General features: G+C 57.3%; 54 protein-coding genes, 1 tRNA gene, 2 pseudogenes and 1 riboswitch (1 of these 58 cut by a window edge). Of the genes and pseudogenes, 35 read left to right on the top strand and 22 right to left on the bottom strand.

The window, feature by feature from the left end:
- The 5 genes from tnpC to ODJ80_RS13450 form a co-directional block, all read left to right on the top strand.
- On the top strand, positions 1 to 1,461 hold the 3' portion of the coding sequence (gene tnpC, locus ODJ80_RS13470; protein WP_263042489.1) for an IS66 family transposase. Its footprint begins 129 nt before the window's first position; 1,461 of the gene's 1,590 nt are visible here — the last part of the coding sequence; its start codon lies beyond the left edge, outside the window; the stop codon is at positions 1,459 to 1,461.
- Between the two features lie 135 nt (positions 1,462 to 1,596).
- Positions 1,597 to 1,845: a hypothetical protein gene (locus ODJ80_RS13465; protein WP_263042488.1), complete on the top strand. Its 249-nt coding sequence runs from the start codon at positions 1,597 to 1,599 to the stop codon at positions 1,843 to 1,845.
- Between the two features lie 6 nt (positions 1,846 to 1,851).
- Positions 1,852 to 2,112, top strand: a complete 261-nt coding sequence (locus ODJ80_RS13460) for a hypothetical protein (protein WP_263042487.1) — start codon at positions 1,852 to 1,854, stop codon at positions 2,110 to 2,112.
- Between the two features lie 440 nt (positions 2,113 to 2,552).
- Positions 2,553 to 2,762, top strand: coding sequence for a DUF6462 family protein (locus ODJ80_RS13455; protein ID WP_263042486.1), 210 nt, complete (start codon positions 2,553 to 2,555; stop codon positions 2,760 to 2,762).
- A gap of 128 nt (positions 2,763 to 2,890) precedes the next feature.
- Positions 2,891 to 4,120 (top strand): tyrosine-type recombinase/integrase, encoded by a 1,230-nt coding sequence (locus ODJ80_RS13450; RefSeq protein WP_263042485.1) that lies wholly within the window; start codon positions 2,891 to 2,893, stop codon positions 4,118 to 4,120.
- A 357-nt stretch (positions 4,121 to 4,477) separates the two neighbouring features.
- Here ODJ80_RS13450 and ODJ80_RS13445 read toward each other — a convergent pair whose 3' ends face one another.
- The 11 genes from ODJ80_RS13445 to ODJ80_RS13395 all read right to left on the bottom strand — a co-directional run bounded on the left by ODJ80_RS13445 (position 4,478) and on the right by ODJ80_RS13395 (position 15,937).
- On the bottom strand, positions 4,478 to 5,014 hold the full coding sequence (locus tag ODJ80_RS13445; protein ID WP_263042484.1) for a site-specific integrase: 537 nt from the start codon (positions 5,012 to 5,014) through the stop codon (positions 4,478 to 4,480).
- 123 nt (positions 5,015 to 5,137) lie between these two features.
- Positions 5,138 to 6,943: a glycogen synthase gene (locus ODJ80_RS13440; protein ID WP_317619988.1), complete on the bottom strand. Its 1,806-nt coding sequence runs from the start codon at positions 6,941 to 6,943 to the stop codon at positions 5,138 to 5,140.
- A 456-nt stretch (positions 6,944 to 7,399) separates the two neighbouring features.
- Entirely contained in the window at positions 7,400 to 8,914 is a 1,515-nt protein-coding gene (locus tag ODJ80_RS13435; protein WP_263042482.1) for a flotillin family protein, read from the bottom strand.
- A 54-nt stretch (positions 8,915 to 8,968) separates the two neighbouring features.
- Complete coding sequence (locus ODJ80_RS13430) at positions 8,969 to 9,466, bottom strand: hypothetical protein (protein WP_263042481.1); 498 nt, start codon at positions 9,464 to 9,466, stop codon at positions 8,969 to 8,971.
- A 110-nt stretch (positions 9,467 to 9,576) separates the two neighbouring features.
- A complete protein-coding gene (locus ODJ80_RS13425; protein ID WP_263042480.1) occupies positions 9,577 to 10,263 on the bottom strand; it encodes a dihydrofolate reductase family protein in 687 nt (228 codons plus the stop codon).
- 5 nt (positions 10,264 to 10,268) lie between these two features.
- Positions 10,269 to 10,826, bottom strand: coding sequence for a flavin reductase family protein (locus tag ODJ80_RS13420; protein WP_263042479.1), 558 nt, complete (start codon positions 10,824 to 10,826; stop codon positions 10,269 to 10,271).
- Positions 10,827 to 10,886: 60 nt separating this feature from the next.
- Positions 10,887 to 11,732 (bottom strand): aldo/keto reductase, encoded by an 846-nt coding sequence (locus tag ODJ80_RS13415; RefSeq protein WP_263042478.1) that lies wholly within the window; start codon positions 11,730 to 11,732, stop codon positions 10,887 to 10,889.
- A gap of 116 nt (positions 11,733 to 11,848) precedes the next feature.
- A complete protein-coding gene (locus tag ODJ80_RS13410) occupies positions 11,849 to 12,565 on the bottom strand; it encodes a flavodoxin (protein ID WP_263042477.1) in 717 nt (238 codons plus the stop codon).
- A 32-nt stretch (positions 12,566 to 12,597) separates the two neighbouring features.
- Positions 12,598 to 13,764, bottom strand: coding sequence for an iron-containing alcohol dehydrogenase (locus ODJ80_RS13405; protein WP_263042476.1), 1,167 nt, complete (start codon positions 13,762 to 13,764; stop codon positions 12,598 to 12,600).
- A gap of 157 nt (positions 13,765 to 13,921) precedes the next feature.
- Positions 13,922 to 14,803: an alpha/beta hydrolase gene (locus ODJ80_RS13400; RefSeq protein WP_442863925.1), complete on the bottom strand. Its 882-nt coding sequence runs from the start codon at positions 14,801 to 14,803 to the stop codon at positions 13,922 to 13,924.
- Positions 14,804 to 15,040: 237 nt separating this feature from the next.
- Positions 15,041 to 15,937 carry a LysR family transcriptional regulator gene (locus tag ODJ80_RS13395; protein WP_263042474.1) on the bottom strand — a complete coding sequence of 299 codons (897 nt, stop codon included), beginning with the start codon at positions 15,935 to 15,937 and terminating at the stop codon, positions 15,041 to 15,043.
- 105 nt (positions 15,938 to 16,042) lie between these two features.
- Here ODJ80_RS13395 and ODJ80_RS14220 point away from each other — a divergent pair.
- Positions 16,043 to 16,303, top strand: a pseudogene (locus ODJ80_RS14220) (ABC transporter ATP-binding protein); the annotation flags it as partial.
- On the opposite strand, the pseudogene ODJ80_RS14215 reads toward ODJ80_RS14220, so the two are convergent.
- The 4 genes and pseudogenes from ODJ80_RS14215 to ODJ80_RS13375 form a co-directional block, all read right to left on the bottom strand.
- Positions 16,303 to 16,413, bottom strand: a pseudogene (locus ODJ80_RS14215) (relaxase/mobilization nuclease domain-containing protein); the annotation flags it as partial. The pseudogenes ODJ80_RS14220 and ODJ80_RS14215 overlap by 1 nt on opposite strands.
- A gap of 11 nt (positions 16,414 to 16,424) precedes the next feature.
- Positions 16,425 to 16,847: a sigma-70 family RNA polymerase sigma factor gene (locus tag ODJ80_RS13385; RefSeq protein ID WP_263042473.1), complete on the bottom strand. Its 423-nt coding sequence runs from the start codon at positions 16,845 to 16,847 to the stop codon at positions 16,425 to 16,427.
- Between the two features lie 149 nt (positions 16,848 to 16,996).
- Positions 16,997 to 17,692, bottom strand: coding sequence for a riboflavin kinase (locus ODJ80_RS13380; protein ID WP_263042472.1), 696 nt, complete (start codon positions 17,690 to 17,692; stop codon positions 16,997 to 16,999).
- An 8-nt stretch (positions 17,693 to 17,700) separates the two neighbouring features.
- Positions 17,701 to 18,348, bottom strand: a complete 648-nt coding sequence (locus tag ODJ80_RS13375; RefSeq protein WP_263042471.1) for an ECF transporter S component — start codon at positions 18,346 to 18,348, stop codon at positions 17,701 to 17,703.
- Positions 18,349 to 18,453: 105 nt separating this feature from the next.
- Positions 18,454 to 18,570, bottom strand: a riboswitch (FMN riboswitch).
- Positions 18,571 to 18,726: 156 nt separating this feature from the next.
- Here ODJ80_RS13375 and ODJ80_RS13370 point away from each other — a divergent pair.
- The gene (locus ODJ80_RS13370) at positions 18,727 to 19,356 is read left to right on the top strand and encodes a hypothetical protein (RefSeq protein WP_263042470.1); all 630 of its coding nucleotides are present in this window, start codon (positions 18,727 to 18,729) and stop codon (positions 19,354 to 19,356) included.
- A gap of 87 nt (positions 19,357 to 19,443) precedes the next feature.
- Here the strand turns inward: ODJ80_RS13370 and ODJ80_RS13365 are convergent, their stop codons facing one another.
- The gene (locus tag ODJ80_RS13365) at positions 19,444 to 20,103 is read right to left on the bottom strand and encodes a Crp/Fnr family transcriptional regulator (RefSeq protein WP_178863322.1); all 660 of its coding nucleotides are present in this window, start codon (positions 20,101 to 20,103) and stop codon (positions 19,444 to 19,446) included.
- A 359-nt stretch (positions 20,104 to 20,462) separates the two neighbouring features.
- On the opposite strand from ODJ80_RS13365, the gene ODJ80_RS13360 reads away from it, so the two are divergent.
- From ODJ80_RS13360 to ODJ80_RS13285, 16 genes are all read left to right on the top strand, one after another.
- Entirely contained in the window at positions 20,463 to 20,963 is a 501-nt protein-coding gene (locus ODJ80_RS13360) for a (2Fe-2S)-binding protein (RefSeq protein ID WP_178863320.1), read from the top strand.
- Complete coding sequence (locus tag ODJ80_RS13355) at positions 20,960 to 23,269, top strand: xanthine dehydrogenase family protein molybdopterin-binding subunit (RefSeq protein ID WP_263042469.1); 2,310 nt, start codon at positions 20,960 to 20,962, stop codon at positions 23,267 to 23,269. Before ODJ80_RS13360 ends, ODJ80_RS13355 begins: the two co-directional genes overlap by 4 nt.
- Positions 23,266 to 25,617: an FAD-dependent oxidoreductase gene (locus tag ODJ80_RS13350; protein WP_263042468.1), complete on the top strand. Its 2,352-nt coding sequence runs from the start codon at positions 23,266 to 23,268 to the stop codon at positions 25,615 to 25,617. The genes ODJ80_RS13355 and ODJ80_RS13350 overlap by 4 nt, the downstream gene beginning before the upstream one ends.
- A 109-nt stretch (positions 25,618 to 25,726) precedes the next feature.
- A complete protein-coding gene (locus ODJ80_RS13345; RefSeq protein WP_263042467.1) occupies positions 25,727 to 27,280 on the top strand; it encodes a hypothetical protein in 1,554 nt (517 codons plus the stop codon).
- A gap of 93 nt (positions 27,281 to 27,373) precedes the next feature.
- Entirely contained in the window at positions 27,374 to 28,297 is a 924-nt protein-coding gene (locus ODJ80_RS13340; RefSeq protein ID WP_263042466.1) for an NTP transferase domain-containing protein, read from the top strand.
- A 15-nt stretch (positions 28,298 to 28,312) separates the two neighbouring features.
- Positions 28,313 to 29,410: a histidine phosphatase family protein gene (locus ODJ80_RS13335; protein WP_263042465.1), complete on the top strand. Its 1,098-nt coding sequence runs from the start codon at positions 28,313 to 28,315 to the stop codon at positions 29,408 to 29,410.
- A gap of 10 nt (positions 29,411 to 29,420) precedes the next feature.
- Positions 29,421 to 30,401 carry a xanthine dehydrogenase accessory protein XdhC gene (gene xdhC, locus ODJ80_RS13330; RefSeq protein WP_263042464.1) on the top strand — a complete coding sequence of 327 codons (981 nt, stop codon included), beginning with the start codon at positions 29,421 to 29,423 and terminating at the stop codon, positions 30,399 to 30,401.
- 84 nt (positions 30,402 to 30,485) lie between these two features.
- Entirely contained in the window at positions 30,486 to 31,511 is a 1,026-nt protein-coding gene (locus ODJ80_RS13325) for a molybdopterin-binding protein (protein ID WP_178863308.1), read from the top strand.
- A 4-nt stretch (positions 31,512 to 31,515) separates the two neighbouring features.
- Complete coding sequence (gene moaC / locus ODJ80_RS13320) at positions 31,516 to 32,004, top strand: cyclic pyranopterin monophosphate synthase MoaC (RefSeq protein WP_263042463.1); 489 nt, start codon at positions 31,516 to 31,518, stop codon at positions 32,002 to 32,004.
- Complete coding sequence (gene moaA / locus ODJ80_RS13315; protein ID WP_263042462.1) at positions 32,001 to 32,969, top strand: GTP 3',8-cyclase MoaA; 969 nt, start codon at positions 32,001 to 32,003, stop codon at positions 32,967 to 32,969. Before moaC ends, moaA begins: the two co-directional genes overlap by 4 nt.
- Positions 32,970 to 32,972: 3 nt before the next feature.
- The gene (locus ODJ80_RS13310; RefSeq protein ID WP_263042461.1) at positions 32,973 to 33,908 is read left to right on the top strand and encodes an MOSC domain-containing protein; all 936 of its coding nucleotides are present in this window, start codon (positions 32,973 to 32,975) and stop codon (positions 33,906 to 33,908) included.
- Positions 33,909 to 33,985: 77 nt separating this feature from the next.
- The gene (modA, locus tag ODJ80_RS13305) at positions 33,986 to 34,918 is read left to right on the top strand and encodes a molybdate ABC transporter substrate-binding protein (protein ID WP_263042460.1); all 933 of its coding nucleotides are present in this window, start codon (positions 33,986 to 33,988) and stop codon (positions 34,916 to 34,918) included.
- An 86-nt stretch (positions 34,919 to 35,004) separates the two neighbouring features.
- The gene (gene modB, locus ODJ80_RS13300; RefSeq protein WP_263042459.1) at positions 35,005 to 35,673 is read left to right on the top strand and encodes a molybdate ABC transporter permease subunit; all 669 of its coding nucleotides are present in this window, start codon (positions 35,005 to 35,007) and stop codon (positions 35,671 to 35,673) included.
- Entirely contained in the window at positions 35,670 to 36,722 is a 1,053-nt protein-coding gene (locus ODJ80_RS13295; RefSeq protein ID WP_263042458.1) for a sulfate/molybdate ABC transporter ATP-binding protein, read from the top strand. Before modB ends, ODJ80_RS13295 begins: the two co-directional genes overlap by 4 nt.
- Positions 36,723 to 37,062: 340 nt before the next feature.
- Positions 37,063 to 38,052: a leucine-rich repeat domain-containing protein gene (locus ODJ80_RS13290; RefSeq protein ID WP_263042457.1), complete on the top strand. Its 990-nt coding sequence runs from the start codon at positions 37,063 to 37,065 to the stop codon at positions 38,050 to 38,052.
- 43 nt (positions 38,053 to 38,095) lie between these two features.
- Positions 38,096 to 38,482, top strand: coding sequence for a DUF5071 domain-containing protein (locus ODJ80_RS13285; RefSeq protein WP_263042456.1), 387 nt, complete (start codon positions 38,096 to 38,098; stop codon positions 38,480 to 38,482).
- A gap of 314 nt (positions 38,483 to 38,796) precedes the next feature.
- Here ODJ80_RS13285 and ODJ80_RS13280 read toward each other — a convergent pair.
- Positions 38,797 to 38,880: transfer RNA gene (locus tag ODJ80_RS13280), tRNA-Leu, on the bottom strand.
- Between the two features lie 168 nt (positions 38,881 to 39,048).
- Here ODJ80_RS13280 and ODJ80_RS13275 point away from each other — a divergent pair.
- Together ODJ80_RS13275 and ODJ80_RS13270 are read left to right on the top strand one after the other, a co-directional pair.
- Positions 39,049 to 39,585, top strand: a complete 537-nt coding sequence (locus ODJ80_RS13275) for a QueT transporter family protein (protein ID WP_178863275.1) — start codon at positions 39,049 to 39,051, stop codon at positions 39,583 to 39,585.
- Between the two features lie 44 nt (positions 39,586 to 39,629).
- Positions 39,630 to 41,018 carry a TrkH family potassium uptake protein gene (locus ODJ80_RS13270; protein ID WP_178863273.1) on the top strand — a complete coding sequence of 463 codons (1,389 nt, stop codon included), beginning with the start codon at positions 39,630 to 39,632 and terminating at the stop codon, positions 41,016 to 41,018.
- 154 nt (positions 41,019 to 41,172) lie between these two features.
- Here the strand turns inward: ODJ80_RS13270 and ODJ80_RS13265 are convergent, their stop codons facing one another.
- Together ODJ80_RS13265 and ODJ80_RS13260 are read right to left on the bottom strand one after the other, a co-directional pair.
- A complete protein-coding gene (locus ODJ80_RS13265) occupies positions 41,173 to 41,556 on the bottom strand; it encodes a metal-dependent transcriptional regulator (RefSeq protein WP_263042455.1) in 384 nt (127 codons plus the stop codon).
- A gap of 72 nt (positions 41,557 to 41,628) precedes the next feature.
- Positions 41,629 to 42,930 (bottom strand): cytochrome c biogenesis protein/redoxin, encoded by a 1,302-nt coding sequence (locus ODJ80_RS13260; RefSeq protein ID WP_178863271.1) that lies wholly within the window; start codon positions 42,928 to 42,930, stop codon positions 41,629 to 41,631.
- Between the two features lie 172 nt (positions 42,931 to 43,102).
- On the opposite strand from ODJ80_RS13260, the gene ODJ80_RS13255 reads away from it, so the two are divergent.
- From ODJ80_RS13255 to ODJ80_RS13210, 10 genes are all read left to right on the top strand, one after another.
- Positions 43,103 to 43,495: a DUF3783 domain-containing protein gene (locus ODJ80_RS13255; RefSeq protein ID WP_263042454.1), complete on the top strand. Its 393-nt coding sequence runs from the start codon at positions 43,103 to 43,105 to the stop codon at positions 43,493 to 43,495.
- Entirely contained in the window at positions 43,492 to 44,274 is a 783-nt protein-coding gene (gene yaaA / locus ODJ80_RS13250; protein ID WP_263042453.1) for a peroxide stress protein YaaA, read from the top strand. Before ODJ80_RS13255 ends, yaaA begins: the two co-directional genes overlap by 4 nt.
- Before the next feature lie 135 nt (positions 44,275 to 44,409).
- Entirely contained in the window at positions 44,410 to 45,114 is a 705-nt protein-coding gene (locus ODJ80_RS13245) for a transglycosylase domain-containing protein (RefSeq protein WP_263042452.1), read from the top strand.
- Positions 45,115 to 45,163: 49 nt separating this feature from the next.
- Entirely contained in the window at positions 45,164 to 46,138 is a 975-nt protein-coding gene (locus tag ODJ80_RS13240; protein WP_178863263.1) for an AraC family transcriptional regulator, read from the top strand.
- A 103-nt stretch (positions 46,139 to 46,241) separates the two neighbouring features.
- A complete protein-coding gene (rhaB, locus tag ODJ80_RS13235; protein WP_263042451.1) occupies positions 46,242 to 47,645 on the top strand; it encodes a rhamnulokinase in 1,404 nt (467 codons plus the stop codon).
- Positions 47,639 to 49,057: an arabinose isomerase gene (locus tag ODJ80_RS13230; protein ID WP_263042450.1), complete on the top strand. Its 1,419-nt coding sequence runs from the start codon at positions 47,639 to 47,641 to the stop codon at positions 49,055 to 49,057. The genes rhaB and ODJ80_RS13230 overlap by 7 nt, the downstream gene beginning before the upstream one ends.
- 45 nt (positions 49,058 to 49,102) lie before the next feature.
- The gene (gene rhaD / locus ODJ80_RS13225) at positions 49,103 to 49,930 is read left to right on the top strand and encodes a rhamnulose-1-phosphate aldolase (RefSeq protein WP_263042449.1); all 828 of its coding nucleotides are present in this window, start codon (positions 49,103 to 49,105) and stop codon (positions 49,928 to 49,930) included.
- Between the two features lie 79 nt (positions 49,931 to 50,009).
- The gene (locus ODJ80_RS13220; RefSeq protein WP_263042448.1) at positions 50,010 to 50,936 is read left to right on the top strand and encodes a DUF1848 domain-containing protein; all 927 of its coding nucleotides are present in this window, start codon (positions 50,010 to 50,012) and stop codon (positions 50,934 to 50,936) included.
- Positions 50,937 to 51,025: 89 nt separating this feature from the next.
- Positions 51,026 to 51,535, top strand: a complete 510-nt coding sequence (locus ODJ80_RS13215) for a flavin reductase family protein (protein WP_178863253.1) — start codon at positions 51,026 to 51,028, stop codon at positions 51,533 to 51,535.
- A gap of 125 nt (positions 51,536 to 51,660) precedes the next feature.
- Positions 51,661 to 54,294, top strand: coding sequence for a cation-translocating P-type ATPase (locus ODJ80_RS13210; RefSeq protein ID WP_263042447.1), 2,634 nt, complete (start codon positions 51,661 to 51,663; stop codon positions 54,292 to 54,294).
- Between the two features lie 27 nt (positions 54,295 to 54,321).
- On the opposite strand, the gene ODJ80_RS13205 is transcribed toward ODJ80_RS13210, so the two are convergent.
- From ODJ80_RS13205 to ODJ80_RS13195, 3 genes are all read right to left on the bottom strand, one after another.
- Complete coding sequence (locus ODJ80_RS13205; protein ID WP_263042446.1) at positions 54,322 to 54,810, bottom strand: hypothetical protein; 489 nt, start codon at positions 54,808 to 54,810, stop codon at positions 54,322 to 54,324.
- Between the two features lie 96 nt (positions 54,811 to 54,906).
- Positions 54,907 to 55,740, bottom strand: a complete 834-nt coding sequence (locus tag ODJ80_RS13200) for a deoxyribonuclease IV (protein WP_263042445.1) — start codon at positions 55,738 to 55,740, stop codon at positions 54,907 to 54,909.
- Positions 55,734 to 56,099, bottom strand: a complete 366-nt coding sequence (locus ODJ80_RS13195; protein ID WP_263042492.1) for an MmcQ/YjbR family DNA-binding protein — start codon at positions 56,097 to 56,099, stop codon at positions 55,734 to 55,736. The genes ODJ80_RS13200 and ODJ80_RS13195 overlap by 7 nt, the downstream gene beginning before the upstream one ends.
- Between the last annotated feature and the right edge of the window lie 206 nt (positions 56,100 to 56,305).

Below are 56,305 nucleotides of genomic sequence, written 5' to 3'. Positions count from 1 at the left end.
AACCAATGGCTGCTGGAGCAGCTGAGTCTAAACCGGAAAAAGCAGTATGGGTCGTCCAGCGAGCAGATGGACCAGCTGGTGTTTGAGCAGTTTGGCCGGGTATTCAACGAGGCGGAAGCCTGGTGTGCCGGCGTTGGGAAGAAAGAGACCCAGGTCAAAGCCCATACCCGGAAGCCCCGCTCCGGCAGTGTTGAAGAGGTTGTTCCGGAAGGGACCCCTGTGGAAGTGGTGGAGCACCGGCTGGAAAACCGTTCCTGCCCTAAGTGCAATTCCGAAATGGTAGAGATTGGCAAGGAAGTGCGGCGGAGCCTGAAGATGGAACCGGCCCGGTTCTGGATCCAGGAGGATGTGTACTACACCTACGCCTGCAAAGTGTGCGAGAAAAAAACGGGCGATTCCGTAATTGTGAACATGCCCAAGGAGCCGGCGGTGCTGCCTGGCAGCTTTGCCTCCCCGGAATCCATTGCTCACCTCATGGTGCAGAAATTCGTGATGTACTCCCCGCTGTACCGGCAGGAGCAGGAGTGGGGACGGCAGGGGTTGAAACTGAGCAGGCAGGTGATGTCCCACTGGCTGCTGCGCGCGGCGGAGGATTGGCTAGAGCCCATCTACCAAGAGCTGCATAGAGAACTGCTGAAACGAGATGTCCTCCACGGGGACGAAACCACGCTGCAGGTACTGAAAGAGCCAGGAAAATCCGCCCCGAGCAAAAGCTATATGTGGCTGTACCGAACCGGTGGGGACGCAGAATACCCTATTGTTCTGTACGACTACAAACCGGACAGGAAAGCCAAGAATGCGGAGGAATTCCTGGAGGGCTTCTTAGGGTATCTCCACGCGGACGGGTACCAGGGGTACCACAAGCTGCGGCCGGACATCCGTGTAGTGGAATGCTGGGCGCATGCCAGGAGAAAATTCGATGAGGCGGTGAATTCCCTGCCCCAAAAGGAGCAGGCAGGCTGCGCCGCCCTGGAGGGCCAGGCTTTCTGCACCAAATTGTTCTCCATTGAAAAAGACATCCAAGGCCTTCCCTTTGAAGAGAAGCGCAAACAGCGGCAGAACCGGACTAAGCCGGTGCTGGACGCTTTGTTCTCATGGGCACAAGAAAAACAGAAGGTGACGCCGCCAAAGTCTGCCTTGGGCAAGGCACTGCACTATCTGAAAGAGCAGTGGCCGTATCTTGTCCGCTACCTGGAGGACGGCAGGCTGGAGATGTCCAACAACCGTGCGGAACGCAGCATAAAGCCCTTTGTGATGGGCAGGAAGAACTGGCTGTTTGCCAACACTCCAGCGGGAGCCCAGGCCAGCGCTGTGATTTACAGCCTGATTGAAAGCGCTAAGGAGACCGGGCTGGACCCGTACAAATACCTTCTCTGGGTGTTTCAAGAAGCACCCAGGCTCTTTGAGACAGACCAGGAGTGGGCGAAAAAACTGACGCCGGAACATTGTACACAGCACTAAGTTAAAACGTCTTTGGACTGCTGTCCTGAGGCGTTTTTTATTTTCCCCCGTGGATTTCCATAATTTGGAAATCCAGTTCATTTTTTAGAACTTCACTTCCTCCTATGCTAAAAGCGTGGGAAGGGGGTGATTCCAATGGCCTATGCTAGAGCGCAGACCATTATGCTGCTTAGCTGTAAAAAGGTCTGCTTCTGGCTCCAGGTACGGGAGAAAGGACGCAAAGAGGCGGCAGAGTGGTGCCTGGTTTCCATCCGCCAAGTCTGGAACTGGTGCAACAAAGACACGAACATTTCGGTGTCCAACCTGTTTAACTTAGAGGACTTCCTGAGCTGTCGCCCTGAAGGCTTACTGATCTCCCACCCAATGCCTGAAGGAAGGGAATGATACGCAATGTCCGATTTTGAGGTTCTACAAACCTACGCATCCTGGGCCGGCACTGTTGTGCCGGACAAATTGCCGGGGATGCCTTTTGCAAGCCTAGACGTCTTTGAGGACGAGAGCAGCCTGAGAAACCGGCTCTTCTACCTTGTGCCGGATACCTCTTCCGGAGAGCTGCGCTGCTTCTTCCACTTGGAGGACAACCTGTTTGCTAAGGAACCCAATGGGGTTTTGCTTCTCTTGGAGTCTTCTCTCCATCATTTTTCGCCGTAACCTTGCGTTTACATGAAAAAAGGGAACAGCCATCTTTCCTGGGGGGCTGTTCCCTTTTGTCTACTGCGTTGCTGGAGTTGACGCTTACAAAGCCGTTGTCAGATTTTTCTGCCAATGGCTTTTTTAAATTTTTATGGAGGAAGTGAGAGAAATTGTGTGTTTGGATTGTTCTTATACTATGAAGGCATTCTTCCAGAACCTTGAAAATCGCATAATAACCCGTCACATTCCCGGCTGGAGAGCGGCGCCTTGGAGAAGCGAACAAATCGTGGGTAGCGCCCACGGGACGCGATGACCCAGCCGGCCACAATGATACTTCCGCCTTGGACGCTTCACAGCATCGGGCGGCCCGGCATCAGAATGCGGGGAGAGAGATTCACTCTATGGCCTGTTAGCTGCAGGCGGCGCGGGAAATAATAAATATTATTGGAGGTAGACTTATGGGTTACGCAAGAAAAAACGCTGAAGCAGCTAAGAAGACAGGAAAGAAATTCGTCCGCTACAAAGAAGGAGCTGAAAAGTACAGTTTGGGTCTGACAAAATTTCAGGAACTGGCAAAAGAAGCGAGGGCGGTATACAAAATTGACGGTGTAGTTCTGGTTAACTGCGAAATTTTCGAGGAATTTCTCGAGTCCTTTAGAGAATTCTAAAGGTAAGCACTTCGATTTTTTCACTTTGTCCATTGTTTTCTGAACTGCCTTCTGGTATACTATACGTTACCATTGAGAACATTTTTTCTTTATCCAAAGCCTTTCTCCAGCTTTCGGAGGAATGATAAGTGAAATCAAGAAAAGATGAACGTGGTCGTGCTTTAAGGAAGGGAGAATCACAAAGGGCATCCGACAAGAGATACGTATATACCTTTACCGACCCACAAGGTAGGCGAAAGTATATTTACGCTCGTGATCTCTTGACGTTGCGCGAAAAAGAAAAGAAACTGATTCGTGACCAATTAGATGGGCTGGACGTATATGAGGCTAGCCAAGCAACGGTCAATATCTGTTTTGATCGTTACATTGCTACCAAATATGACTTACGGGAAACAACCCGAAGCAACTATGACTACATGTACAATCGGTTTGTCCGTAAGACGTTTGGGCGAAAATTGATTGCGAAAATCAAGTATTCGGATGTCCTTCAATTTTACCTGTATCTTCTCAGAGAAGAAGAGTTGTCCATCTCAACGGTTGATGCTATCCACAATCTGCTCCATCCTACATTTGAATTGGCAGTGAAGGATGATATCATCCGTAAGAATCCAGCAACCGGCGTCATGAAAGAGCTGAAAAAGAGAACTGGTCAGACAAATGGAGTTAGACATGCGTTAACGCTAGAGCAACAGAGAGCGTTTATGGACTATGTTGCCAACCACCCTATCTATTATCGTTGGTGGCCGCTGTTCACGGTTCTGTTGGGTACAGGATGCAGAATAGGAGAGGCGTTAGGCTTAACATGGGAAGATCTTGATTATGACAAACGGATAATCCATATCAGGCGCTCCCTGGTATACTATCCTATTGGCGAGTCAAGAAAGTCCACCTATCATATTTCCAAGCCGAAAACGGAAGCGGGAATTCGCACGGTTCCTATGTTGGATGTAGTCTACGACGCATTCCAGATGGCGTATGAGGAACAAAAAGAAGAAGGACCATGTGACTCTGTCATCGATGGAGTAAGTGGTTTCATTTTCATGAACCGATTTGGCCTTGTTTTTAATCCTCAATCCATCAATCGAACGTTAAAGAGAATCATTTTCCACTACAACGAAGAGGAACTCTTTGACGCGAAAAAGGGAAAAAGGAAACCGCTTCTTCTACCTGACTTCTCCTGCCACCATCTGCGTCATACATTTTGCACGCGGCTGTGTGAAAACGAAACAAACCTAAAGGTTATTCAGTCGATTATGGGCCACAAAAGCATTGAGACGACTATGAATATATATGCTGAGGCCACAGATCAAAAGAAGCTGGAATCCATTGAGAAAATCGCTTCTCTGGATCTCTTTTAGGGACGCAGTTGGCAATTTCTTCTGACAACAAAAGCTTCCGTAACGACCCTAAGCTGACAACAAAACAGTCGAAAAAACCACATGCGAAGAAGGAATATGAATCCCTGGTTTGGCATAGGGATAAGGTATTCTGAAGGTATTCAATGAGCTATGAGATACTTTCAAATTCTAATTCCCACTATGAAGCCTTTGGACTAAAATTACACAATATATAGTGTCTGACGAAACGGTACGGCACAAGATGTAGCAAAAGAGGCTTACAACTACAACTTTTGCTTGAAATCAGACGGCATCAGACGGGCCAAAATGAAGGGCAAATCCGTGTTTTTTATGCGGATTTGCCCTTTTTTGCAATTTTCACATTAGCACCAAATTACCCTTGATTGCATCTGCTTTTTCCCTCATGTTTTCTTGCGTAATATGCGTATAAATATCCATAGTTGTGGAAAAATCAGCGTGGCCTATTACCTGTTGGATAAACTTGATATCGTTCGTGCTTTCGCAGAGTCGTGTGCAGAAAGTATGTCGCAGGTTATGGACGGTAAAGTGTGGGAGAAGTTCCGGCTCACGATCTTCCAATTCCGCTTGGTCCAGTTCTTCCATGTTGTATGCTGTGGAGATGCGTTCAATGGCCCGATTGATATTATGAGCGGAGAGGAAACTTCCGTAGCGATTTCGGAAGATGAAACCGTGATAACCGTTCAATACCAACTTATCGTTCGGATATAACGCATCCATTACCTCGATTTGCTGGCGAAGCTGTTCAATGACTTCTGGATAGAGGATCGGGATAATGCGTGTACCGCTTTCCGTTTTGGGTGTTGTGATATGAAAGTCAGCCTTTTTATCAATGACCCGATATGCCGCTTTGGGCAACAGGGGTGCGGCTGTCAAAGGACTTCTCTGAAAAGAAATGCCGCCAAAACCTGAGACACAGGCTTTGGCGGCGTTTGAAAAATAACAGGTAGTCTAAATTTATCTTTGATTCCAACTAACTAAGAAAAACTTTGCTCTCTTTTACCACTGGGTCAGCTCCAGATACAGCTCTTTGTACTGCTTGGCAGAGTTCTCCCAGGAGACGTCCTTGTCCATGTCCCGCTGAACCACCTCGTCCCAGTGGTAGCGGTTGGTGAAATACAAGGTCTTTGCCCGGTTGATGGCGTCCAGCAGCAGGCCGGACTCGTACCGGTCAAAGGTGAAGCCGTTGCCGCTCCCGGTGAAGTCGTTATAGGGCTCTACAGTATCCTTCAAACCGCCTGTCTCCCGGACAATGGGCAGGGTGCCGTAGTGCATGGCATTGAGCTGGGTCAGGCCGCAGGGTTCAAAGCGGGAGGGCACCAGCAATGCGTCCGCGCCGGCATAAATCCGGTGGGCCCGTGATTCATCATACTGGATGCAAGCGGCGAATTGCCCCTTATAGGCTCCCTCATAATACCGGAAAGTATCCTCAAATTCCCTGTCGCCGGTTCCCAAAATGACCACTTGGGTGTTTCCGTCCATTACCTGGGGAATGACGGCGCTGACCAGATCCAGCCCCTTTTGGTTGGTCAGGCGGGAGATCAGTCCAATGACAAATTTGCCTTCGTCCTCTTCTAAGCCCAGTTCCTTTTGCAGGGCCAGTTTGTTGGCCATCTTGTGGTCCAGCACATTTCCCAGGCCGTAGTTTTCAACCAAGGCCGGGTTGGTTTCCGGGTTCCACATTCCGTAGTCGATGCCGTTGACAATGCCCCGCAGCTTCTGGCTGTGATACCACAGATGGTTTTCCAAGCCCTCGCCATATTCCTTCGTCTGAATCTCCTGGGCATAGGTGCCGCTGACCGTGGTGATCCGGTCGGCATAGGCCAGGCCGCCCTTCAGCATGTTGGCGTCCTCATAGCCTTGCTTCAAAGCGCCCATAACGAAAACGGAATCCGGCAGGCCGGTCCAATACTGAATGGTGGGAATGTTGTAAATCCCTTGGAACCGCAAATTGTGAATTGTGAGAATGGATTTTGCCTTTCCCACAGGGGAGCTTTGGAACAGCGTCTTCAGGAAAACAGGCACCAGGGCCGCCTGCCAGTCGTGGCAGTGGACAATGTCAGGAATCCAGTTCATGTAGTTCAGCGCGGCCAGGGCAGCCTTGCTGAAGAAGCAGTATTTTGGAATGTCGTCTACCAGATTGATATAGGGGTTCCCGGTAGAGAAGAACTCCTGGTTGTCGATAAAGTCGTACACCACCCCATCGTGGATGTATTCCATAATCCCCACATAGTAATTCCGGCCGGTCCTGCCCAGATCCATGTAGAACTCACCCCGGTAGACCATCTTATCCTGATATTCCTTCGGGATGCAGGCGTAGCGGGGGAGAATCACCCGAACGTCGCAGTTCAGCCGGACCAGTTCCCGAGGCAATGCGTACATGACATCGCCCAAGCCGCCTGTTTTGACAAAGGGGTAGCACTCCGAGCCGATGAAGGCTACGCTGCGCCGGGGCTGGTGGGTCATCACCTTCACAGGGGCAGGCGCTTCCGCGGCGGGAGCCGCCTTTTCTTCCACAGGAGCGGCCTTCTTGGGGGCAGCCTCCTTCTTCGCAGCGGCGGGAGCCGCCTTTTCCTCCACAGGGGCGGCCTTCTTGGGGGCGGCTTCCTTCTTCGCAGTGGCGGGAGCCGCCTTTTTCTCCACAGGGGCGGCCTTCTTGGGGGCGGCTTCCTTCTTCGCAGCGGCGGGAGCCGCCTTTTCCTCCACAGGGGCGGCCTTCTTGGGGGCGGCCTCCTTCTTCGCAGTGGCGGGAGCCGCCTTTTCCTCCACAGGGGCAGCCTTCTTGGGGGCGGCTTCCTCCTTCACAGTGGCGGACGCTGCCTTTTCAGCAATAGGGGGTGTAGCTTTCTTTGGGGTTGGTTTCTTGTTTGCGGAATCTGCTTTTTTCCGTGTCATAGCATGTCGTCCTTTCCTGAATCTCTGCCTGTGGGAGCGATGCCGTCCCCACGGGTTTCGCAGTGGCGCAATCCGTGAAGAGCCTGCTTGCCGTTTTTTAGCGTGCGCTTTGGTTGCGGGACCCCTCCCTGGCATTTCATTGCCTATATTATAGCAAATATCGTGCCAAAAGGCGATAGGGAAGCGAAAGTTTTTGTGTTTTGGTTATAAAAGAGCTCCGCGGTTCCAGGTTCCCAAAGGGATAGTGGAGGCGGCGCGAGAGGCTGTGGGAGAGAGGCGCGCCTGACTGAGATGGCTCTTAAGAAAGGGGGCTACAAAGAGCCGTGAAAAAGGACACAGGTTTCCCGCCTGTGCCCTTTCCGTTTCTTATTCTGTTTTTTCGGGCGTTTGGACATCCGTGGAAGGTTCCGCGGGAGCCGCTTCCACAGGAGGGGCAGCCGGAGCGGGGGCCTCCTGATGTTCCGCGGCAACTTTCCCTCCAAGCATTCCGGAGAGCAGCGCCTTGATGTCGATGCCCATGCCCTGGGCAATGCCCTCAGAAACCTGGGTGGTGCCGTTGATGATATCCTGCAGCAGCTTGGCGCTGTTGCCCTCGCCATACATGGTAATCTTGTCCACCTTGGAGAGGGGCTGGGCCACATTCTTGGCAATCTCCGGCAGGGCGTTCATCACCATCTCAATGACGGCGGCCTGGCCGTATTTCTTCATGGCCTCGGCCTTCTTGTCAATGCCTTCGGCCTCTGCCAGCGCCTTGGCCTGGATGGCCGCGGCCTCTGCCTTACCCACAGCGGAGATGCCGGCGGCCTCCTGCTCCTTGGCGAAGCGGCTGGCCTCTGCCTGCTTTTTCACAGCTTCCGCTTCCTGCTCCTGCTCGTAGCGCTTGGCCTCCGCATCCTTTTGCCGCTGGAAGAGGGCGGCCTGAGCCTCCTGTTCCTTCCGGTAACGGTCGGCATCCGCCTTGGCCCGGATCTCCGCGTCCAGGGCCTGCTTGGCCACCTCTACCTCTTGCTTTTTCAGCTCGGCCTCCCGGGCGGTCTTGGCGATTTCCGCGTCCACCGTGGCGGTGCCGATGATCTTCTGCTGGGCCTGGTTTTGAATCTCATAGGCGGCCTCCGCCTCGGCCTTCTTGGTGTCGGCGGTGATTTTCAGCTCTGCCCGCTTGATTTCCAGTTCGTTCTGCTTCTGGGCAATCTGGGTTTGGGATTCCACCTTGGCGTCGTTGGCGGCTTTGTCGGCGTTTGCCTGGGCGATGGCCACGTCCCGGTCCGCCTGGGCCTTGGCAATGGCAGCGTTCTTTTTGATGAGGGAGGTGTTCTCCGCACCCAGATCCTGAATCAGGCCGTTTTCATCCTGGACGTTCTGGATGTTGCAGGAGAGGATCTCAATGCCCAGCTTCTCCATGTCCCGAGAGGCCTTCTGCATCACCTGGTCGGAGAAGGAATCCCGGTCGGTGTTGATTTTCTCCAGCGTCAGCGTGCCGATGATCTCCCGCATGTTGCCCTGGAGGGAATCCTTCAAATCCATGGCGATGTCATTGCCTTTCTTGTTCAGAAAGTTTTTCGCCGCCAGCCGGATGCCGTTCTCCTCTGGGGAGATGCGCACCTTGGCCACAGCGTCCACGGATACGTTGATAAAGTCGTTGGTGGGGACGGACTGCTCCGTCTTGATGTCCACCGTCATCTGGCCCAGATACAGCTTATCCAGCCGCTCCAAAAAGGGGATGCGGATGCCCGCCTGCCCAATGAGGATGCGGCTGTTTTTCCGCAGGCCGGAGATGATATACGCCTGGTCCGGCGGGGCCTTTACATAGCCCATAAGCAAAATAATGAGAATTACCAGAATCGGGATGATAATGGGGAGGTAGGGCAACAGAAATTCCATTACATAACACCTGCTCTTTCTTCCTGTTTCGGAACTGTAACGTGAACGGGCCTTTCATATTCGCCGGTTTCCGCGCCCCCCTTCTTGCTGCTGTTTCTCCAAAATGCGCTGTACGGCCTCAGCAGATTCCTGAAGCGCCTTTTGGTTGGCCGCCTCCAATTTTTGAAGATGGCCCTCTAAGTCCCCCTGCATGGAGAGCAGCGCCTTGGCCGTCATCTGGAACCGGCCGGCGTCCTCCCCGTGGGAGAGCCGCCAGTCGAACCACTGCCGGTAGCGCTTCCGTTCTTTGGGCAGCATGAAAACCAATAGGCCGTCCAGATCCTTCCCATGGGGATAGTAGGTGGGGCCGTCCACCTGCATGTCCCATTTTTCCGGGGCGGCGTTGTACAGGGCCATGATCTGCTCAAAAGTCAAAAGTAAAATCTCGCCGTTTTTCCAGCATTCCCGCAAATCTTTCGGCTCCCGCCGCAGGATGTGGAGCGAAAGCAGCACCAAAACCGCCGCCAGCGCCACGCAGCCTGCGATGATACCGAACGTAACCTGGGTATCCATACCAGTCCTCCCATGCTAAGAACTGTCTCCAGTATAGCGGAAAGGGGCTGGAAATACAACTGTTCCCAGCCCCTTTCTTTGTCTTTTTTTACAGCGAAAGCTGTAGTGAATCATTCCTGTTTCCCCTTCCAGCACCTGCTCTCCTTCAGAGCAAGCCCCACCGGACTGTGCCCCGGCAGGAAAGGCGCCTGCTCAAAGATGGACACCGCCGTGTTGCCGCCGTCCGCTACGGGGGCAACCACCAGGCTGATTTCATCCAGCAGCCCTTCCGACAGGAACGACCAGTTCATCACGCCGCCCCCTGCCACCATCAGCCTTTCAATGCCAAACCGGTTGTGGAGCTTTTGGAGCAGCAGTCCGCAGTCCAGGGCCTCTTTCCCGGCGAATACATAGGAAACACCCTTTTCACGCAGGTAAGCCAAGTATTTTGGAGCGGCCTGCTCTGTCAGAGCTTCAATGATGTGGGCTGGCTCCCGTCCCTTCTTTTCTGAAATGTGGGAGGAGAAGGCCAGCTCCCCTTTTGGGTCCACAGACACAACAAAATTGTCCATATCCCGGCCCTTTACATTGACCCAGTCCTCCCGGGGTAGGGGAGTGGAGATAGGGGAAAGGCTTCCTACTTTTCCGTCAGCATAGCCCCCCAGCATGGTGGTGGTGCCGTACAGCGTGGCCTGGCAGCCGTAGTACTTTCGCAGCTCCCCATAGGCCTTTAGCGCGGGAGCTGCCTCCTTGGCGCCAAAAATGGCGCCGTCAATCTTCCCGTCCAGGGACGCCAGCATGTGGCAGACCACAAACATCCCGCTTATTTCAGCGCCGCCCCGTCCTGGAAGGCAGTGCCCACACGCTCGCCCAGCACATGGTAGCCGTTGTGGACCGGCTCGAAGGAGATGGGGCGGAACTTGGAAAAGTCGATGTTCCCATCCTCGCCCAGCACGCTCTCGTCGGCGGACACATTGACAATCTCCCCGATGACGTTGCCGTCCTCGTTGATCTTAATGAGCTTGCACTCCATGGCCACAGGCAGCTCGTCAATCAGCGGAGCGTTGACAAACTGGCTCTTGGTCAGGTGGAAGCCGGACTTCTCCATCTTCTTGGGTTCGGTGTTGGCAGAGGCCAGGCCCACATAGTCGCTGGCCACCAGGTTGGCGGCGTCGGCGAAGCTGACCGTAAAGGCCCCGGTAGCCCGGATGTTCTTGGTGGTCTTGTGGCCGGCGCTCAGGCACAGCTCCACCTTGTTGCCGTCGTACAGGCCGCCCCAGGCGGCGTTCATGGCGTCGGGATTGCCGTTCTCGTCATAGGTGGCGATAATCAGCACCGGCTGGGGATAGAACCAAGATTTCACACCAAAGTTTTTGCGCATCGCGATACACTCCTTTATGATGATGGAAAGAGGAGCGCCTGCCCCCTTTTCCTCTCTTTTTTATTTCTGGCCGTCCACGTCCGGCACGGTCTTGGCGTACATCTCCAGCATCTCGGGAGTGCTGGTGTAGTAGCGGGTGTTTTTGTCCAGGGCGGCGATTTTCGCCATTTCCTCCTCCGTCAAAGAGAAGTCGAACAGGTCGAAGTTATCCTTGATGTGGGCAGGATTTTTGGAGCCGGGAATCACAATATTTCCGTCCTGGATGTGCCACCGCAGGATGATCTGGGCGTTGGTCTTGCCGTACTTCTTTCCAAGCTGGGTGAACAGAGGCTCCTCCAGCAGCGCCTTGTCCCCGTGGCCCAGGGGGTACCAGGCCTGGATGACCATGCCCTCTTTGCTGAGGAATTTCTTCAGTTCCTGCTCCTGGAAGTAGGGGTGCACCTCGGTTTGCAGCACGGCGGGCTTCACCTGGCACAGGCCCAGAATTTCCTCAATCTGCGCCTGATTGAAGTTGGAAAGGCCAATGGCCTTTACCTTGCCCTCTTTGTAAGCCTTCTCCATCTGCCGGTAGCCCGCCACATAGTTGCCCGCGGGCTGGTGGATCAGAAGCAGGTCAATGGTGCCGGTGCCCAGGCGCTCCAGGGTCTTGTCCACGGCGTCGTCATTTTCGTAGAAGGAGGGCCACAGCTTGGTCTCCAGGAAGATCTCCTCCCGGGGCAGTCCGGATTTCTTCATGGCCCGGCCCACGGCCTTTTCATTGACGTAGGCGTTGGCGGTGTCGATCAGGCGGTAGCCGTCCTCCAACGCCGCCAGCACCGAGGCCTCCGCCTCGTCCGGGCTCAGCAAAAAGGTCCCAATGCCCGCCATGGGCATTTTCAATCCGTTGTTCAATGTAGCAAATTCCATACCAATTGCCATCCTTTCCATGGTTGCGGTGCCTCTTTTTTCTGTAATTATACTATACTCCCTCCGGGGAGAGAGCGGAAGTTTCCATTGGTTATGCGGTAGAAACCCTTGGGTTATTACAGCCCCAGTTCCTCAATCCAGCTCTGCACGTCCTCCTGGCTGGCGCTGGAGCGGAACCGCAGGCCTTCCTGCCAGTCGCCGGTGCCGACCATGTCTGCCAGCAGCTGGCCGCTTTCGCCCAGGCCGGAGCTGGAGCTGGTGCAGAAGGGGATCACGGTCTTGCCGGAGAAGTCGTTGGCCTCTACAAAGCCGTCCACAGGCCAGGCGGCGATGCCCCACCAAATGGGATACCCAATGAACACCGTGTCGTACTGATCCCAGTTGTCCACGGTGTCCGCCACCAGCTCCACGTCTCGCAGGGACTCGTTCTCATGTTCCTGATTGACCCGGCTGTTGTCATCGGTCCAGTTCAAATCATCGCTGGTGTAAGGGTCCACAGGTTCCAGCTCAAACAGGTCTCCGCCGGTGCTGTTCGCGATGTATTGGGCCACCTGAGCGGTGTTGCCTGTGGCGGAGTAGTACACCACCAGCACACTGCTGCCAGAGCCGGTATCCTCGGCCTGGGCCTCGCTGCTCACCTCGCTGCTGGAGGGGGCCTGGCTGGAAGCCTCGATCTCAGAGGAGCTGGAAGCCTCGCTGGCAGAGCTTTCCACAGCGGAGGATTCCGGTGTGGCGGAGCTTGCCTGGGAAGAGGAACTGTTCCCGTTTCCGTCACATGCGGTGAGGGAGAGAGCCATCACCAGGGACATAAGTAAAGAAAGCGTGCGTTTCATACATGATTCATTCCTTTCAGTCACAGTCTTTTTTATTCATAACACTCCTGGAAAATCTGATAGATTTCCTGGTGCGTCAGGTGTTTGTAGCTGCCCTGGGAGATAGGGCAGGAATTGGCAATCTCCTTCAGCTGGCACCTTTCCACCCCCAACTCTTTCAAGGTGGCGGGCAGACCCACCTCTTGGATGAAGTCGGCAAGTGCCTCGATGCCCGCCAGGGCCAGCTCCTGGTCGGTTTTGCCCTTTCGGGGAATGGCCCACACGTTCTCGGCAAACTTTACGAACTTGGGCAGCCCTTCTTTATAGATATGCCGGTAGTAGGCGGGGTGGAGCGCCGCCAGGCCAAAGCCGTGGTTGCAGTTTGTGTAGGCCCCCAGCTGGTGCTCCATGCTGTGGCACTGAAAGTCGCAGCGCTTGCCCATTTTCACCAGCCGGTTTTCTCCCAGGGTGGAGTCCCACAGCAGGTTGGAGCGCGCGGTGTAATCCTTGGGGTTCTGGATGGCTGCCCGCAGGTTGCGGATGACGCTTTTCATCAGAGCCTCCATCACGTCGTCGGAGACGTTGTCCTGGTCTGGCTCGCTGAAGTAGGTCTCCATCAGGTGGGAGAGGATGTCGAACCCGCCGGAGACCATCTGTTTCACCGGCACCGAATAGGTGTAGGTGGGGTCCATCAGGGCAAAGCGGGGGTTGAGCTGCGGATAGTCCCGCCCGGTCTTGATTTTCTTTTCCTCGTGGGTGATGACCGCCCCGCCGTTGCACTCGCTGCCGGTGCCTGCCGCGGTGACGATCACCCCCAAAGGCAGGGGCTGGCACCGGATAATCCCAGGCCGCTCCCAGTAGTCCGCCCAAACGTCCCCGTCATACCGGGCCGCTAAAGATACCGCCTTGGCGCAGTCCATCACGCTGCCGCCGCCCACGGCCAGAATCATGTCCACATTGTGCTCCCGGGCAAGCCGGGCGCCCTCCAGCACTTTTTGATAGGTGGGGTTGGGCGAAATTCCCCCAAACTCCACCACGGTTTTCCCGGCGTTTACCAGGATGGAGGTGACCTCCTGATAAATGCCATTTTGTTGGATGGACCCGCCCCAATAGGCCAATAGTATGGTTGCAAAAGGCTTTACCTTGCAGGCCAGATATTCCTTGACACACCCCTGGCCGAAGATGGCCTTGGTGGAATTTTCAAAGATAAAGTTGTTCACGAAAACGCTTCCTTTCTCAAACAGCTCACTGCAAACGCCCTTCTGGAAGGGGGCCGCAGACCTGGCTGCCCGTTTCGCGGCATGGGCCATGGCCGCTGGTTTTTTGATGGCCGCCTTGCGGCCTACGGAGAGATGTTGCCCTGCGCCCCACAAACTTTTACATTTGCTCTTCCCAGAAGGCCACGGCCTGGTCCAGCCAGCCCTCCGCCACCGTGCCGGTGCCCAGGCCGAAGCCGTGGCGCAGGCCGGGGTAATGGTGGAACTCCGTGGGAATGCCCAGGGCGCTCATAGCTTGAAGCCGCCGCTCCATAGTGCGCCAATTGGCGATGCCGTCGTTTTCCCCCACGCAGGCGAAGGTGGGCGGGTCGCTTTCGGTGTAGTCGCTGTGGCCGGTGTACTGCATGATCACCGCCCCTGGCTGGGGCAGGTTGTCCCCGCCAAAGGCCGCTGGGCCGTAAGACCCCAGCCAAGCTGCCATCCGCGCCCCGGCGGAGCCGCCCCACAGGGAGTAGCAGTCCGTGTCCACCTCCAGCTCCTGGGCGTTTTCAAAGATAAAGCTGATGGCCCGGGCCAAATCCTCGCAGGTGGTCTGGGCGCCGGGGCGGTAAATCAAAGCGAAGGCGTTGTAGCCCCGCTTGGAGAGTTCCAAAGCGTGAGGGAAGCTGTCCTGCATGGCCCCCACATAGGCAAAGCCCCCGCCGGCGTTGCACACGGCGAATTTCTCCCCCGGCTCCCCCTTGAAGAAGAACAGCCCCGTGTCCTCCTTCTCCGGGTCGGCGGCTTTTTCCTCGTCGGTGTAGATGTCGTAAAACACCGTCTCCCCGCCGCTCACCCGCTGCCACAGGGTGTTGACGATTTCCACTGTCTCCTCCGGGTCGATGTTGCCGTACCAGGTCAGCTGCAATTCCCCCAGGGTGGAACCGCTGTAGTACCAGTCCTCCACCGGGAACAGCAGCCTGCCGTAGTCCCCAAACACCGGGTCGTTTTTCACGTCCTCTATGGGGGTGTCCGCGGTGAAGGGGCCGCTCTCTCTCACCATGGAAGCTTCCCCTCCTTCCGAGGACGGCGCCTCGCTTTCTACCTGTGTGATGGGCTCCACTTGGCTGAGAGAGCTCTCCGCCGTGGCGCACCCGGTGAGCAGCACCAGCCCCAGGGCCGCCAATGCCGCCGCAATTTTCATGGATTCCACTGCCTTTCTCTTTCTTGCCCTCATTATAAAACAAGAGAGACTTCCGCAGAAGTCTCTCTTCGTTACCAGGTATAAAGCCGAAGGTTATCAGCCAGGGTTCACGGCCTGTTGGACAGCTTTTAAAAACCGTTGAATCTCCGGGGTGGGCTTTGGCGCGTGGAGCAGTCCAAAGGGGATGGTGTAGCCCCAGTCCACGGGCAGAATTTTTAGCAGCGGGTGGACATACCGCCAATTCTCCACGGCCATCAGCAGATAATTGTTGTTTTCACACCGGTTGAACACCCCCACATCATAGAAATCAAAATCCACAATTTGGATTTGGGGGTGGTTCTTCCACAAGTCGTCCCGAAGCTGATCCACATAGTGGCTCCAATCCCGGTGCATCAGCAAGAGCTTTTCCCCATAGAGGTCCTGCACGGTCAGCTGTTCCTTCTGGGCCAAGGGATGGTGGATGGATACCGCGACGCAGATTGGCTCTTTGGTCAGCTCCAGGCCGGCGCAGCGGCGCAGGTTCAGCATGGTTTCGTCAAACACGCCCGCCACCACGTCGATGGTCTGCCCCATATTTCCCAAAATTTCCCTGGCGTTCTCCGGTGTGTTCTCATAGGGCACCAGCTGGAACTTCACGTTGGGGCAGGTCTCCCGGATCTTGGGCCACAGGTCCACCAAAAACTGCGCGGGGGTCATGATGGACGTGCCGATGCGGATGATATGGTCCGTCTCTTCCATAGCGTTTTTGGCCCGGGTGACGGAGTCTTTGCAGTATTGGATGATATATTTTGCGTCCTGATAGAGGGACTTTCCTGCTTGCGTCAGCTGTAGTCCCCGGTGGGTGCGGATGAAGAGCTGCAGCTCCAGATTTTCTTCCAGCAGGTTGACTTGCTTGATCACCGCGGGAGGCGAGATAAACAGCCGCTCTGCCGCTTTGTTGAAGCTGCCCGCTTCCACCACAGAGATAAATGTGTCTAGCTGGGGATTGTACATGCATTGTCCCTCCTTTACTTCATTGTAGGAGAAAAACGGGGCGGATGTCAAGACAGCCGGACCCAGGGTCAGGTTACGGCTCTTATCGGCCCCTCTGGAGGGGGAAAATCCACCGCCAGCCTGGATGTGGAGAACGAAAGCGCCGTCCAAGCCGCTTTGTCCCAGCTGCTCCGGGGTAAAACCGTTCTGGTTATCGCCCACCGGATGCGCACGGTGGCTGGGGCTGACCAAATCGTGGTCCTGGAGGAAGGCCGCGTGGCGCAGAAAGGGACCCCGCAGGAGCTGATGGAACAGGGCGGCCTTTACCGCCATATGGTTGAACTGCAAAGCGAGACGGCAGAGTGGAGGTTTCGCAAAGCACCTTAGCGCAAGGCAGCGTCGGTACAGCGGTGCTTGCAACCGGCTTTCGTGTCGGCTGGCCTGTCCATGTAGGGCAGGAACGGCACTTCCTCAATCCGCAGGCTGTTAATGACGATAGGGGAGAAGTTTACTCATAGTCTTTTCCCTCCATGAGCCGCCGTAACCGCTGCAAGGCAAGCTGGATATGTCGCCCCGCAGTGCTGCGTGTCCGGCCGATATGTACGCTGATCACTCGCTGCGGCTGGCGCAGGAAATAGTAGCGGAAAATTTCTTCCTGTGCCTGCTCCGGTAAGAGGGCAAGGGCGGCGGCAAGTTCCGCATGGTACAGAACGGCGGTCTGGCCGCAAGCGGTAAAAAAATATTCTTCAAGCTGCTCCGGCTCGGCAAGCTGAACAAACTTCTCATTCATCAGATAGTCAAGGGAAACTTCCCGTTCCCACCTCCGGCGCAGCTTCAAAATTATATCTATGGCGGCGTGACGAATGACAACCTTGCAAAAGGCGTTAAATGTGTACTGGATATGCACTTTATAGGCTTCATCTTCGGTCATGGAAATTCCCCCTCTCTGATAATAGTGCGGGGCGGCAGCACTCCTTGCTGTCGCCCCTTGATTGCCTATCTGCAAAGGCGGGCGGGGCTGTCAACGGCGGCGCGGTACGCGCCGTTCATCTTGACCGTTGACTGGCTCGGCTGGCTTTGCTAATCAGAATTAAATTTATAACCATAGCCAACTACTGTTTTTATATATTCGTGTCCTTTACAACGCGGTTTCAACCTTTTGCGTATTTGAAAAACTGTGTTTTCTACTGCGTGTAAATGGTTATTGGTTGGTTCATGCCATATCTTTTCATAGATTTGTTCCTTTGTAAATGTAATTTGAGGCGATAAGTATAGCATGTAAAAGACCTCAAATTCATTTGCTGATAAATACACTTCCTGCTCGCCTACCATTACACAATGTCTTTTGACATCAACATATAAGGCACAATTTGTTTGCTTTAATCCCCAGAATTTTCTGGCTGATAATCTATCAGTTGCAATTTGTTCTATCAGCAAGGATAATTCATTAAATTTCCTGACTTCTCTTATTTTTTTATATAGATAGATAGTCATAGTACGCCCGTATATATCGTTATCAAAATCAAAGATATGAGTTTCGATTGAAATGGCTTTATCGTTATCAAGTGTAGGTCGCATTCCAACATGGGTAACACCATAATATGTCTGACTATCCAATAGGATTTTTGCCACATATACACCTGTTTCTGGTAAAGTCGCGTGTTCGTCCACTTCTATATTTGCGGTAGGTGTCCCAACGTGCTTTCCGATTCCTCGGCCATGCACAACAGTTCCCGTTATTGTATAAATAGGTTCCATATTGTCCTTTTCTTTCATAGCTATCCTCATATAATTCCATTCATTGATAAAATGATTAGAACACAAGTAATAATGATCATAACAGCGAGCAAGATTAACCCATTTCGTTTTTGTTTACTATTTTCTTTCTCCGACACAGCAACATAACCGCTTTTCCTTAAGGCTGTAATTACAGGTTTATATAGCAAAAATGTTATCGCAGCGTTTAACACACTTTTTAATAAATTGAAGGGAAGAAATGCCGGGAGCAGTAATTCTACAACCGCTTCTCTTGGGTATCCCATATAAAGCGGTGTAATCAGGTAATTCCACAACATCATAACTGAAACCGTGGTTACACACCCAACGAAAAGACCAATTACTGCGCCAGAGATAGTCCGCTTTTTCTTATAAATCGCAGAAGCAGTACACGCAAAGGAAACCGTTTGAACAATATTCATAATGCAACCTAAAATTCCCGTGTCACTAACTGTTATCATTTCAATAGTGGCTACAATAACCGATACAATGCAAGAAGTCATCGGCCCCCAAATCAATCCACCTAAAGTAACTATAACGTCCGACGGGTCATATTTCAAAAATAACACGACAGGTATTCTTCCAACGGCCATGATTACATATGTAATTGCACATAGCATACCGATTGTTGTGATTTTTTTAGTTTTGCTGTTCATATGAATTTCCTCCATTGCGTAAAAAATAGCACCTAAAAGGAAATGCCTTTTGGGTGCTAAAAATTTATAGAACGCAAAACATGATGTGGCTGTTTTGAAATCCTATATTATCTTCTTTTATCCAGACTATACTGTTGGTTTTGGAATTGCACCAAATCATGCGTTTTCACGCTCGCGGACTTTACCGCCAATCGGGAATTTCACCCTGCCCCGAAGACACTTCTATTCAGTTGTTCATATCAAGAATACCTCTTATATCGAACATCTGCAATAGTTCTCGAAGATTTCGGAAACATTTCGGAAGTGTGTATGTGTTCTGAAAATAACGGAATAGGGGTGGCTGTCTATCAAATTCTTATGTGTGTTACTTTATCGCACATGAGCATCAACGCCGGGGACGAAACCAACCCCAGCGTGGAGAAAAAGGACCACATCTACACCGAGAACTATATCAAGGCTTCCGGCCTGGATTACATCTTCCTGCGGAACTCCCAGTACGCCGAGGCCATGATTACCAACTACTTCACCTATGTAAAGCTGGACGGCGTGCTGAAGAACAACCAGGGCGACGGCAAGATGGCCTACATCTCCCGAAAGGACTGCGCCAAGGCGGTGGCTTACGCCCTGCACCGGGGCGCCGGGTATGACCACGCCACTCTGAACATCAACGGGCCGGAACTGATGACGATTTCTCAATTTATCGAGTACGGCAACCAGGGCACCGGAAACCATATCACCTACCAGGAGATCACCGATGAGGAGAACTACCAGGTGTTCGACGCCATGGGGGTGCCCCGCACGACGGACGGGCACTTTGAAAAGGGCAGCGAGGCCCCGTATTCCTCCGATGGCATGGTGACTTTCGGGCAGGCGATCCGCGAGGGCAAGATGGATGTGTGGACTGATGATTTCCAGAAGCTCACCGGCCAGCAGCCTTTGACGGTGCTGTATATGTTCCAGCACTCCAGTGACTTCCAGGTGGGGGAGCGCCACTCAAAGGACAACTGAGAGAAAAATAACACAGAAGGGGCGCCCTCTCCAGGGCGCCCCTTCTGTGTTATTTTTGCCCCAGCTTCTGATAAGGGCACTGCGCGCTTACAGCTTTTGATAGGCTTGCAGCTTTTTTTCATCCAAAACAGTGACGAAGCGGTTGCCCGTGTCAATAATCCCCTCTTTGCGCAGCTGGCCGTACATCTTGGCGAGCTGTGCCCGTGAGACATTGATAAAGGAAGCCACCTCCTGCTGAGTCAACAGAATCTTCCCCGTTTCCCGGTACTCGGGAGTGTCCAAAAGCAGCAGCAGAAACGTGGTGAGCCGCAGCATTTGATCAGAGTGGCCCAGGCTTCCCACCATGAAAGCCACCTCCCGCAGGACCTCGCCGTAGTAAACCACCAAGTCATAGCCCAGCTGGGGGTTTTGCAGGATGAGCTTTTTCAAAATATCGGCGGTGAAGGGCAGCACATGCATGTCCACCACGCTGGTGATGCTGACCACCGATTTGTTTTCATCGTCGATACAGTCCATCCCGATCAAAGTGTCCTGCTTCATAAAGTCGATGATCTGCTCGTTGCCGTCACTGGTAGAGATGTAGACTTTGGCCAGTCCATCCAAAATATAGTAAAGCCAGCCGTGGGTGTAGCATTGCGTGCAGAGGTTTTGCCCTTTGGGGACCATCATGGGAGCGGGACAGACGCTTTCAAACAGAGGGCGGTATTTGCGCAGAGAGCCCTCTACAAAAAAGTGAATACTGTTCACAACAGTCACTCCTTGAATTTGTAACACCTTTTATTGCGGCCCCCTTCGGCGTACCTTTCCAAAAAGAAACGCCGAAAGAAGGCGTAATAATGTAATTAATTATTATAACACATAATTACTAAAAAGGCAAGTCATCAGTAGACGGTTTCAGACATTTTTCTTGCTTATATAGAGACGAAAAATTCTTTGGAATGATACTATCCATGTGTACAGCCTGGGGGACGGCTCGTGGTAAAATAACACTAGTTATCCAATGGGATGGGCTACGGTTTTCGTAAGAAAAGCCGGTGCCTGCAAACTGGCGCGGCCTCTTTCCATTGGCTGCGATCCGGCCACTCAAGAGAAAGGAGCAATGTTGGATGAGCAAGGAGCTGACGCTACATATCAATGGGAAGACCTATGAGTTTTCCATTGGACGGAAACTGGGACAGATCCCGGAATCCGAAACGCTGCTGGAAACGCTGAGGGAGCGCCTCGGCCTGACCGGCACGAAGCTTTCCTGTGGGGAGGGGGCCTGCGGCTGCTGCGCTGTGCTGATGGACGGCAAGGCGGTCGCTTCCTGCGTGACCCTGACGGTGGAATGTGAGGGCAAGGAGATCACTACGATCGAAGGCCTGAGCGACCCTGTCACAGGCGAGCTCGATCCCATTCAAGAGGCCTTTTTGGAGCACAGTGCGTTCCAATGCGGCTTCTGCACTCCTGGCATCATCATCGCGGTAAAGTCCTTGCTGAATCAGAACCCCTCTCCCACCGAAGAGGAGATCAAGGAAGCGCTCAGCGGAAATTTCTGCCGCTGCATCAGCCATTACCAGGTGATTGAAGCCGTCCAATCTATCATTAAGGGAGGAGATCAGGCATGAGCGAATTCCGGCATATCGGCAAAGTGCGCCGCCGTCAGGATGGCCGTGCGATTGTAACCGGCAAGGCCCTCTATTGCGACGACCTGCCCATTAAAAACTGCAAATACGCCAAGGTGCTGCACAGCCCCTATCCCCATGCGGAGATCGTGTCCATCGACACCTCCGAGGCGGAGAAACTGCCCGGCGTCATCGGCGTGATGACCTATAAGAACGCTCCCGCTTGGAAGACCGGCGTGCCTGCTCACCGCCCTGTGATGAGCCAGCACCTGCGCTTTGTGGGAGACCCCGTGGCCGCTGTGGCCGCCGAGACTCCGCAGATCGCGGAAGAGGCCCTGGAGCTCATCAAGGTGGAGTACAAAGAGCTGACCCCTGTCTATGACGTGGAGGACGCCATCAAGGACGGCGCCCCCGAAGTCTACCGCGCAGAGGACAATATCGAATCCAAGGGCTATCACTACGACCACAACTGCCTGCCTCCCGGGAGCTGGTTTGAGGGAGACGATCCGCCCTTCTACAAGATTCAGGAAGGCGACGTGGCCAAGGGCCTTGCGGAGAGCGATGTAGTGGTGGAAGGCAAGGTGGCCTATACTTGGACGTTCCCCGGCGCTCCGGAGAGCCCCTTTGTGGCTGCCGGCTGGGAGGATGAAGGCCATGTGAACGTGTGGGCTTCCTCTCAGGGCCCCAACATGGTGTGCCGCCCGCTGGCCTTTACCATCGGCGCCCACATCAACGTCACCACCCCCAACGTGGGTGGCAGCTACGGCAACAAGGACGCTCTGGGCTACATCACCATGCTCACAGTGGCCTTGGCTAAGGTGACCGGCTGCACCGTGAAATATGCCTTGACGAAAGAAGAACACCTGCTGTTCTACGAGCGCCGTTTGGACAACAAGTTCATTGGCAAGATCGGCATTACCAAGGACGGCCGGATCAAGGCCCTGCAGGGCGACTGGCTGGTAGGTACTGGCGCCGGTTCCGAGCTGACCCAGGGCCAGGTGGCTGAGGGCCTGGGCGAGACCCATATCGCCCTGAACAAGTGCCCCAACTGGGACCTGGTCTCCAAGGTGGTCTGCTCCAACAAGATCCCTGTGGGCATCGCCCGCGGCTTCGGCGGCCAAGAGCTGAAGGCCTGTGTGCTGCACCTGCTCAACCGGGCCCTGAAGCAGATTGACATGGACCCGGTCACCTTCTATAAAAAGAACTTCTGCCAGGCTGGCGACCAGTATTACTGGCGTACCGGCCATAAGTACAGCAACCCCGTCATCAACTATGACAAGTGCTTTGACGTGGCGGCTGAAAAGTTCCATTGGTTCGACCGCTGGAAGGGCTGGGGCGTTCCCTCCCGGGTTGAGGGCAACAAGGCCTATGGCGTGGGCTTCAGCCTCCACAGCAGCGGCGACCCCCAGAGTGATGAGACCTTTGCCTATGTCCGCCTGGAGAACGACCAGGTCATGGTGCACTGCGCGGTGTCCCAGTTCGGCAACGGCCAGCGTCTGGCCTTGGCGAAGATTGCCGCGGAAATTTTGAACGTGCCCCTGGAGAATGTGACCATCAACTCCTCCGATACCCGCACCGACCCCGCTGACTTTGGCGCGGCCGGTTCCCGCGAGACCATTACCGCTGGCGGTGCCGTGGGCTCCGCTGCAAAGGCCGCCCGCCAGAAGCTGCTGGAAGAGGCCGCTGAGAAGCTGGGCTGCCAGCCGGATGACCTGGACACCAAGGATATGATGGTGTTCCGCAAGGACGACCCCTCTGTGTGCGTGCCTTGGATCGCCATTTGCCCCATGTATTATTCCATTACTGGCCAGGGTGTGGTGAAGGGTGACTTTAATCACAACAACTGCGTCATGAACTTTGTCGAGGTGGAAGTGGACCTGGAGACCGGCCTTGCCAAGATCACCGACTGCCTGAGCGCTTCGGACGTGGGACAGATCATCAACCCCTTGGAGCTGAAGATGCAGTTTGAGGGTGGCCTGGGATCTGCCGGTATGGACACCGGCCATCTGGAAGAGCTGGTGCTCGACCCCACCATCGGCCGCGTGATGACTCACAATATGATTGATTACAAGTGGCGGCCTTTCAACGAGCTGCCTAAGTTTGACACGGCCATTCTCGAGTCCCGGTGGCCCACGGCGAACCCCTTCGGCGCTATCGGCATTGGCGAAATCACCGGCGCTGCCGGCCCTGCCGCTGTGATGATGGCAGTGGAAAATGCCATTGGCGGCGCAGAAATCAACCAGTATCCCGCCACCCCGGATAGGATTCTGAATGCCATGGGGAAGGCCAAAGGAGGTCTTGGAGAATGAAAAATTTTGAACATCTCAACGCGGCCAGCTTTGAGCAGGCCACGCAGGAATTGAAGAGCTCCAAACGCGGTCAGCCCATTGCCGGCGGCACCGACCTTTTGGGCACCTTAAAGAAGAACATCCTCCCGGAGTCCCCCGACCTGATGGTCAACCTGAAGACCATTCCCAATGCGTCCTATGTTCTGGACCAGGGGGACAAGGTGGCGGTGGGCGCTCTAACCACTCTTTCCGAGGTGGAGTCTGACAGCGCCTTTGCAGGGGAGCTGAAAGCGGTTGCGCAGGCTGCCCACAGTGTGGCCACCCCCATCATCCGCAATACCGCTACCCTGGGCGGCAACCTGTGCCAGGATGTGCGCTGCTGGTACTACCGCTATCCCGATTCCGTGGGTGGGCGCCTCCTGTGCGCCCGCAAGGGCGGCGACCAGTGCTACGCCATTCAGGGCCGCAACCAGTACCACTCCATCATGGGCGGCATGAAAACCCATCACAACGCCTGCTCTGCGGAGTGCCCTGCCGGCACGGATATCCCCGCCTATATGGAGAAGATCCGTGAGAACGATTGGGACGCCGCCGCGGAGATCATCATGCGGGTCAACCCCATGCCCATGCTTACCTCTCGGGTTTGCCCCCACACCTGCCAGTCCGTGTGCAACCAATGTGAGCACGGTGACCCCGTGAGCATCCATTCGGTGGAGCGCGCTGTGGGCGACTACATTTTGGCCAATGCCGGCAAGTTCTACAAAGCCCCCGAAATCTCCACCGGCAAGAAGGTGTCCATTGTGGGCGGCGGCCCTGCCGGCCTTACCGCTGCCTATTACCTGCGCAAGATGGGCCACGAGGTAACCATCTACGAAAAGATGGAAGAGGCTGGCGGCGTGATGATGTACGGCATTCCGGAATATCGCCTGCCCAAGCACTATGTCCGCGACCTGATCACGGCCCTGACCGGCATGGGCATTGTCATTCAGAACAACACGGAAGTGGGCAAGGACATCACCCTGGAGGAAATCAAGGCTGCCAGCGACACGGTTTTCCTGGATACCGGCGCATGGAAGCAGCCCATCCTGGGCATCGACGGCGAGAGCCTGACCCAGTTCGGCCTGAACTTCCTGGTAGAAGTCAAAAAGTTTATGACCAAGCAGATCGGCAAGGAAGTGCTGGTCTGCGGCGGCGGCAACGTGGCCATGGACGTGGCCCTCACCGCCGTGCGTCTGGGCGCCCAGAAGGTTAAGCTGGTCTGCTTGGAGCAGCGGGATGAAATGCCCGCCTCCGCCGAGGAGATCGCCCGCGCCGAGGAAGAGGGCGTGGAGATCTACAACGGCTGGGGCTTGAAGCGGGTCATTTCCGCTGAGGACGGCAGCATCACCGGCTTGGAGAGCATGAACTGCGTCTCCGTCCGGGATGAGAACGGCCGGTTCAGCCCCACTTACGGCGACGAGACCCGGGTGTTCACCTCCGACTGCATCATCCTGGCCACCGGCCAAAAGGTGGACATTGATTTCCTGGGCGATAAGTACAAGGAAGAGCTGAAGAATGCCCGCGGCCTGATTGAGGTGGGCGAACACAAGGATACCCGCGCCCCTGGCATCTACGCTGGCGGCGACGCGGCTTCCGGCCCCTCTGTGGCTATCAAGGCCATCCGCGATGGCGGCATCGCCGCCAAGAGCATGAGCCGTTATATGGGATATCCCATGGAGGCTCCCGCTGCCGGCCATTCCTTCCTGAAGTACGACCCCGAAGGGATCTTTGTCACCAAGGGCGCTGTGGAGAAGGACACCCCCGTTGCGGAGCGCAGCCTGAATGTGGAGGATTCCACCAGCCTGACCATGGAAGAGGCTGCTGCGGAAGCCCACCGCTGCATGAACTGCGGCTGCTATTCGGTCAATGCTTCTGACATGGCCAATGTGATGCTGGCACTGGATGCGGATATCTGCACCACCAGCAAGACAATCCCCGCCTCTACGTTCTTTAGCGCCATGCACTCTGTGGAGCTTTTAGAGCCCGGAGAGCTGGTCACAGAGGTTCAGATCCCCAAGATGCCCGGGTACCGCACCGGCTACCTGAAGATGCGCCTGCGCGAGGCCATTGATTTCGCTATCACTGCGTTGGCCTATGCGTATAAAGAGGAGGACGGCGTCATTGTGGATGCCCGGCTGGTGGCTGGCGGCATTGCGCCGGTGCCCCTGCGGCTGACTGCCGCGGAGCAGGTGCTCGTGGGCAAGAAGCCCACTCCCGCGCTGGCGGAAGAGGCTTTCAAGGCGGCCATGAAGGACGCCTGCCCCATGACGGAAAACAGCTATAAGCTGCAAGAAGTAAAGGCCCAGATTTTCCAGTCCCTGGGATTCTAAAGAGAAATATGCTGTTCGGGGCGGCCGGCAAACAGCCGGCTGCCCCGCGCGGCTTTCCATCAGCTGGTGCCGTAAGGGGAATTCCGCTGGTGGCGTTTGGTGAAAAAGTATGTGTAAGAAGAAAAGTATCACTCCCCTGGATGGGGCAATTGAGCTGGGTGGGGAGGTCTCCGTTTCCCAGCTGATGGAATCACCCCTGCTGCGCCAGGAGGCCAAAGCCTTGGCGGAAGCCCTGGAGCAGGATTGCCGGATGGGGCTGCTGTCCCCCGGCCAGACGGTGGAAAGCCTTTTGCGCCAAGGGGTTTCCTGCCCCAGCTGCGGCCAGGATGAACCCTGTATAAAGGACGGTGGCTGTGTCTGCCATGTCATGGGGCATCCCTGCAGCACGGGCTCTGTGCTGGGAGGTAAACGCTTGGGAGAGCCCTTGTGCTGCCAAGCCTGTCCGGCAGGCGTGGATCTGCCGGGCATCCTCCAGCTTTTACGGGAGGGCTCGGTACTGGAAGCCCAGCGCACCCTGATGAAATTCCTGCCCATGGCTGCCACTGTCTGCCTTGCCTGCGGCAAGTGTACCGGGGCATGTGTCCGAAACCGGGAGGGTGCGCCGGTGGCAGTCCACCGGGTGATGGATTGGCTGGGAAAGACAATCAGCAGCCACCCGGAGATCTTCTTCATCCAGCCTTCGGGGGACAGCAAAAAGTGGATCGCCTTGCAGCGGCCAACCCTTGCAAATCTAACGGCCGCCTATTATCTGCGGCGCATGGGGAACCATGTAGTGGTTTGCCAGTCGGTTCCGGCGGGGGAGGTCCTGGCCCCCTACGGGGAGCGGGCGGCTTCTCTGGCTGGCCCTCTGGGAGAGTATTTGGATGACTTGTCATATATGGGGGTGCTGTTTGAGGAAAACTCCCTGGAGGACTTGCAGCAGGCTTACTCTTTCCATCAGGCGCTCTGCCTGGAGAGGTCTCCCCAGAGAGATTGGGACAGTATGCTGGCAGAGATTCCCTTTGGCGTGGAGGAGGCTCGAAAGCTTAATTTGAGCTATGGCCTCAAGTCCTTCTTGGAACCGGGCGGCAACTTCTGCACGTTTGACAGGGAGGGAGCGGTCCTGCCCCCCGCCTTAGGGGAGGGGCAGGAAACATGCAGCCAGCAAGCTGCTTTGCGTGAGGCGTCGCGCTGTTGGAACTGCAGCTGCTTTGGCGCGGCCGCAGGCAGTGCCAGTGCCGCGCTGCTGATGCTGGAGACAGTGATTCAAACCAGCCAGCGAAGGCTTCGTGCCCAGGATTACTTCTCCCAGGCAGAGCCCTGGCGGCAGCTTAAACCAGAGGAAGCCCTTGCCTGCTTGGAAGTGCCCATGAGCGGGGATTTTTGCAGCGGCTGCCTGCGCCAGGGGGAGATCTCCCTGTGTTATGCATTTTTATTTGAAGGCGGCAGGCTGCAAGTCCTTCGCATGGTCTTTGCGGGCGTAGCGCCGGTGCCCATCCGCGTGACGGCGGCAGAGCGTTGTCTGGCGCAGCAGGAAAAGGCGTCGCTGCAGCCCGCTGCGGCGGCCCATGAGATTATGGAACACATAAGGCCCTCGCTCTGCTGCATGCAGGGCAATGAGGGGAAACCCTTGCAAATGGAAGCCCTGATCCAGCAAAGCCTAGAAGCTGCCCTGCGCAGCTGAGGAAGCGGTTGACAGGGCGTGAATTTGTGGCGGGAAGAGCCAAGCCTGCCCCAGGGGGGCAGGCTGCCTCTTCGCCAGAAATGGAGGAATAGAATGCGGTATGGCGCCGTGATTTTGGCGGCGGGCATTGCCTCACGGATGGGGGATTTCAAGCCCCTGCTGCCCATGGGAGAGGAAAGTGTCATCCAAAACGTGGTGCGGGTTCTGCGCGAGGCGGGCGTTCAGCAAATTGTTGTTGTAACAGGATATCGCAAAGAGGTGCTCGAAGAGCACCTTAAAAATGCAAGCGTTATGTTTGTGCATAACGAACGCTTTGCCCAGACGAAAATGTTCGATTCCGTCAAGCTGGGGCTGGAGGCCCTGGATGCTGCCTGTGAGAAAATTTTATTGACGCCCGCGGACGTCCCCTTGGTGAGAAAGGAGACACTCCAGGCTTTAATGGCCCAGAAAGGGCCCTGTGTCCGGCCGCTGTACCATGGCCGGCCAGGGCACCCGCTGATGCTGGACCACCGGATTGTCCCGGCGCTGAAGCAGTGCTCCGGACGGGAAGGGCTGCGGGGTGCGGTGGAAGAGCTGGGGCTGCCCATTCAGAATGTAGAAGTAGAGGACGAAGGCACGGTTCTGGACATTGACACCCCCCAGGATTACGCGTTGTTGCTGCACAAGCAGGGGGGACGCCGGGTGCGGATGAAAAACCAGCTTGTCATTGGCACCGATGAACTCTTCTTTGGCCCGGGCTCTGCCCAGCTGCTGGAGATGATCGCCTTAACTGGCACCATCACCGCCGCCAGCGAGGCCATGCACATGTCCTACTCGAAAGCCTGGAAAATGCTCAACCAGATCGAGAAGCAGCTGGGGGATAAGATCGTAGTCCGCGTCAACGGAGGATGCGATGGCGGCTACACCTACTTGACAGAGAAGGGCAAGTGGCTGCTGGCTGCTTACAGGGGCATGCAGCGGGAGCTAAAGGAAACAGCGGATGCGCTGCTGGAAAAATACTTTGGAACCACATTTTGAAACAGGGGTGGAAACATGCCGTATGTTTACTTGGTCCGCCACGCCCAGGCGGAGCCCGTGGGCTCCTTTTGCGTGGGCTCCGGGACAGATCTATCCCTGACGGAAGAGGGGGCCCGTTGCGCGGCCGGGCTGCACCGGTGCTTCCAGGGGATGCCTCCGGCGCCGGTGTACGCCAGCCCTCTAAGGCGCAGCGTGGAAACCGCCCGCCTGTTGGCAGGGCCGGATTGGTCCCTTCAAATTCAAGATGACCTGCGGGAGCTGGATATGGGCTGCTGGGAGGGCAAGAGTTTTGCCTCCATTCGGGAGGAGTATCCCCGGCTCTACGCAGCCCGGGGAAGCGACCACGCCCTCCAGCCCCCCGGCGGGGAGAGCTACCCCGCTGCCGCCGCCCGCATGGAACGGGCGTTGAATGCCATTGCAGCGGGCCTGGACAGCCAGGAGGAGCGGGTGGTGGTGTCCCACAGCGGCGCAATGCGCGCTTTCCTGTGCAAGGCCACAGGGACGCCCTACAGCCAGAACCGCACATGGTCCCAGCCTTACGGCTCGGTGGATGTGCTGGAATTTGGCACGGCGGGCTGGAAGCTGCTGGCGGCAGGCGTCTCGCCTTACCGGTGTCCCGATGAAGGGCAAGTCCAAGCCCTGTGGAAAGAATACGGCGCCGGGCAGCAGGCCCAGCTTCATTGCCGTGCTGTGGCAGAAAAAGCGGTCCAATTGTGCAGAAGCCTGGCGGCTGCCGGCTGGACATTGGATGAGGAGCTGCTTTGCGCCGCGGCCCTCCTGCACGACCTGCGCCGCCAGGAAAAGCAGCACGCCCAGGCGGCGGCGCGGCTCCTGCGGCAAAAGGGGTACTTCCGGGCCGCCGCCGTGGTGGCCGCCCATGAAGGCCCGGATGACGCGCCTCAGCTCAATGAGGAAGGGCTCCTCTACCTGGCGGACAAGCTGGTTCAAGGGCAGCGGGAAGTGGGTCTGGAAGCCCGTTTTGCCGCAAGCCGGGAAAAGTGCCGCTCCGCCGAAGCCCTGCAGCAGCATGAACGGCGGCTGCGGCAGGCCCGCCTGTTGGAGGCCATGGTCCGAGAACGTGTAGACAGCAAGGATAGATCGAAGGGGATGTGATACGATGCGTGTGGAAGAGACAATGGAATGGCTCCGCCAGCTGGAGACCCTGGCCCGCCAGAGGATGGACGCTGTTCTCGTGCTGGCGGTGGAGCGCAAGGGTTCCACGCCGGGGGCCTTTGGGGCCAAAATGCTGGTGACAGCAGAGGGCCGGGTGTACGGCACCATTGGAGGCGGCCAGATGGAGTACCACTGCGAGCAGCTGGCACGAGAGCTTATTTCTCAAAGGCGTTCCAGCCTGGAGCACCTTGCGCTGAATCCGGAGGGCCCGGGAGAGCTGGGGATGATCTGCGGCGGCGATGTGACCGTGTGGTTCCAGTATCTCCCCAGAGCCCGGTTGCCGGTGGAGGAGGGAACGGGCGCCTCCTACCTGGTATTGGAGCAGGATGCCAACGGCCAAGGCCGGGCCCGCGTCTGCGGCGCCTCCGCCGTGCCGGACAAAAAGGCATCCGGACGCCTGACAGAGCTGCCGCAGGGCGGCTTCCGCTATGTGGAACGCCTGGAAAGCCCGCGAGAGGTCTATATCTTCGGCGGGGGCCACATCGCCCAGGCCCTGGTGCCGGGCTTGGTGAAAACCGGTTTCCGCTGTCATGTGTTTGATGACCGGGAGGAGTACGCTTCGGCCCAGGTCTTTCCCCAGGCGGTGGAAGTGGCCAAGGTGGAAATGGAGCATTTGGAGGAAATCAGCGGGCGCATCACAGCTGAGGACTTTGTCTGCGTGATGACCCATGGCCACCGGCACGACCACGCAGTGGTAAGCCAGGTGCTGCGCACGCCGGCAGCTTATATTGGCGTGATCGGCAGTGCGAAGAAAGCCGCTGCCAGCCGGGAGAAGCTCCAACAGGAGGGGTTCGGCCCGGGGGACCTGGCGCGCATCGTCACCCCCATCGGCCTGGCCATTGGGGCTGAAACGCCGGAGGAGATTGCCGTCAGCATCTTGGCCCAGCTCATTGAGAAACGGGCCCAGCTGCGGACAGGAGAGGTGCGTTGAACGCGCCATAGAAGGTAAAATGCCGCGGGGGAAAGGGGCATCCCTTCAGCCCCGCAAAAAGCCATTTGCAAGGAGTAAAGAATTGTGAAGTTGATTCGCACAGAAGACGCGGTAGGGCAGGTGCTCTGCCATGATATCACCCAGATCATCCCCGGTGTGGTGAAAGACGCGGTGTTCCGCAAAGGGCACATCGTGCAGCCGGAAGATATCCCTGTACTGCTCAGCGTGGGGAAGGACCACCTGTATGTGTGGGAAAATGACGAGACAAAGCTCCATGAGAACGACGCGGCAGAGATTTTGCGGCAGATCTGCCAAGGGGAACATATGCATGCCACCCAGCCCAAAGAGGGAAAAATCGAGCTCATTGCGGACTGCGACGGCCTTTTCCTGGTGGACGTGGACCGGCTGCGGGCGGTGAACGGCTTGGGGGAGATTGTCATTGCCACCCGCTCCAGCGGCTTTGTGGTGAAAAAGGGGGATAAGCTCTGCGGCACCCGTGTCATCCCTTTGGTGATCGACAAGGAGAAGATGGAGAGGGCCCGCCAGGCGGCGGGGCAGGAGCCCCTGCTGCAGCTGCTGCCCCTGCAGCCTAAAACTTACGGTGTGGTCACCACGGGCAACGAGGTGTTCTATGGCCGCATCACGGATAAATTCACCCCTGTGCTGGAAGAAAAGCTGCAAGAGTACGGTTGCCGGATGGCCGCCCACCAGGTGCTGGGGGACGACCCTCAGGCCATCACCGCCGCCATCCAAAAAATGCTGGATGATGGCTGTCAGATGGTGTTCTGCACGGGCGGCATGAGTGTGGACCCGGATGACCGCACGCCCTTGGCCATCCGCAACACAGGGGCACGTGTGGTGAGCTATGGGGCGCCAGTGCTGCCAGGGGCCATGTTCCTGGTGGCCTACACGGAGGAGGGCCGGCCTGTCTGCGGGCTGCCTGGGTGTATCATGTACGCCAAGCGCACCATTTTCGACTTAGTGCTGCCCCGCTTGCTGGCAGGGGTGCCTGTCACAGAGGAGTGGCTGGCAGGGTTGGGCAACGGAGGCCTGTGCCTGAATTGTCCCGAATGCCATTTCCCCAACTGCGGCTTTGGCAAGGGAGTGTGAGGATATGGGAGAGCAGTTTACCCATGTGGACCCGGCGGGCAATGCCCGTATGGTGGACGTGAGCGAAAAGGATGTCACCCACCGCACAGCCGTGGCGGAGGGCTTCATCACCATGAGCCCTCCGTGCTTTGCCATGGTGAAAGAGGGGCGCGCCAAGAAAGGGGACGTGCTGGGCGTGGCCCAGGTGGCCGGTATTATGGCCACAAAGCGCACTGCGGACCTCATCCCTTTGTGCCACGTCTTAGCGTTGACTAAAAGCCAGGTGGAGTTCACCCTGCTGGAGGAGCGCCATACCATTCGGGCCCGGTGCACGGTCAGCTGTGATGGCAAGACTGGGGTGGAGATGGAGGCCCTCACCGGGGTTTCGGTGGCCCTGCTGACCGTGTACGACATGTGCAAAGCCGTGGACAAGCGCATGGTCCTTTCCGATATCCGCCTTCTGGAGAAGCACGGGGGCAAAAGCGGCGACCTGTGCTTTGAGGCGGCGCTATGAAGGACCAGTTCGCGCGCACCATCAACTATATCCGCTTTTCCATCACAGACCGGTGCAACCTGCGCTGCACCTACTGCATGCCCAACGGGGTGGCGTTAGAGCGCCATGAGGACCTGCTCTCCTACGAGGAGTTCCTCCAAGTGGCCCAAGCGGCAGTGGAGCTGGGCATCACCCGGTTCAAGGTGACCGGCGGAGAGCCGTTGGTACGCCGGGGCTGCGTGGAGTTCCTTCGGCGGCTGAAAGCTCTTCCTGGGGTGGAGCAGGTCACCTTGACCACCAACGGCGTGCGGTTGGCCCCTTTGGCCCCCGAGCTGGCCGCAATGGGCCTGGACGGAGTAAATATCAGTCTGGATGCCGCCGATCCCACCGCCTTTGCAAACATCACGGGGGTGGACTGTTACCGCCAGGTGCAGGAAGGGATTGAAGCAGCCCTGACGGCAGGTTTGAAAACAAAGCTGAACTGCGTGCTTTTGCCGGGCTGTGAGCCCCGGCTGCCCGCTTTGGCCGAATTGGCGGCCCATCGCCCCTTGGATGTGCGGTTTATCGAGGTCATGCCCATCGGGGAGGGAGCTTGGAACGCTGGCCCCACCCGAGAGGCAGCCTTGAACATCCTGCGGGCCCGCTGGCCGGACCTGCGTCCTGTGCAGGAGGTGCGTGGAAACGGCCCCGCCCACTATTACGCCAGTTCGGGATTGCGAGGCCGCATTGGAATGATTGACGCGGTCAGCCACAAGTTTTGTGAGGGGTGCAACCGGGTCCGGCTTACCAGCACAGGGCTTTTGAAGCCCTGCCTGTGCTATGGGGAGGGCGTGGACCTTCGGGCGGTGCTGCGGGGGCCCCAGCCCACGGGAGAAGCTTTGAAAGAGGTCTTGCGCCAGGCGGTTTGGAAGAAACCCCGTGCCCACTGTTTTGACAACGCACAGGCCATTACAGAACAACACTCTATGAGTGAGATTGGAGGATAAAACATGGGAAAAGTCATTGCCATCTGTACCAGCCCGGTCCGGGGGACCCAAAAGAAGCCAGTGCCTTCCGCGCGGTTCACGGTGGATTGGGGCATTGAAGGCGACGCCCATGGCGGCCGTTGGCACAGGCAGGTCAGCCTGCTTTCGGCGGATAAGATAGAGGCGTTCAACGCCCGGGGCGCCAACGTGCAGCCCGGTGCTTTTGGAGAAAACCTGGTGGTTGAGGGATTTGATTTCCGGTCCCTTCCAGTGGGCACCCTGCTGCGCTGCGGCAGCGTGCTGCTGGAGATGACCCAGATCGGCAAGGAGTGCCACAGCCACTGTGAAATTTATAAAAAGATGGGGGAGTGCATCATGCCCCGGGAGGGTGTGTTTGCCCGGGTGTTGGTCCCCGGCGAAATCCATGTGGGGGACGAGATGGTCCTGGAGCCCCGCACCGCTCCCCGCCCCTGGCAGGCCGCTGTGGTCACTCTCAGCGACAAAGGCGCCAGAGGGGAGAGGAAGGATGAAAGCGGCCCCGCCATCGCCCGCCGCCTGGAAGAGGCAGGCTATGAAGTGGTGGAGCAGCTCCTGCTGGCGGATGAGGCCGGCGCCCTGCGCGCCCAGTTGATCCGCCTGGCTGACCAGCGCCAGCTGGATTTGATTCTGACCACCGGCGGCACGGGATTTGGCCCCCGGGATATCACGCCGGAAGCCACTTTGGCAGTAGCGGATCGCACGGCCCCCGGCATTGCAGAAGCCATGCGGGCGGCCTCTCTGGCCATCACGCCCCGAGCCATGCTTTCCCGCGGGGTGTCGGTCCTTCGGAAAAAGACCCTGATCATCAACCTGCCCGGAAGCCCCAAGGCCTGTATGGAGTGTATGGATGTCTTTATGGATACCATCCCCCACGCGATGGGCCTTCTGCGTGGTGAGGTGCAGGATTGCGCGCGGCATTGACCGCGTTGACTTTGTTATAAGCGTGTAAATCCACGTTTATAAAATACAATCCCCTAAACGGGGAAAGGAGAAAAGACATGAAACACACAAAGCTATTTTCAATCCTGCTGGCCTCTGCTCTGGCACTCAGCCTGACCGCCTGCGCCGGCACGCCCGCAACGTCTTCTTCCGAGCTGCCGGATAGCAGCGCTTCTCAGCCAGAGAGCAGCGCCTCTCAGTCGGAGAGCTCTGTGGCGGAATCTTCCGCCAGCGCGGAGGAGCAGTCCTCTTCCGGCGGGGAGATCATTGTGTTCGCGGCCGCATCTATGACGGACACGCTGACGGAGATCAAGGAGACCTATGAGGCTGCGAACCCCGGAGTCACTATCACCTACAATTTCGACTCTTCCGGCACGCTGAAGACCCAGATCGAAGAGGGCGCCGCCTGTGACCTGTTTATCTCTGCGGGCCAGACCCAAATGGACCAGCTGGACATCGAAGCGGACTCTTCCGTGAATACGGATGGCTTGGATTATGTGGACAGCGCCACGCGCATCGACCTGCTGGAAAATAAGGTCACCCTGTGTGTGTCAGATGACAACCCCAAGGGGATCGAAAGCTTTGACGACTTGGCAGCTGCCTTCCAGCAGGGGGACCTGCTGTTCTGCATGGGCAACAGCGACGTGCCCGTGGGCCAGTACACCCAAAGCATCCTGCAATACTATGACCTGGATGAAACAGAGCTTGCCAACGCCGGCCTGATCACATACGGCTCCAACGTGAAGGAAGTCACCACGCAGATCAAGGAGAACAGCGTGGACTGCGGCGTGGTCTACTGCACAGACGCCTTTAGTGACGGGCTGACTGTGGTGGACACTGCCACTGAGGATATGTGCGGCCAGGTAATTTATCCCGCCGCTGTGTTGAAGGATGCGCCCAATCAGGAAGCGGCCCAGGCCTTCCTGGATTATTTGACCACCGACGAGGCGATGGCCGTGTTTGAAGAAGTTGGTTTCTCGCCTGTTGCGTGACAACCCATACCCCGTTGAACTGCCAGGCTCTCAAGCGGATGGCGAAAGGACCAATGGCTTGAAGCTGGCTTGTGAGGAATGTTGCGATGGATTGGTACCCTCTTTGGAACTCGCTGCGCATTGCGGCCATCAGCAGCGTATTGGTGTTCTTTTTGGGCATTGCAGCCGCCTATTACGCTGCCCGGCTTCCCCGGACAGTCAAAGGCATTTTAGATGTGGTGCTCACCCTGCCCATGGTGCTGCCCCCCACGGTTTGCGGCTATTTTTTGCTGGTGCTGTTTGGCACGAAACGGCCGCTGGGCGTGTTTTTGGCCCAGTTTGGCATCCAATTTGTCATGACCTGGTATGGGGGCATACTGGCCGCGTTGGTGGTGGCCTTCCCGTTGATGTACCGCACAGCGCGGGGTGCTTTTGAAAGCTTTGACCCCACCCTGGCATCTTCGGGCCAAACGCTGGGCCTGTCAAATACCTATATTTTCTGGCGAATCCGCATGCCAGCCTGCCGCCAAGGCATTTTGGCAGGTGCCGTGCTGGCCTTTGCAAGGGCGCTGGGGGAGTATGGCGCCACCAGCATGCTCATCGGCTATACCCCCGGGCGGACCGCCACCATTTCCACCACCGTCTATCAGCTTTGGCGCACCAATAATGAGATGGGGGCACTGCGGTGGGTGCTGGTCAACCTGGCCATCAGCACCGTGGTGTTGCTGGCTGTAAACTTGCTGGAGGACCGGCAGAAGAAGGCGGTGAAAAAATGAGCTTACAGGTGGATATCCATAAAAAGCTGGGAGCCTTCACCTTGGACGTGGCCTTGGAGGCAAGCGTGGAAAAGCCGGAGGTGCTGGGCCTGCTGGGCGCCTCTGGCTGCGGAAAAAGCTATACGTTAAAGTGCATTGCCGGTATCGAAACACCGGATAAGGGCCGAATTGTGTTGGATGGGGAGACGCTGTTTGACTCGGAAAGGGGCATCAACCTTCCGCCCCAAAAGCGGCGGGTGGGGTACTTGTTTCAAAACTACGCCCTTTTCCCCAACATGACCGTGCGGCAGAACATCCTGTGCGGGCTTCGCTGGGAGAAAAATAAGCAGGCCCGAGAAGAGGAGCTGCAGCGGGTGCTGGCGCTCCTCCGTTTGGAAGGGCTGGAGAAACACCGGCCTTACCAGCTTTCGGGAGGTCAGGCCCAGCGGGTGGCCTTGGGACGCATTCTGGTCAACCGCCCGCGCCTGCTGATGCTGGATGAGCCCTTCAGCGCCTTGGACAGCCACCTAAGGGACAAGCTGCAGCTGGAGCTGCAGGAGCTGCTGGCGGGGTTTGGCCGTCCTGTTCTGCTGGTCACCCACAGCCGGGACGAGGCCTACCATCTATGCAATCGCATTGCTGTGCTGGATGAGGGGCACCTGCTGACGCTGCAAGAGAAGAAAGAGCTGTTTGCCAATCCCGGCAGCATCCGCGCGGCCTCTCTTACAGGCTGCAAGAACATTGCCCCGGCCCGGAAGGCCGGCGAATATGAGGTAGAGGTGCCCGATTGGGGAATCCGCCTCACCACAGCGCAAAGAGTGGGAGAGAATGTGAAGGCGGTGGGCATCCGCGCCCATTACTTCAATGCCAAGTCCGCCCAAAACCGGGCCGCTGTGGAGTATCTGCGGGAGATGGAAGAGCCCTTTGAATGGATTGTGGAGTTCCGGTGGCGCACACAAAAGCCCGGCACCGCGCCGCTGTGGTGGCGGGTCCCCAAGGACCGACGCCCCGCCAGCTTTCCGGAAGCCTTTGGCATTGCGCCCGCCAATGTGCTGCTGCTTTACCAATAAAAAATCAAAAACAGGAGAGTACAGCCTTGCGCTGTGTGCACTTGTCAAGAGAAAGTAGACACTAAAAAGAATATTTATCAGAAGCCCCGTTCGGTTTTGAACTGAACGGGGCTTCTGTAGCCCAAGGCAGCGGCCGGACTTGGAAGAAGTTCCCTGTGCCAAACCTCCTTCGATATAAAAAGTCCTTGCGAACCTCTTGCTCCCCAGGAACTTGATTTGCCGAAACTTACCCTGCTATAATAGTGGCGCAGAAGTGTTTTTCCGCTCGGCGGACAAGGAACATTGCAAAAGAGATCACAGAAGGCGCTAAGCAGCGCAAAACCATGAAGAGGTGACACTTTTGGATAATTGCGCTATCGTCAATGATTTTGGCGTCAGAATCGTCGATAACTTTGGCTTCACGATCGGCGATTCAAAAAGAGAATTCGACGCTCTCATCGTGAAATGTCCTGGAGAATCAGATTGCCATACACCGCAGTTTGATGTTCCGCTTCACACTCGTGAGGAGTACATCCAATACATCCAAAGCCGCCAGCTGGAGAAGGCAACCGTCATCCTCAAAGATATTTCCTGGTTACCCCAGTGCCCTTCCTTAAAGGATCTGGTGATCATTCCTTCTGAGCAAGCGGCAGGGAATTTTGATTTCTCTCCGCTGTATGAGATGCCGGAGATTCGCTCTCTGGAGTGCCGTACCCAGTATGGAGAGTGGGATCAATTCTTGAATGAAATAGACTATTCCCGGGTTCCTGGGTTAGTCAATTTAGTGGTGGAAGTCAATAAAGGAACCAAGAACTTTCAAAATGTAGAAACCTTAAAACAGCTCTATACCACGCGGTACCGCAGTCCCAGCCGGGATGTAACACAGCTTTTTTCCAGCAAGGAACTTACGTGTTTGAGTTTATTTATGAGCAATATCCAGTCGATAGACGGCGTGGAAAAAGCGCCGGGGCTGCAGTGCCTTGAGCTTTCGTATGATCGTTCTTTGAGGGATATTTCTGCTTTGGAGAAGATCAAGGACACATGCAGGGTGCTTTACATCGAGAATTGCGCCAAAATAACCGATTTTACCGTGTTAGAGGAAATGGAAAATTTAGAGTATCTCTGGCTGACAGGCAGCAATTCCCTTCCCGACCTGCGGTTTCTCAAAAAGATGAAGAGGCTCAAAACCTTTATTTTGGACATGAACGTGTTGGACGGGGACCTGACCCCATGCCTAGACATCCCCTACGTCACTTGCGGCAGGGACCGCCGGCACTATAATCTAAAGGACAGCGCCCTTCCCAAAGGAAAAATTTACAGGCCCGAGGAAGAACTGGGCTTGTGGCGGTGAGCAAAGGGCTGTTCAGGGATCAAAACGGAAAGGATGATGAAAAATGGCGGACATAGACTACATTATGGACCTACTGGATTGGAATAGGACCGAGGAAGAGCAAGCGGAGGGATTGCGGCTTGCCCGGCAGGTCAAAGCCTTCAATGTGTTTTTGCAGCCGTGTGATAAACGAAACAATAAAAATGTGTGGGATAACTGCGCACTTATTGTGTCCGAAAAAGAGGATGCCATTTTAGAACCTTATTTGCCTTACTTGTTTGCGTGGATCCAGGATTTGAACTGGCCGGGGGCTTGGCGTATCTTTGAGCGCTTACAAGAATATAAGAAAGAAGGAATGTATGATTTTGGATGGCAAGAAATATATGCCTGCGCAAAAGCGTTGGAAGATGAAGTGTGGATGGGAAATCTAAAGATGGTGCGGCATACTTAATTTCCTCTTTGCTCTAGGTTCTGCTGCTAACAGCTTGATTTGACAAGGCCCGCCTTGCTATTCTTCCAGCAGGGCGGGCTTTGCCGTTAGAGAATTGAGTCCCTTAGTGGAACTCCACCAGAGTTGTGCTAAATAGATGCCAACGGGAAACGCGGGCAAGAAAAAACCGCGAACCCCACAAAAGTGAAGTTCGCGGTTTGGGAGCGGCAGCTCGCCGCCGGTCGAGGTGACAAGATCACTGTCCGCTGCAGGCGCGAGCGAAAAGGCAGAAGAAAAAGCTGAGCCCGGAACGCGAATTGCGTCCAGGCTCAGCCTGGTGCGGGCAACAGGACTTGAACCTGCACGGGAAACCCACCAGAACCTAAATCTGGCGCGTCTGCCAATTCCGCCATGCCCGCATAGAGAAAGCTTTTTTATTATAAGCCATTTGAACTTAAATCGCAAGTGAAAATGACAGAAGTTTTACTTGCTTTTTTGGATAAAAAAGAGTATCCTATCTCATGCGGGCTTACCCCGCGGTCAGTCGCGACATCCTGACCTTAAAAAATACTAGGAGGAAACTGAATATGAGTACTTCCAAAAGGGTCCGCTTTCTGGCGCTAGGCGCTGTGATTGCGGGGCTTTACGCTGTCCTGACTTATGTGGCAGCGGCAATGAACCTGGCCTATGGGGCGGTGCAGTTCCGCTTTTCCGAGGCATTGACGGTTCTGCCAGTGTTTACCCCAGCCGCTGTCCCAGGCCTGGCCCTGGGGTGTTTTATTGCCAATCTGGCAAGCCCCTTGGGCGTGGTGGATTGGGTCTTCGGTACGGGGGCCACCCTGCTGGCGGGTATTGGCACCTGGCTGGTGCGGGATGTGAAGGTGAAAGGCGTGCCTGTGCTGGCGCCCCTTCCGCCGGTTATCGCCAATGTGGTGCTGGTGGGCTTTGAGATTGCCTGCCTTTCCAGTGCAGGAACCTTTTCCCTTGGCAGCTTTACCTGGGCGGCTTTCGGCGCCTCTGCCCTTTCTGTGGGCATAGGGGAGCTGGTGGTCTGCTATGTGCTGGGCCTGCCCCTGATTTTGGCCTTGCAGCGAACTAAGGTGATGAATAGGCTTGCTGCCTAAGTCATAGAAAAGATCATAGAAAAAGGAGTAAGGGTGATTTTGCTATGCCCGGTTTTAGTGACATCCGCCAACAACTTAGTGACAAGATCAAGACTACGCCTCCGGTAAGGGTGATTGTCGTCAGCTTTGCCCTCATCATTTTGGTGGGGACCTTGCTGCTGATGCTGCCCATCTCCTCTAAGGTAGGGGGAGCTTCCTTCATCGACGCCCTTTTTACTACCACGTCGGCCACCTGTGTGACAGGCTTGGTGGTGGGGGATACCTACACCCTGTGGACGCCCTTCGGCCAAGGGGTAATCCTGGGCTGCATCCAGCTGGGGGGCTTGGGCCTCTCTACCCTGACAATCGGCTTTTCGCTGCTGGTGCGGCGCAAGCTGGGCATCCGAGAGATGAAGCTGGCAAGCGAAAGCTCTGGAGGCAGCGGCCTGGATATTGCGGGGCTGCTGCGCTTGACCATCATTTTTACCTTTGCTTGTGAGGCGATCGGCGCCTGCTTGCTGGCGCTCCGCTTTGTGCCCATGTTTGGCGTGAACGGCATCTGGCCCTCTATCTTCTGCGCTATTTCCGCTTATTGCAACGCGGGCTTCGACGTCCTGGGTTTTGTGGAGGGGAACAGCAGCATGACTGCTTTTGCCGGAGATCCTCTGGTCTCCCTCACCATTTCCTTCCTGATTATTATTGGCGGCTTGGGCTTTATCGTGGTGCAGGACATCTACCTGTGCAAAATTCAGCCCCGGTTCCATCATAAGGACACCATCCGTTTGAATTTTCACTCCCAGATCTGCCTCCGGGTGACCATAGGCTTGCTGGTTTTTGGCACCCTGGGCTTTTTCCTTCTGGAATTCAGCAACACCATGCAGGGCCTGAATGTGCTGGAAAAGCTCAATTGCGCCTTCTTCCAGTCCACCAACACCCGCACGGCGGGATTTGCCTCTGTGGATATCGCTTCACAGTTTGAGTTCACAAAAGTTCTTTCTGTGTTGCTCATGTTCATCGGCGCCTGTCCTGGTTCCACGGGCGGCGGCATCAAAACCACAACCTTCACCGTGCTGGCTGCAACCATCGTGTGCACCATCCGCGGGAAAAGCGAGGCTGTGATCCTGCGCCACCGGTTCTCTACCCCAACGGTGTATAAAGCCTTTACGCTGACCTTTGTGTCCATCCTGCTGGTCTTTATTGACGCGGGTGTCATCAGCTCTTTGAACCCGGATATCCTCTACATAGACTGCTTGTATGAGGCCACCTCTGCCTTTGGAACCGTGGGGCTTTCCGCCAGCGTCACACCCAACCTGGACCCCATCTCCAAGCTTATTTTGATCTTTACCATGTTCGTCGGCCGTGTGGGCCCCCTGTCCTTTGGGCTCTCCATTCTTATGCGCCACAAGGAAAAGGGCGCTTCCATCTATCCCGAGGGCCGGATGATTATTGGATGACCCAATGGCCCTGTGGCGGCAAGGCCTGCGCGCCCCTTGCTATATGTAATAAAACGCCCGTTCCCTTCTCCAGTCGCGGGAGAGGGGGACGGGTTTTCCTTTGGCAAAAAGAAAAGCCCGCCGGGAAATCCAGGCGGGCGTGGTCTCTGTAGGATCACTGTGGCTGCTGCTGGCCGGCAGCCACATGGCGTTTGATGGCTTCAAATGTTTCCCTGCTCAAAACGTGCTCAATGCGGCAGGCATCCTGCGCGGCAATGGCCGGGTTCACTCCCAGAGAGACCAGCCATTGGGTGAACAGCGTGTGGCGCTCATACACGCTTTCGGCGATTTTCCGGCCTTTTTCCGTGAGGGAGATCAAGCCGTCCTCGCCCATGGTGATGCAGTCCTGTTCCCGCAGGTTCCTCATGGCCACGCTGACGCTGGGTTTGGAAAATCCCATTTCCGCCGCAATGTCCACCGAGCGCACCGTACCGTTGCGCTCCTTCAGCACCAGGATTGTCTCCAGATAGTTTTCGGCAGATTCTTGGATCTTTGGCAACTTTATCCCTCCTGCTTGGTATTGGCTCTATTATACCGGGTTTCCCGATGGAATGCAAGGGGGAAGCCCCCCTTAAGCGCCGCCGTCTATGGTTTGCTGAATGATGCTCCGCATCATGTCCAGGGTCAGCTGGCCTGTCACATAGCCGTACACATTTCCATCCGTGTCGATCATAAAGGTGGTGGGGAACCCGCTGATATAATAGCTGTATGTGGAGACCGCCCCACCCTCGTCCATCAAAGTGGGGTAGGTGTAGCCGTTCTCTTCCATAAAGGCGGCAACATCTTCCGCAGTCCCTTCCTGCCCCAGGTTGGGATGGGCCACCCCCAGAAAGACCACATCCCCTTGGTTCTCGCCATATTCCTCATACAGCGCCTGGATATCGGGCATCTCCGCCCGGCAGGGAGGGCACCAGGTACCCCAGAAATTCAGGAAGACCACCTTCCCTTGGTAATCGGAAAGGGTGTGGCTGTTGCCAAGCTGGTCCTTTAGGGTGAAGTCCGGGGCGGGCACAGCTTCCGGGTCCGCCTCTGCCTCCGAGGCAGCCTGGGAAGAGCTCTCCGCTGGGCTGCTTTCCGCCGGAAGGCTGCTGGCCTCCCCAGTTTCCTCTTCCACCGCTGAAGAAACCGTGGAGCTCTCCGACGCCCCAAAGCTGGAGAGGTAGTTGGTGAGATGGTTCATCCACCCGGTGAACATCATCACGCCCATAAACACCATGAGCACCCCACCAATTTTCACCGTGTACTTTACCACGTTCTTGTGTTTGCGGAACAGTTCCAGCAGAGTGCTGGTGAACAGTCCCACCGCCAAAAACGGCAGCACAAACCCCAAGGTGTATACCCCGATAAGCACAAAGCCCTGTGCCGCTTGGGCAGAAGTAGCCATCAGCAGCACACTGGCCAAGGTGGGCCCCACGCAGGGGGTCCAGGCAAAGCTGAAGGTGAAGCCCAGAATCAGGGCCACCAGAGGGTTCATCGCCACCTTGTCCAAACGGAAGGGAAGCCGGGCTTCCCGGTTTAGCAGCTTAGAGGAGCCGAACAGCCCCAGCTGGTACAGCCCGAACAGGATGACAATAATGCCCCCCACCCGGCCCAGGATCATCCGGTTCTCCCGGAAAAACTGTCCCGCCGCCGTAAAGCCGAACCCCAGCAGGAAAAACGCAAAACTGATGCCCAGTACAAAAAACAGGGTGTTGCAAAGCACCTTGCTCCGCTTGTAATGCACCGTGCCCTCTTCGTCCACGGTGCGGCCGCCACCGGACAAATAGCTGATGTACATGGGCAGCAGGGGCAGCACGCAAGGGGAGAAAAAACTCAAAAGCCCTTGCAGGAAAACGGTCAGAACGGGAACGCTTGTCTCAACGGAAAAACCCATGGCTTGCTCTCTCCCAATTTCAAAGTAGTCTTGTATGGTAACTGTACAGGATGGGGGAGAAAAAGTCAAGAATGATTTTTAATTTTCCCTCCGCCCTTGCCAAGCGGGGCGCAAAGTGCTAGTATGAGGGCTGAAAATGCTTTATTTTTGGAAAAAGGAGGCGGCGCCTGTGGTGCCAACAGTATTGCTCTATAATTTGGAAAATGACAAGGGGCGGAAAATCAAGGCCCTGTGTTTGACATTGAAGCTGCGCGCCCGTTCTGTTCTTCCAGAGGACTTTGGCCAGCCTCTCAACGGGGTGTTGGGCCTAGCGCCTCGTGCTGAAACGGCTGAGGCAGGGAAGGCCTTTCCTGATGAGCTGCTGGTGATGGCCGGCCTTTCCTCCCATCAGATGAACCAGCTGCTCCAGGATTTTCGCCGGAAGAAGATCCCTCCCGTGGAGCTGAAAGCAGTGCTCACCGCCTCTAACGGAGGCTGGAACGCCTATCAGCTGCGGGATGAGCTGAAAAGGGAACACGAGGCCATGCTCCGGGGGGAGAACCTCCACGAAGGGAGAAACCTGTGAAGCTGCTCATCTCCCCAGCCAAGAAGATGCGGGTGGAGCGGGACTTCCTCCCGCCGGAGACGTGCCCGGCCCTGCTGGACCGCTCCTCCCTGCTTTTGGAATATTTGCGGGGCCTGCCCCTGCCGGAGCTGAAGCGGCTGCTGGCCTGTAACGACGCCTTGGCCCAAGAGGCTTACCGCAATTTTCGGGCCATGGAATTGGACCGGGGAGAGACCCCCGCCCTTTTTGCCTATGACGGCATCCAATACAAATACATGGCTGCGGGGCTGTTCACCCAGGAACAGCTGGACTATGTGAAAGAGCATCTGCGCATCCTCTCAGGATTCTATGGGGTACTGCGGCCCTTTGACGGGGTCAGCCCCTACCGCCTGGAGATGCAGGCCAAGCTGAAGACGGACTTCTGCCGCAACCTGTATGAATTCTGGGGGGATTCCCTGGGAAATATCCTATTGCAGGAGGACAGCGTGCTGGTGAACCTGGCATCGGAGGAATATGCCAGAGCGGTGCGCCCCTGGGTAAAGGGAAAGGCCCGTTTCATCACCTGTGTCTTTGCGGAGGAACCGGAGCCAGGGGTGTTCCTGGAAAAAGGGGTTTATGTGAAGATGGCCCGGGGGGAGATGGTCCGGTTTGCCGCGGAGAACGCCGCAAAGGCCCCAGAGGAGCTGCGGGCTTTCGACAGGCTGGGCTACCGCTTTGCCCCCAGCTTATCCAGCGAAGAAACGTATGTGTTCACCCGGAAGGAGGCCCCCACCGCCCGGAAAAAGGTGGGAAAGCTGTAAGAAGTATTAATCGAGAATAAAGATTGTCGTCAGAAATTTGCAAGAAATGGCTGGTAAGATAGTGCCATGGAAAAGGAAAGCCGGGGGACGCCTCCGGTAAAGAGCGGGGGAGACCCCTTGAAGAAAGGAACAGCCATGAAACTCTTGCGGATCGTTCGGAACGTGGTGCTGCTGGTGCTGGCCCTGTGCCTGTGCGCCGTGCTGGCCCTGGCCTTTTTAGGCTGGCAGATGTACACCCAGGCATTGGAGGAGATGCCCCTGGATCAAAAGGTGCGGCAGGTGCGGGCTCAGGAAAGCTACACCACTTTTGAGGAGCTGCCAGATACCTATGTGCAGGCGGTTATCGCTGCGGAGGATCACCGGTTCTACCAGCACAGCGGCATCGACGTTATCGCCATTGGCCGGGCCCTTTGGAATGACCTAAAGGCCATGTCCTTTGTAGAGGGGGGCAGCACCATCACCCAGCAGCTGGCGAAAAACCTGTACTTCACCCAGGAAAAACAGCTGACCCGCAAGGTGGCGGAGATGTTCATGGCGTTCCACCTGGAGGCAAACTACACCAAAGAGGAGATCTTTGAGCTGTATGTCAACTCCATCTACTTTGGCAGCGGATGTTATGACGTGGCCTCCGCCAGCCAGACCTATTTTGGGGTGTCCCCCAGCCAGATGACCGATGACCAGTGCACCCTGCTGGCAGGCGTGCCCAATGCCCCCTCGGTCTACGACCCCACCGTCAACCCCGACCTGAGCCAGCAGCGCCAGCGGCAGGTGGTCAGCCTGATGGTGAAATACGAATACCTCACAGAAACAGAGGCCGCCTCCCTGCTGGCGGCGGCCTAATGGCTGTTTGAGCGATAGAATTTGAAAGTGCAAGGGAAGAAGGGATAAAATGCGGGAAGACCTGATGCAGGAACTTCGCCGGATTACAGAGGAAGAGGAACAGCTGCTTGCCGGGGGCCAGGTGGACCGGAGCCTTTACACCACGGGAAGCGCCTTTTTAATTGACAGCGACAAGCTGTTGGCCAAGGGGAAACTGATTACCGTGCGGCCCCACACCCGGTTCGCAGCGTTTCCTCTGCACACCCATAATTATGTGGAGATCATGTATATGTGCTCGGGGCAGACCGTCCACCATGTCGAGGGGCGGCCTCCTCTTACGCTCCGAAAGGGGGAGCTGCTGTTTTTAAACCAGCAGGCCTCCCACAGTGTGGAGCGGGCCGGGGAGGAGGATGTGGGTGTAAATTTTATCGTGCTTCCCCAGTTTTTTGACTACGCCCTCAACCTGATCGGCACGGACAACGTGTTGGGGCGTTTTGTCCTGAGCGGCTTAAAGCAGAGCGGCGGGGAGATGAGCTGCCTGCATTTCCGGGTGGCAGAGGCCCCCACCGTGCAGAACCTGGTGGAGAACTTGGTGTGGAGCCTGGTCCACCCCCAGCCCAATGGGCGGCGCATTAATCAAGCCACCATGGGCTTACTGCTGCTGCAGCTGCTCAACTATACTGGGGACCTGGAGGAAGCCTCGGGCAATGGGGCGGTGCTGGCCGCCCTGCGGGAGATTGAGGAGAATTACCGCACCGCCGACCTGACTCATCTGGCGGCGGAACTTCATGTATCCCTGCCCTATCTCAGCGCCGCGGTACACCGCACCACAGGCCGCACCTTCAAGGACCTGCTTTTGGAAAAGCGCCTTTCCAAGGCGGCCCAGCTTTTGCGGGAGACCCGGCTCACTACCCAGGACATTATCTTGGCGGTTGGCTATGAAAATACCAGCTATTTCTACCGGGTGTTCCGCTCGCGCTACGGGGTTACCCCCAGGGACTACCGCCGGGATCGAGGCGGGGATTTCCTTTCCCAAGAGGGGTAAGGCCTCGCTGGAATCAAAAAGTCAGGACGTGTTTTCGAGAAAACACGTCCTTTTCTTTTGGGCGCGCACAGGGTATTCTGAAAGGCAAAGGGAGGAATGTGTTTTGAATACAACCTATCTGGCGGTGGATATTGGCGCTTCTTCAGGGCGGCATATCCTGGGCTGGGTGGAGCAGGGAAAGACCTGCCTGCGAGAGCTCTACCGCTTTGAAAACCGGGCTGTCCACCGGAATGGCCGCCTTTGCTGGGATGTGGACCGCCTTTTCGAGGAGATCCTCCAAGGCTTGGAAGCCTGCCGGGAACAGGGCTTTTCCCCCGCCTCTGTGGGCATTGACACCTGGGCTGTGGACTTTGTCCTGTTAGATAGAAACGGGGACCCCCTGGGGGACGCCGTGGCCTACCGGGACAGCCGTACCCAGGGCATGGACCGGCTGGTGGAAGAGCAGATCCCTTTCCAAGAGCTCTACCGCCGCACCGGCATTCAGAAGCAGGAGTTCAACACCATCTATCAGCTCATGGCCGTAAAACAGCAGGAGCCCCAGCTCTTGGAGCGGGCCCAGCGGCTTTTGATGGTGCCGGAGTACCTGACCTACCGCCTCACCGGAAAGATGGAGAACGAGTACACCAACGCCACCACCACCGGCCTGGTGAACGCCCGGACCAAGACCTGGGATGGGGAGCTTTTGGACCGGCTGGGCTATCCCCGCCGCCTGTTCGGAGAGCTGCGCCAGCCCGGTTTCTCTGTGGGGGGATTTGCCCCGCGGGTGCGGGAGCGCCTGGGATTCGATTGCAAGGTGCTGCTTCCCGCCACCCACGACACAGGCTCCGCCTTTTTAGCAGTGCCCGCTAAGGAGGACGGCGTGTACCTCTCCAGCGGCACTTGGAGCCTGCTGGGCACCGAGCTGCCAGAGCCAGTCACTACCCCGGAGAGTTTGGCCCGCAACTTCACCAATGAGGGGGGCTATGGGTACCGGTTCCGGTATCTCAAGAACATCATGGGCCTGTGGATGCTCCAATCCATCCGCCGGGAGGCGGGGGAGGGCGTGTCCTTCAACGCCCTGGAGAAAGCCGCCCGGGATGCGGCGGATTTCCCCTCCCGGGTGGATGTGAACGACGGCCGCTTCCTGGCCCCGGAGAACATGGGGGAGGCCGTGAGCGCCTTCTGCCGGGAGACAGGGCAGCCTGTGCCCGCCACTTTGGGGGAACTGGCAGCCTGTGTGTACCACAGCCTGGCCCAGAGCTACGCCCAAAGCATCCAAGAGCTTTCCGCCCTCACCGGAAAGAGCTACACCGCCGTGAATATCGTGGGCGGCGGCAGCCAGGACGGCTATCTGAACCAGCTCACCGCCAACGCCACAGGCCTTCCCGTCTACGCCGGACCCACAGAGGCCACCGCCCTGGGGAACCTGATGGTGCAAATGCTGGCCGCCGGGGAATTCCCCGACCTGGCAGCGGCCCGCAAAGCCGTTCGACACAGTTTTTCCATCCAGGAGGTATTGCCATGTTAGTTGAGACAAAAGCCCGCGTGGGCGTGTTCGCCATTGCCTTGGGGGCCTATCTGCCCCAGTTTCCCTCTTTGGTGCCGGAGTTCCAGTCCCAGTACAAAACCTTTAAGACCATGATTCCCGATTCCGTAGAGCTCATCGACGGCGGCATCGTCACCACCAAGGAGCTGGCCCAGCAGGCAGGGGACAAGTTCCGCGCCGCCGATGTGGACCTGGTCATCCTCCAGCTGCTCACCTATGCCACCTCTTACAACATGCTGCCCGCCGTGCGGGATTTGGACGTGCCCGTGGTTCTGGTGAACGTCCAGAAGCTCCGCGCCCCAGATTATGAGAACACCGGCACCGCCCAGTGGCTGGGCGAGCTGTACGCCTGCGGCGCCGTTGGGGAGATGGTGGCCGACCTGGAGCGGGCCGGCAAGCGCCATGCCGTTATCACCGGCGTGGTGAAGGGGGGAGATCCCGTTGTGCAGGCGGAGATTGAGGATTGGTGCAAAGCCGCCCAGGTGCGCCGCCGCTTCCGGGACTTGAACCTGGCCCAGATTGGCCGGCCCTATCCCGGTATGATGGATTTGTACATCGACGAGACCAACCTCTATCACCGCATGTGGCTGTACACCAAACAGTTCGACTGGGAGAAGATGTGGGCCATCGCCGACGGCGTCACCGATGAGGCCGCTATCCGCCAGAAGGCCCAGGACATTCTGGACACCTTCGATATCGAGGGCGGCGGCACCGTGGAGAAGGTTTGGGACATGGCCCGTTACCTGGTGGCCTTTGAGGCCTGGGTGAAGGAGGAGAAGCTGGGATTTATCGCCTCCCACTACGACGGCTTCGCCCAGGGCAAGGCCGGCGTGCTGGACTCCATGCTCATCCCCGCCTTCTCCATGCTCATCAAGGAGGGCGTGGCCTGCGCCGTGGAGGGCGACATCAAGGTGGCCATGGCCATGTCCATCTTAAAGACCATCGCCGGCACCGGCCAGCTTTCCGAGATGTACTCCATCGACTTCAACGAGGACATCTGCATCATCGGCCACTCCGGCTCTGGGGACGCGGCCATCTCCGCCAAAAAGCCCACCATGAAGATTGTCCCCGTGTTCCACGGCAAGACCGGCGGCGGGTATCTCACCCAGTTCTACCCCCACCTGGGGCCGGTCACCTACCTGGGGATCACCCAGGACAGGGACGGCCATTTCAAGTTCGTGGCGGCGGAGGGCGTCAACGAGGAGGGACCCATCTTCACCTTTGGGGACACCAACATGCGCACCCGCTTCACCTGCGGCGCCCGGGAGTTTGTCAACCGCTGGAGCGAGGCGGGCCCCACCCACCACATGGCGGCTGCCAGCGGGCGGCATATCGGCACCATCCTCAAGGTGGCCAAGATCTTCAACGTCCCCGTGGACGTTATCACCCGCTGACCTACGGCCTGGGACTTGGCTTGAATCTGTGAAAGGGAGAGAACAATGGCAATTACTGATATTGAAGTGATGCAAAATTACATCCGCATGTGCGGCGACGGCTGGGACCAAGGCTGGCACGAGCGCAACGGCGGCAACCTGACCTACCGCATGCGCCCCGAGGAAGTGGAACAGTGCCGCCCCTATTTCAAAGACTCCCCCGGCGAGTGGGTGGAAATGGGCGTCCAGGCGGACAACCTGCGGGGAGAATTTTTCATCTCCACCGGCAGCGGCAAGTATTTCCGCAATGTGCCCCTGGCCCCCCAGGACAACATCTGCATTGTGGAGATTAACGCCGCCGGGGATGCCTGGCGCATTGTCTGGGGCCTGGAGAAGGGCGGCTGCCCCACCAGCGAGTTCCCCAGCCATTTCCTCAATCACAGCGTCCGCAAGGAGGCCACCGGCGGGGCGTGCCGTGTCATCTACCACGCCCATCCCGCCAACCTCATCGCCATGACCTACATCCTGCCCCTGACGGCCCGGGACTTCACCCGGGCCCTGTGGAAGAGCGCCACCGAGTGCCCGGTGGTGTTCCCCGGTGGCGTGGGCGTGGTGCCCTGGATGGTTCCCGGAGGCAGGGATATCGCCCTGGCCACCAGTGAACGAATGAAGGAGTACGACGCGGCGGTGTGGGCCCACCACGGGCTGTTCGCCTCCGGCCCGGACTTCGACACCACCTTCGGCCTGATGCACACCATCGAGAAGGCGGCCCAAATTTACATCCTGGCCCTTTCCGCGGGCCAGGGGAAGATCCTCCAGACCATCGAGGATGACCAGCTGCGGGCCATCGCCAAGGATTTTGGCGTCACCCTGCGGGAGGAATTCTTAGACTAAAAAGGGAGCGGGCACAGCCCGCTTTTCTTTTTGCCCCGCCCGTGCTAGAATGGAGACAGCAGAGAAAGGAGGCCTTTCTATGATTCTCAGCGCCAGCCGCCGCACGGATTTGCCCGCCCTCTATGGCCCTTGGCTGCTGGGCCGCCTGGAGGCCGGGGAGGTGCTCATCCCCCAGCCCTACCGGGCCCGCCACACCACCCGGCTGCTCTTTTCCCCGGAGACGGTGGACGCCATCGTTTTTTGGACGAAAAACCCCATCCCCTTTCTGCCCCTGCTGGGGGAGGTGGAGGCCCTGGGCTACCGGGACTTTCTGTTCCAGTACACCATCACCGCCCTGGACACACACTGGGAGCCCGGCCTGCCGCCCTTGGAGGAACGCCTCACTGCCTTTGAAAAGCTGGCCCAGCGGCTCGGCCCCGCCCGGGTGGAATGGCGCTTCGACCCCATTCTCTTGGACAGCGAACGCACCCCCGCCTGGTATGCCCGGCGCTTTGAGGCCCTCTGCCGCCGTCTGGCCCCCTGCACCACCCGGTGCGTCCTGAGCTTTGCGGACCACTACGCCCACAACGGCAGCCTGTTCCGGGAAGCCCCTCCCGCTCAGATGGAGGAGGCTGCCGCCCGCCTGGGGGAGGTGGCTGCCAAGTACAGCCTGCCCCTGTACACCTGCGCCGAGGCCGGGGACTACGCCGCCTACGGTATCCAGCACGGCGCCTGCATCGACGGCCAGCGGCTGGGCCGGCTGGTGGGCTGCCCCCTCCAAGCCAAAAAGGACAGCGGCCAGCGCCCTGCCTGCGGCTGCGTGGAGAGCGTGGACATCGGCGCCTACAGCACCTGCGTCAACGGGTGCCGCTACTGCTACGCCACCCGCAGCCCCGCCACTGCCGCAAGACATTACGCCGCCCACCATCCCCAGTCGCCCATGCTCACTGGTTGGCCGGGAAAGGACTGGGCAATTTCGGAAAAGCGTCCGCCCTCTCTTAAAGAAGGGCAGCTTTCCCTGTTTTAGTGGCAGCTGGAAAATTCCTCCTTGCTAAGTGGGCCGGAATGTGAAATAATAGGGAAAACAGGATGTTGTATTTAAAAGGAGGCATTTCTATGGATGAAAAAGCACTGTATAAGATAACATATGGGCTGTATGTGGTGTCCGCCCAGGCTGAGGGCCAGCGCAGCGGCTGTGTGGTGAACACCCTGCAGCAAGTCACCGCCGAGCCTGTGCGGCTGGCTGTCACGGTGAATAAGGAGAGCCTCACCTGCCAGCTCATTCAGAAAGCTGGGCGCTTTGCCGCTGTGGCCCTGGATCAGCGGGCGGATATGATGGCCATTGGCCGTTTTGGCTTCCGCACGGGCAAGGATATGGACAAGTTTGAGGGCATCCCCTACAAAGAGGACGCCGCCGGCATGCCCTATCCCACCGCCACTGCCTGCGCCCATTACAGCTGCAAAGTGGAGCAGACGCTGGACCTGGGCACCCACCTGATGTTTGTGGGCTTGGCGGAGGAGTCTGAGATCCTCACCGAGGACGAGCCCCTCACCTATGCCTATTACCGGAATGTCATCAAGGGTTTTACCCCCAAGGGCGCCCCTTCCTACCAGGGGAACAAGTAAAAAGGAACTTTAGAAAGGGCCCTCATAAAGGGGCCCTTTCTTGCTGCTCATAATCCGGCTCCGTCTTGCATAGACCTTGTAAAAAAAGCTGGGCAAAAGCCCGGCTTGCAAGGAGGGGCAAAAGCATGGAGCTTTACAGCCAAAGCCGGGAGGAGGCTGTCCAAACGCTGGGCACCGATCCCGCCCGGGGACTGAACCAGAGAGAATGCCAGCGGCGCCTGGAACAATATGGGAAAAACGAGCTGCGCCCTGCCAAGCGCCGGGGGCTGCCGGCCCGGTTCTTCAGCCAGTTTCAAGATCTGATGGTCCTGATCCTGCTGGCTGCGGCGGCAGTCTCCTTTGCGGTATCCTGGGTGCGGGGGGATGGAGAATATGTGGATTCCCTTATCATCCTGGCCATTGTGGTGTGCAATGCTGTCATCGGCACTGTGCAGGAGGTTCGGGCGGACCGGGCCATCCAAGCGCTGAAAAAACTGTCCTCGCCCCATGCCTGGGTCATCCGGGAGGGCAGGCGCCAACGGGTGGAGAGCAGCCAGCTGGTCCCGGGGGATTTGGTGGTGCTTCAAGCGGGGGACCTGGTCCCCGCGGACCTGCGGCTTCTCAAAAGCGCTGAATTAAAAATTGAAGAATCCGCCCTCACCGGGGAATCCGTCCCAGCGGAGAAGGACGCGGGGGCCCATTGCCCCGGGAACGCCCCTCTGGGGGAGAGGAAGAATATGGCATTCGCCTCCACGGGCGTGGCCTCCGGCGCCGGGGTGGGCGTGGTCTCCGCAACGGGCATGGATACAGCCATGGGCCGCATTGCCCACATGCTGGAGCACGAGCAGTCCCCGCGGACGCCCTTGCAGCAGCGCTTGAAGAGGATGGGCAAGGTCATGGGCGTGGGGGTAGTCCTCATCTGTGCCGCCATTTTCCTGTTGGGGCTCTTCCAGCAGCGCCCTCCTTTGGAGATGTTCATGATTGCCATTAGCCTGGGGGTGGCCGCCATTCCCGAGGGGCTTACCGCCGTGGTGACCATCGTGCTGGCCATGGGGATCAAACGCATGGCCCAGAAAAGGGCGATTGTCCGGCATCTGCCCGCCGTGGAAACACTGGGCAGCACGCAGGTCATCTGTTCTGACAAGACGGGCACCCTCACCCAAAACAAGATGACTGTGGTGGCCTTTTCCTCCGCCCGGGGGGAGGAGCGGCTGGATTCTCCTGCGGCTCAGTTTGCCTTAGAGCTGGCCGCTCTGTGCAGCGATGCCCAGAAAGTGGGGGAGAAATTCACAGGGGACCCTACGGAAACAGCCTTCTTGCGGGCCTGTAAGCGGGGAAAGGGGGAACTGGAGGGCTGCTATCCCCGAGTGGGGGAGATTCCCTTCACCTCCGCCCGAAAACGGATGACCACCGCCCACCGCCTGCCCGAGGGCGGCTTTCGCCTCATTGCCAAGGGCGCGCCGGATGTGCTGATTGCCCGGTGTACGCAGCTGCTCCAGGGCGGGGAAATCCGCCCTCTTACCGGCGCCATGAAAGCAAAGCTCCTCTCGGACAACAGCCGCCTGGCGGAGCGGGCCCTGCGGGTGCTGGCCGTGGCCTACCGGGACGTGTCCGCCCTTCCCAGCGATGACCGGGAGAGCGAGAGCCAGCTCATCTTCTGCGGGCTCATCGCCATGGAGGACCCGCCCCGGCCCGGCGTGAAGGAGGCTGTGGCCCAGTGCAAGCGGGCGGGCATCCTGCCGGTGATGATCACCGGGGACCACGCCGCCACAGCCCTGGCCATCGGCCAGAGGCTGGGCATTGCCGAAAGCCCCTCCCAGGTGATGACTGGTCCGGAACTGGACCGGCTGGATGACGGCGCCTTGAGCAAAAAGGTGTTTCAATACCGCATTTTCGCCCGGGTGTCTCCAGAACACAAGGTGAAGCTGGTGCGGGCCTTCCAGCAGCGGGGCATGGTGGTGGCTATGACCGGGGACGGCGTCAACGACGCCCCCGCTCTGAAGGCGGCGGATATCGGCTGTGCCATGGGCAAAAACGGCACCGAGGTGGCCCAGTCCGCCGCGGACATGGTCCTCACCGATGACGACTTTTCCACCATTGTGGCTGCCGTCCGGGAGGGACGGGGCATTTACCAGAACATCCGCAAGACGGTCCATTTTCTTCTCTCCTGCAACATCGGGGAGATTTTGGTGGTGTTCGTGGCTTTCCTGCTGCGGGCTCCTACGCCCCTGCTGGCCATCCAGCTCCTCTGGGTCAACTTGGTCACGGATTCCTTCCCGGCCCTGGCCCTGGGCGCCGATCCCATCCAGGGGGACGTGATGGAGCAGCCGCCCCACAAGCGGGAGGAGGGGGTCTTTTCCGGTGGTGTAGGGTTCGCCGTGGCGGTGGAAGGCTGCCTGGTGGGGGCCCTGGCCCTGCTGGCCTACACCATTGGCCGCGCCTTTTTCGATTATGACCCGGCTGCTCCCGCCATTGGCCGCACCATGGCCTTTTGTGTGCTCAGCCTGTCCCAGCTGGTCCACAGCTTCAACATGCGCTCGGAGCACTCCGTTTTAAAGCTTGGCCTGCTCTCCAACCGGAAACTGGTGGTTGCCTGCGGGTTCTGCGCCATTCTCATGGTGAGCGTGGTGCTGTTCCCGCCCCTGTCCGCCCTGTTCCAAACTACGGCTCTCACAGCCTTCCAATGGCTCATTGTGGCGGCTCTCTCCCTGTGTCCCCTGCTGGTGGTGGAGGGGGAGAAGCTCCTCTGGGAGCATCTGCCCCGCAAAAAGAAAAACTGAGAGGATAGCCCTCTCAGTTTGCCGCTGTCACCGTATCCGCCGGGCGAACACCTCGCAGTTCACCTGGAGGCCCTCCGCCTGTTTCGTCACATTCTGCCAGTGGAAAGTGTCCTCTGTCACCTTCACAAACCGCCACTGGTTGGAAGGGTCCTCTAACACCGTACAGGCGATGACGCCCCCCTCCTTGCGGGCCTCCAGCCGGGTGGTGCCCTTGGAACAGATGTACGTCATGTCATAGCAGCGGCGCTTTGGGTTGTACATCCGCACCGCCGCGCCATATTCTCCGTCCGGCTGGGGGTTTTCCTCCCGGGTGTCCCGGGAGGGGCAGATGAACAGGTCCTCAATGGCCATGCCGTCCAGCGCCCGGCGGAAGTACCACTCGCCTTTCAAATGGCGGCCGCCCCTGTCCTGATAGTCAAACTCCCAGTCCCCCAGCAATGGGGCGAACCAGTCGTCCTCAGCCGGCAGGGCGGGGTTTGCCTGCCGGCTGAGCAGCGCTTCTGCAAATCTGTCCATGTTCCTTGCTCCTCTCCCAAAATCTATGCTCATTCTACCATAGCCCAAAGGGAAAAGAAATGGCTGAACCCACTAAAAAAGGGCGCAGCCATTTGTTTATCCCTGATAGGCCTCTTTCATCATGGCGATCTCCCGGGCGTACCCTGCCAAATCGTTGGGCGTCTCCAGGTAGAAAGGCAACTCCCGCAGGGCCGGGTGATTGATAATGCGGGTCAAAGCCTCCAGTCCCAAGGTGCCCTCGCCCAGTTTTTGGTGGCGGTCCTTGTGGCTGCCCAGGGGGTTCATGGAATCATTGAGGTGGACGGCCATCAGCCGCCCCAGCCCAATGACCTTGTCGAACTTCTCCAGCACCCCGTCCAGGTCGTTAACGATATCGTAGCCCCCGTCGGAGACGTGGCAGGTGTCCAGGCACACGCCCAGCTTGTCCGAAAGCTCCACCCGGTCTAGGATGGCCCGGATCTCTTCAAAGCTGCGGCCTACCTCCGAGCCCTTGCCCGCCATGGTCTCCAGCAGCACCGTGGTGGATTGCTCCGGCGTCAAAATGGCGTTGAGGTGCTCCGCAATCAGCGCGATGCCCGTTTCTGCCCCCTGCTTCACATGGCTGCCGGGGTGGAAGTTGTACAGGCTCCCGGGGATGTTTTCCAGCCGGGCCAGATCGTCCGCCATGGTCTCCCGGGCAAAGGTCCGCAGGCCCTCGTCGGCGGCGCAGGCGTTCAGCGTGTAGGGCGCGTGGGCCAGAATGGGGAAGAGGCCGTGCTCCTGGGCAAAAGCCCGGTAGGCGGCCATGTCCTCCAAATCCAGGGGCTTGGCCTTGCCGCCCCGGGGGTTCCGGGTGAAGAACTGGAAGGTGTTGGCCCCGATCTTCACGGCCTCTTTCCCCATGGCCAGATAGCCCTTGGAGCTGGATAAATGGCATCCGATTTTCAGCATGAGTGGTTCTCCTTTCCTTTTGGCGCGGTGAGCCGCCAGCTTTCCGCCAGCATGTTCTGGATGTCCTCCACGGGCACCGAACCGTCTAACACAATGGTGTTCCAGTGGGCCTTGTTCATGTGGTAGGCGGGCCGCACCGCTGGGTAGGCGTCCCGCCAAAAGAGCAACCACTCCGGGCTGCACTTCACGTTGACCCAGATATGCCCCTCCCGTTCATAGAGAAAGGCAAAGGCCTTTTTGTTTTGCCAGTGGCGCATCACAGTCCAGTTATCGTCGTGAAAGGGATAGTCCTCCCGCACATCCGGGGAGAGGCCCTTGCAAAAGGCGATGACCGTCTCCCGCTTGGTCCAGTCCTCCATCACAAAGCTCCTTTCTCTTTCGGTTCTATAACCCTTCTAAGTTTATCTATCCCTATTCTGTCCGGGATGTGCCAGCAGCGCCACCGTCTCGACTTGTTCTTCATTGTCCAAACTAATACTCATGTCTTCCTCGATAATCGGCAGCTTAAATTTGATGGATTTTAACCACTGTCCATTGGCTTGGCGTTCCGGGTAAATCTGAATCT

It is taken from the genome of Acutalibacter sp. LFL-21 (genome assembly GCF_025630755.1).
GTDB lineage: Bacteria > Bacillota > Clostridia > Oscillospirales > Acutalibacteraceae > Acutalibacter > Acutalibacter stercoravium.
Note: the sequence above shows the minus strand (reverse complement) of the source record. Positions and strands in the feature narration are given on the sequence as shown.

Coding starts and splice junctions, on each gene's coding strand:
- ODJ80_RS13465 (WP_263042488.1), top strand. CDS start 1,597: ATGGCCTATGCTAGAGCGCAGACCATTATGCTGCTTAGCTGTAAAAAG.
- ODJ80_RS13460 (WP_263042487.1), top strand. CDS start 1,852: ATGTCCGATTTTGAGGTTCTACAAACCTACGCATCCTGGGCCGGCACT.
- ODJ80_RS13455 (WP_263042486.1), top strand. CDS start 2,553: ATGGGTTACGCAAGAAAAAACGCTGAAGCAGCTAAGAAGACAGGAAAG.
- ODJ80_RS13435 (WP_263042482.1), bottom strand. CDS start 8,914: ATGGAATTTCTGTTGCCCTACCTCCCCATTATCATCCCGATTCTGGTA.
- ODJ80_RS13430 (WP_263042481.1), bottom strand. CDS start 9,466: ATGGATACCCAGGTTACGTTCGGTATCATCGCAGGCTGCGTGGCGCTG.
- ODJ80_RS13425 (WP_263042480.1), bottom strand. CDS start 10,263: ATGTTTGTGGTCTGCCACATGCTGGCGTCCCTGGACGGGAAGATTGAC.
- ODJ80_RS13420 (WP_263042479.1), bottom strand. CDS start 10,826: ATGCGCAAAAACTTTGGTGTGAAATCTTGGTTCTATCCCCAGCCGGTG.
- ODJ80_RS13415 (WP_263042478.1), bottom strand. CDS start 11,732: ATGGAATTTGCTACATTGAACAACGGATTGAAAATGCCCATGGCGGGC.
- ODJ80_RS13410 (WP_263042477.1), bottom strand. CDS start 12,565: ATGAAACGCACGCTTTCTTTACTTATGTCCCTGGTGATGGCTCTCTCC.
- ODJ80_RS13400 (WP_442863925.1), bottom strand. CDS start 14,803: ATGGTGAGAGAGAGCGGCCCCTTCACCGCGGACACCCCCATAGAGGAC.
- ODJ80_RS13395 (WP_263042474.1), bottom strand. CDS start 15,937: ATGTACAATCCCCAGCTAGACACATTTATCTCTGTGGTGGAAGCGGGC.
- ODJ80_RS13385 (WP_263042473.1), bottom strand. CDS start 16,847: ATGACCGAAGATGAAGCCTATAAAGTGCATATCCAGTACACATTTAAC.
- ODJ80_RS13380 (WP_263042472.1), bottom strand. CDS start 17,692: ATGAAAGAAAAGGACAATATGGAACCTATTTATACAATAACGGGAACT.
- ODJ80_RS13375 (WP_263042471.1), bottom strand. CDS start 18,348: ATGAACAGCAAAACTAAAAAAATCACAACAATCGGTATGCTATGTGCA.
- ODJ80_RS13370 (WP_263042470.1), top strand. CDS start 18,727: ATGAGCATCAACGCCGGGGACGAAACCAACCCCAGCGTGGAGAAAAAG.
- ODJ80_RS13360 (WP_178863320.1), top strand. CDS start 20,463: ATGAGCAAGGAGCTGACGCTACATATCAATGGGAAGACCTATGAGTTT.
- ODJ80_RS13355 (WP_263042469.1), top strand. CDS start 20,960: ATGAGCGAATTCCGGCATATCGGCAAAGTGCGCCGCCGTCAGGATGGC.
- ODJ80_RS13350 (WP_263042468.1), top strand. CDS start 23,266: ATGAAAAATTTTGAACATCTCAACGCGGCCAGCTTTGAGCAGGCCACG.
- ODJ80_RS13345 (WP_263042467.1), top strand. CDS start 25,727: ATGTGTAAGAAGAAAAGTATCACTCCCCTGGATGGGGCAATTGAGCTG.
- ODJ80_RS13340 (WP_263042466.1), top strand. CDS start 27,374: ATGCGGTATGGCGCCGTGATTTTGGCGGCGGGCATTGCCTCACGGATG.
- ODJ80_RS13335 (WP_263042465.1), top strand. CDS start 28,313: ATGCCGTATGTTTACTTGGTCCGCCACGCCCAGGCGGAGCCCGTGGGC.
- moaC (WP_263042463.1), top strand. CDS start 31,516: ATGGGAGAGCAGTTTACCCATGTGGACCCGGCGGGCAATGCCCGTATG.
- moaA (WP_263042462.1), top strand. CDS start 32,001: ATGAAGGACCAGTTCGCGCGCACCATCAACTATATCCGCTTTTCCATC.
- ODJ80_RS13310 (WP_263042461.1), top strand. CDS start 32,973: ATGGGAAAAGTCATTGCCATCTGTACCAGCCCGGTCCGGGGGACCCAA.
- modA (WP_263042460.1), top strand. CDS start 33,986: ATGAAACACACAAAGCTATTTTCAATCCTGCTGGCCTCTGCTCTGGCA.
- modB (WP_263042459.1), top strand. CDS start 35,005: ATGGATTGGTACCCTCTTTGGAACTCGCTGCGCATTGCGGCCATCAGC.
- ODJ80_RS13295 (WP_263042458.1), top strand. CDS start 35,670: ATGAGCTTACAGGTGGATATCCATAAAAAGCTGGGAGCCTTCACCTTG.
- ODJ80_RS13285 (WP_263042456.1), top strand. CDS start 38,096: ATGGCGGACATAGACTACATTATGGACCTACTGGATTGGAATAGGACC.
- ODJ80_RS13275 (WP_178863275.1), top strand. CDS start 39,049: ATGAGTACTTCCAAAAGGGTCCGCTTTCTGGCGCTAGGCGCTGTGATT.
- ODJ80_RS13270 (WP_178863273.1), top strand. CDS start 39,630: ATGCCCGGTTTTAGTGACATCCGCCAACAACTTAGTGACAAGATCAAG.
- ODJ80_RS13260 (WP_178863271.1), bottom strand. CDS start 42,930: ATGGGTTTTTCCGTTGAGACAAGCGTTCCCGTTCTGACCGTTTTCCTG.
- ODJ80_RS13245 (WP_263042452.1), top strand. CDS start 44,410: ATGAAACTCTTGCGGATCGTTCGGAACGTGGTGCTGCTGGTGCTGGCC.
- ODJ80_RS13240 (WP_178863263.1), top strand. CDS start 45,164: ATGCGGGAAGACCTGATGCAGGAACTTCGCCGGATTACAGAGGAAGAG.
- ODJ80_RS13230 (WP_263042450.1), top strand. CDS start 47,639: ATGTTAGTTGAGACAAAAGCCCGCGTGGGCGTGTTCGCCATTGCCTTG.
- rhaD (WP_263042449.1), top strand. CDS start 49,103: ATGGCAATTACTGATATTGAAGTGATGCAAAATTACATCCGCATGTGC.
- ODJ80_RS13220 (WP_263042448.1), top strand. CDS start 50,010: ATGATTCTCAGCGCCAGCCGCCGCACGGATTTGCCCGCCCTCTATGGC.
- ODJ80_RS13215 (WP_178863253.1), top strand. CDS start 51,026: ATGGATGAAAAAGCACTGTATAAGATAACATATGGGCTGTATGTGGTG.
- ODJ80_RS13210 (WP_263042447.1), top strand. CDS start 51,661: ATGGAGCTTTACAGCCAAAGCCGGGAGGAGGCTGTCCAAACGCTGGGC.
- ODJ80_RS13205 (WP_263042446.1), bottom strand. CDS start 54,810: ATGGACAGATTTGCAGAAGCGCTGCTCAGCCGGCAGGCAAACCCCGCC.
- ODJ80_RS13200 (WP_263042445.1), bottom strand. CDS start 55,740: ATGCTGAAAATCGGATGCCATTTATCCAGCTCCAAGGGCTATCTGGCC.
- ODJ80_RS13195 (WP_263042492.1), bottom strand. CDS start 56,099: ATGGAGGACTGGACCAAGCGGGAGACGGTCATCGCCTTTTGCAAGGGC.